Origin of the sequence: Massilia sp. X63, from assembly GCF_041023745.1 — a bacterium.
Taxonomy (GTDB): Bacteria; Pseudomonadota; Gammaproteobacteria; order Burkholderiales; family Burkholderiaceae_D; genus Telluria.
In genome coordinates this window covers 165,857-206,598 of the sequence record NZ_JBFTEF010000009.1, presented here as the reverse complement: position 1 = coordinate 206,598, position 40,742 = coordinate 165,857, and the positions used below count along the sequence as shown (strand labels likewise).

Annotated in this window: 37 protein-coding genes and 2 pseudogenes (1 of these 39 cut by a window edge); 25 read left to right on the top strand and 14 right to left on the bottom strand. The window is 60.4% G+C overall.

The genetic code is table 11. The annotated features are described in order from the left end of the window. From AB3347_RS18485 to AB3347_RS18475, 3 genes and pseudogenes are all read left to right on the top strand, one after another. Positions 1 to 803: IS110 family transposase (locus AB3347_RS18485; RefSeq protein ID WP_369093178.1), on the top strand; the 803-nt coding region annotated here is incomplete at its 5' end. A gap of 306 nt (positions 804 to 1,109) precedes the next feature. Continuing rightward, positions 1,110 to 1,691: pseudogene (locus AB3347_RS18480) on the top strand (IS3 family transposase); the annotation flags it as partial. Positions 1,692 to 2,204: 513 nt separating this feature from the next. Further along, entirely contained in the window at positions 2,205 to 2,912 is a 708-nt protein-coding gene (locus AB3347_RS18475) for a hypothetical protein (RefSeq protein ID WP_369093177.1), read from the top strand. A gap of 846 nt (positions 2,913 to 3,758) precedes the next feature. Here AB3347_RS18475 and AB3347_RS18470 read toward each other — a convergent pair. The 6 genes and pseudogenes from AB3347_RS18470 to AB3347_RS18445 form a co-directional block, all read right to left on the bottom strand. Further along, a complete protein-coding gene (locus AB3347_RS18470) occupies positions 3,759 to 3,944 on the bottom strand; it encodes a hypothetical protein (RefSeq protein WP_369093176.1) in 186 nt (61 codons plus the stop codon). Beyond that, positions 3,941 to 6,361 carry a heavy metal translocating P-type ATPase gene (locus AB3347_RS18465; RefSeq protein WP_369093175.1) on the bottom strand — a complete coding sequence of 807 codons (2,421 nt, stop codon included), beginning with the start codon at positions 6,359 to 6,361 and terminating at the stop codon, positions 3,941 to 3,943. The genes AB3347_RS18470 and AB3347_RS18465 overlap by 4 nt, the downstream gene beginning before the upstream one ends. Positions 6,362 to 6,434: 73 nt before the next feature. Continuing rightward, positions 6,435 to 6,773, bottom strand: a pseudogene (gene fdx / locus AB3347_RS18460) (ISC system 2Fe-2S type ferredoxin). A gap of 340 nt (positions 6,774 to 7,113) precedes the next feature. Then, on the bottom strand, positions 7,114 to 7,836 hold the full coding sequence (locus AB3347_RS18455; RefSeq protein WP_369093174.1) for a DUF305 domain-containing protein: 723 nt from the start codon (positions 7,834 to 7,836) through the stop codon (positions 7,114 to 7,116). A gap of 29 nt (positions 7,837 to 7,865) precedes the next feature. After that, positions 7,866 to 8,534, bottom strand: coding sequence for a PEP-CTERM sorting domain-containing protein (locus tag AB3347_RS18450; RefSeq protein WP_369093173.1), 669 nt, complete (start codon positions 8,532 to 8,534; stop codon positions 7,866 to 7,868). A gap of 656 nt (positions 8,535 to 9,190) precedes the next feature. After that, on the bottom strand, positions 9,191 to 9,595 hold the full coding sequence (locus AB3347_RS18445) for a DUF305 domain-containing protein (protein WP_369093172.1): 405 nt from the start codon (positions 9,593 to 9,595) through the stop codon (positions 9,191 to 9,193). A 243-nt stretch (positions 9,596 to 9,838) separates the two neighbouring features. On the opposite strand from AB3347_RS18445, the gene AB3347_RS18440 reads away from it, so the two are divergent. The 11 genes from AB3347_RS18440 (at position 9,839) to AB3347_RS18390 (ending at position 17,941) form a co-directional block, all read left to right on the top strand. Continuing rightward, a complete protein-coding gene (locus AB3347_RS18440) occupies positions 9,839 to 10,267 on the top strand; it encodes a hypothetical protein (RefSeq protein ID WP_369093171.1) in 429 nt (142 codons plus the stop codon). Between the two features lie 102 nt (positions 10,268 to 10,369). Beyond that, the gene (locus AB3347_RS18435) at positions 10,370 to 10,732 is read left to right on the top strand and encodes a hypothetical protein (protein WP_369093170.1); all 363 of its coding nucleotides are present in this window, start codon (positions 10,370 to 10,372) and stop codon (positions 10,730 to 10,732) included. 12 nt (positions 10,733 to 10,744) lie between these two features. Continuing rightward, positions 10,745 to 12,163, top strand: a complete 1,419-nt coding sequence (locus tag AB3347_RS18430; protein WP_369093169.1) for a TolC family protein — start codon at positions 10,745 to 10,747, stop codon at positions 12,161 to 12,163. Positions 12,164 to 12,181: 18 nt separating this feature from the next. After that, positions 12,182 to 13,573, top strand: coding sequence for a multicopper oxidase family protein (locus AB3347_RS18425; protein WP_369093168.1), 1,392 nt, complete (start codon positions 12,182 to 12,184; stop codon positions 13,571 to 13,573). A gap of 40 nt (positions 13,574 to 13,613) precedes the next feature. Further along, positions 13,614 to 14,054 (top strand): DUF411 domain-containing protein, encoded by a 441-nt coding sequence (locus AB3347_RS18420; RefSeq protein WP_369093167.1) that lies wholly within the window; start codon positions 13,614 to 13,616, stop codon positions 14,052 to 14,054. A 32-nt stretch (positions 14,055 to 14,086) separates the two neighbouring features. Next, complete coding sequence (locus tag AB3347_RS18415; RefSeq protein ID WP_369093166.1) at positions 14,087 to 14,443, top strand: copper-binding protein; 357 nt, start codon at positions 14,087 to 14,089, stop codon at positions 14,441 to 14,443. Between the two features lie 65 nt (positions 14,444 to 14,508). Then, positions 14,509 to 14,874 (top strand): copper homeostasis periplasmic binding protein CopC, encoded by a 366-nt coding sequence (copC, locus tag AB3347_RS18410; RefSeq protein WP_369093165.1) that lies wholly within the window; start codon positions 14,509 to 14,511, stop codon positions 14,872 to 14,874. Position 14,875: 1 nt separating this feature from the next. Next, the gene (locus tag AB3347_RS18405; protein WP_369093164.1) at positions 14,876 to 15,814 is read left to right on the top strand and encodes a copper resistance D family protein; all 939 of its coding nucleotides are present in this window, start codon (positions 14,876 to 14,878) and stop codon (positions 15,812 to 15,814) included. Between the two features lie 23 nt (positions 15,815 to 15,837). Beyond that, positions 15,838 to 16,281 (top strand): DUF4440 domain-containing protein, encoded by a 444-nt coding sequence (locus AB3347_RS18400; protein ID WP_369093163.1) that lies wholly within the window; start codon positions 15,838 to 15,840, stop codon positions 16,279 to 16,281. A gap of 332 nt (positions 16,282 to 16,613) precedes the next feature. Further along, positions 16,614 to 17,210 (top strand): cytochrome c, encoded by a 597-nt coding sequence (locus tag AB3347_RS18395; RefSeq protein WP_369093162.1) that lies wholly within the window; start codon positions 16,614 to 16,616, stop codon positions 17,208 to 17,210. 167 nt (positions 17,211 to 17,377) lie between these two features. After that, entirely contained in the window at positions 17,378 to 17,941 is a 564-nt protein-coding gene (locus AB3347_RS18390) for a DUF305 domain-containing protein (RefSeq protein WP_369093161.1), read from the top strand. Between the two features lie 204 nt (positions 17,942 to 18,145). Here AB3347_RS18390 and AB3347_RS18385 read toward each other — a convergent pair whose 3' ends face one another. The 8 genes from AB3347_RS18385 to AB3347_RS18350 all read right to left on the bottom strand — a co-directional run bounded on the left by AB3347_RS18385 (position 18,146) and on the right by AB3347_RS18350 (position 27,855). Beyond that, a complete protein-coding gene (locus AB3347_RS18385) occupies positions 18,146 to 19,945 on the bottom strand; it encodes a 2Fe-2S iron-sulfur cluster-binding protein (protein WP_369093160.1) in 1,800 nt (599 codons plus the stop codon). Continuing rightward, a complete protein-coding gene (locus AB3347_RS18380; RefSeq protein WP_369093159.1) occupies positions 19,942 to 20,634 on the bottom strand; it encodes a PepSY domain-containing protein in 693 nt (230 codons plus the stop codon). The genes AB3347_RS18385 and AB3347_RS18380 overlap by 4 nt, the downstream gene beginning before the upstream one ends. 87 nt (positions 20,635 to 20,721) lie before the next feature. Further along, entirely contained in the window at positions 20,722 to 22,269 is a 1,548-nt protein-coding gene (locus AB3347_RS18375) for a TonB-dependent receptor (protein WP_369093158.1), read from the bottom strand. A 27-nt stretch (positions 22,270 to 22,296) separates the two neighbouring features. Continuing rightward, entirely contained in the window at positions 22,297 to 23,430 is a 1,134-nt protein-coding gene (locus tag AB3347_RS18370; RefSeq protein WP_369093157.1) for a TonB-dependent receptor plug domain-containing protein, read from the bottom strand. A 295-nt stretch (positions 23,431 to 23,725) separates the two neighbouring features. Next, the gene (locus tag AB3347_RS18365) at positions 23,726 to 24,055 is read right to left on the bottom strand and encodes a four-helix bundle copper-binding protein (protein WP_369093156.1); all 330 of its coding nucleotides are present in this window, start codon (positions 24,053 to 24,055) and stop codon (positions 23,726 to 23,728) included. Positions 24,056 to 24,139: 84 nt separating this feature from the next. Beyond that, positions 24,140 to 25,378: a copper resistance protein B gene (locus AB3347_RS18360; protein WP_369093155.1), complete on the bottom strand. Its 1,239-nt coding sequence runs from the start codon at positions 25,376 to 25,378 to the stop codon at positions 24,140 to 24,142. Continuing rightward, positions 25,375 to 27,249 (bottom strand): copper resistance system multicopper oxidase, encoded by a 1,875-nt coding sequence (locus tag AB3347_RS18355; RefSeq protein ID WP_369093154.1) that lies wholly within the window; start codon positions 27,247 to 27,249, stop codon positions 25,375 to 25,377. Before AB3347_RS18355 ends, AB3347_RS18360 begins: the two co-directional genes overlap by 4 nt. A gap of 255 nt (positions 27,250 to 27,504) precedes the next feature. After that, entirely contained in the window at positions 27,505 to 27,855 is a 351-nt protein-coding gene (locus tag AB3347_RS18350; RefSeq protein WP_369093153.1) for a hypothetical protein, read from the bottom strand. A 599-nt stretch (positions 27,856 to 28,454) separates the two neighbouring features. Between AB3347_RS18350 and AB3347_RS18345 the strand changes: the two genes are divergently transcribed. From AB3347_RS18345 to AB3347_RS18295, 11 genes are all read left to right on the top strand, one after another. After that, positions 28,455 to 28,685 carry a hypothetical protein gene (locus AB3347_RS18345; protein ID WP_369093152.1) on the top strand — a complete coding sequence of 77 codons (231 nt, stop codon included), beginning with the start codon at positions 28,455 to 28,457 and terminating at the stop codon, positions 28,683 to 28,685. Positions 28,686 to 28,759: 74 nt separating this feature from the next. Then, positions 28,760 to 30,076: a TolC family protein gene (locus AB3347_RS18340; RefSeq protein WP_369093151.1), complete on the top strand. Its 1,317-nt coding sequence runs from the start codon at positions 28,760 to 28,762 to the stop codon at positions 30,074 to 30,076. 26 nt (positions 30,077 to 30,102) lie between these two features. Beyond that, positions 30,103 to 31,707 carry an efflux RND transporter periplasmic adaptor subunit gene (locus tag AB3347_RS18335; RefSeq protein WP_369093150.1) on the top strand — a complete coding sequence of 535 codons (1,605 nt, stop codon included), beginning with the start codon at positions 30,103 to 30,105 and terminating at the stop codon, positions 31,705 to 31,707. Next, positions 31,704 to 34,880 (top strand): efflux RND transporter permease subunit, encoded by a 3,177-nt coding sequence (locus tag AB3347_RS18330; protein ID WP_369093149.1) that lies wholly within the window; start codon positions 31,704 to 31,706, stop codon positions 34,878 to 34,880. The genes AB3347_RS18335 and AB3347_RS18330 overlap by 4 nt, the downstream gene beginning before the upstream one ends. A 222-nt stretch (positions 34,881 to 35,102) precedes the next feature. Further along, complete coding sequence (locus AB3347_RS18325) at positions 35,103 to 35,546, top strand: copper-binding protein (RefSeq protein ID WP_285376722.1); 444 nt, start codon at positions 35,103 to 35,105, stop codon at positions 35,544 to 35,546. A gap of 299 nt (positions 35,547 to 35,845) precedes the next feature. Then, complete coding sequence (locus AB3347_RS18320) at positions 35,846 to 36,217, top strand: four-helix bundle copper-binding protein (RefSeq protein ID WP_285376720.1); 372 nt, start codon at positions 35,846 to 35,848, stop codon at positions 36,215 to 36,217. A 167-nt stretch (positions 36,218 to 36,384) separates the two neighbouring features. Beyond that, positions 36,385 to 36,846 (top strand): hypothetical protein, encoded by a 462-nt coding sequence (locus AB3347_RS18315; protein ID WP_285376717.1) that lies wholly within the window; start codon positions 36,385 to 36,387, stop codon positions 36,844 to 36,846. A gap of 256 nt (positions 36,847 to 37,102) precedes the next feature. After that, the gene (locus AB3347_RS18310; RefSeq protein ID WP_285376716.1) at positions 37,103 to 38,023 is read left to right on the top strand and encodes a cation diffusion facilitator family transporter; all 921 of its coding nucleotides are present in this window, start codon (positions 37,103 to 37,105) and stop codon (positions 38,021 to 38,023) included. Positions 38,024 to 38,109: 86 nt separating this feature from the next. Next, the gene (locus tag AB3347_RS18305; RefSeq protein ID WP_285376714.1) at positions 38,110 to 38,436 is read left to right on the top strand and encodes a cobalt-zinc-cadmium resistance protein; all 327 of its coding nucleotides are present in this window, start codon (positions 38,110 to 38,112) and stop codon (positions 38,434 to 38,436) included. A 115-nt stretch (positions 38,437 to 38,551) separates the two neighbouring features. Beyond that, the gene (locus AB3347_RS18300) at positions 38,552 to 39,856 is read left to right on the top strand and encodes a TolC family protein (RefSeq protein WP_285376712.1); all 1,305 of its coding nucleotides are present in this window, start codon (positions 38,552 to 38,554) and stop codon (positions 39,854 to 39,856) included. Continuing rightward, positions 39,853 to 40,742: the 5' portion of an efflux RND transporter periplasmic adaptor subunit gene (locus AB3347_RS18295; protein ID WP_285376710.1), read on the top strand. It continues 334 nt past the right edge of the window; only the first 890 of its 1,224 coding nucleotides appear in the window; its start codon is at positions 39,853 to 39,855; the stop codon falls past the right edge of the window. The genes AB3347_RS18300 and AB3347_RS18295 overlap by 4 nt, the downstream gene beginning before the upstream one ends.

Genomic DNA, 40,742 nt, shown 5'->3' with positions numbered 1-40,742 from the left:
GCGTCAACATTGACTGCATTCACGCACGGCACGTTCACGCCGCATTGACGGTACAGCTCAACAAGACAGATCGCAATGACGCCTACGGTATCGCTCAGCTGGTGCGTAGCGGTTGGTATCGACCTACACATGTCCGGAGTCTGGAGTGTCATCAGATGCGACTCATGCTCACTGTAAGGGAAAAACTCATCGGTCTGCGTACGGCGACAAATAACCAGATTCGGGGGCTGCTGAAGACCTTTGGGGTAGTCCTGGGGACAGGGAAAAATCGGGTATTTGAGACAAGCGTACAGGACGCCGATCCGTTACGCGACGGCATAAAGCCGGTGATTGGGATACTCCTTGATACATGGCGCCACTTGACGACCAAAATCCGTGAGCTTGACCGAAACATTCAACGTCAGGTCAACCAAGACGCCGTATGCCGGTTACTCATGACCGTTCCGGGTGTGGGTGTCATTACTGCAGCGAGCTTCAGAACAGCAGTGGATGATCCATCACGGTTCAAGCACGTCAGTGACATTGGCCCGTTCCTCGGGCTAACGCCGCGAAAATATCAGTCCGGCGAGGTTGACCGCAATGGCACGATCTCCAAACAAGGAAATCGGCAAACGCGATCTATGCTCTACGAGGCGTCACTGGCACTGCTGAAAAGATACGGGAAAGAAACAAGTTTGGGCAAATGGGGAGCGAAACTCGAACTTCGGATGGGATTGCGAAAGGCTGTTGTTGCGTTGGCTCGTAAGTTGGCCACTGTCCTTTTGAGTATGTGGCGCAGTGGCGAACAGTTCCGTTGCGCTTGAGATCAAGCGCAACGGCTTGGAGAAAAGGGGATATAAGTTGCGATCGAGTTCGTCGCCTTGGCCGATTCCGAGACGCGCTTTGCGCCGCCGTTCAAACGGAAACGCGCGAACCACATAGGAACAGCCTGCGACGTCTGGCAGTATGTTGTGGCGCTCCCATGGTGACCACGAAGACGACAACGACCACTGTTCGCAATTTAATTCTTTAGTCGACGAAATTCTTGACTAGGAGTCGATCAGACGACCACTGTTCGCAATTTAATTCTTTAGTCGACGAAATTCTTGACTAGGAGTCGATCAGACGACAAGCGCGTCTACAGGATCTACCGCGAGCTCGAACTGAATCTGCGGATCAAGCCACGTCATCGTCTGGTGCGCGAGAAACCGCTGCCGCTGGCGGTGCCGACCGCGATCAACCAGAGTTGGTCGATGGACTTCATGCACGACCAGCTTGCCGATGGGCGCAGCATCCGTCTGTTCAATGTAATCGACGACTTCAACCGCGAAGGTCTGGGGATCGAGGTCGACTTCTCGCTGCCTTCCGAGCGCGTGATCCGCTCGCTCGATCGGATCATCGAATGGCGCGGCAGGCCCGAAGCCATCCGATGCGACAACGGCCCCGAATACATCAGCGCAGTGACCTTGGCCTGGGCAGCAAAGCGTGGAATCCGCATCGATTTCATCCAGCCTGGCCAGCCCCAACAGAACGCCTATGTCGAGCGCTACAACAGGACCGTGCGTTACGACTGGCTTGCTCATCACCTGTTCGACACGCTTCAGGAAATCCAGGAATTTGCTACCAACTGGTTGTGGACCTACAATCACGACCGGCCCAACATGGCGCTCGGCGGTATCACGCCGAAACAGAAATTGGCACTTGCCGCTTAACCTCTACTTTTAGCGTGCTCTAAAAATGGGGGGATTACCAGGCCTTGAACGGCGGAACGTACAACACATCGAGCGGATTGCTGGTTACACGGTACTCCGCAGACGGCTATGCAGTTGCACTGAATTACAGTCTCAATGATGGCGCTTGCCAAGAATATGCCCGCTAGAATTCCACCTGCGATGTCCGCTATGGGTCGAGACGGGCCTTTCAAGTGGCCGATGCGACCAGCCGGTGACTGCACGGCATGTGGCAACTTTGCTGCACAAGGCGTGGCATTTTTGCTTTAACGGACGAGGATGGACATGCTCTTGCGAACTTCCGATTCGGTCAAAAGCGGACTTGGTGCGCGACTCCCTGCATTGTGCGCCTAGGATGCGAGATTTCAGCATTGGTCAGGCTTAACACGGGTCCTTCGGGGTCAGCGCGCATCATGCCAGTTCGGCGTGACTTTCGGTGAGCCTTCAGGCAGCAGGGGCAACATAATATTGAGGTTTAATTCTTTTGCTTTCACAATGCGCCAAATTCTTCTTTCTGCCCTCTTCACCGTGGGTCTTGCCGGAGCGGCGACCACCGACAGCGGGCCCACCCGCGTGTTCATTGACAGCGGTGAGCTTCATTATGACGGCGTCCTAGAACAGGACGCCAACGAACGCCTATTCGCCTTGTATGACAGTCTCGGCGAAAAACCCTCGCGTCTCGTCATCACCAGCGTGGGCGGCGACGTCGAGGTCGGTCTCGACCTGGGAGAGTGGGCGTCTGCGAAAGGCCTGGACGTTCGGGTGCCGGCCTACTGCCTGTCTTCGTGCGCTAACTATGTCTTCACCGCAGGCGCGCGCAAGATCGTGGCTCACGATGCGATAGTCGGTTTCCATGGTGGGTTGAGCAGTGCCACGTTTAAGATCGAAGGCGACATGAAGCCGGTTTACGATGCGATGACGAAGGAAGCACAGTCCGCGTTCCTGGCTGATGTCAAGAAGGATTTTCAACCAACACTCGAACGAGAGACTACCTTCTTCAAGCGGATAGGCGTGCGCCAGGAGATCACAACCTATGGGCAGGCGGCGCGCTTCAAGCGGACACTGGAAGGTGCTGACGTCTTCACATTCTCATGCGAAGGCTTTGCCCGATTCGGAGTGGACCGGATCGAGGTGACCGGCGGCGCCTGGCGACCGGAAAGGTCTGGTAAAAGCTTGAAGGCCGTGGTACTCGACGTCGAATAGAAGTACAGCGTACAGGTTCCTTCTTACGTCGAGAATAACCAACCTCGATGCTGAGCAATCTTAATCGTCTGCTTTGGGTCGCAAGCAGACTGACCAGGTAGGTCGTCTGCCAGCCATTAGCAGAAGATTGAATTTACTGAACAGGCGGCACGAAAGATGAAAAGAACTCTTTCGCGACTTACCTTTACTAGCCTCGCGTTAGCCGCGGCGACTACGCTTGCACTACTCTGGGTCAGTGTTGAACGCGTAGGTCCGGAGCAGGTCCAGCATGGAAATCTTTGTGGAGCTCCACGCTTCGATCCTTGCTATAAGCCTGCACTAAAGGGCGGGTTCCCCATCGGGTATCTGTATGATCAGCCAGGCATTTCCGTTGAGGGGAAGCTCGCGTTCATCGAAGACAAGTTATACATCGGTGCACTGTTAGCTAACATCGCTATCTATTTCAGCGCCCTGATGCTAGTTGGTTGGATTGTCAAACGCCGCCGACCGCGTTGACTGACAATTGAGTCCCGTATCGGACCGAAGGACTGGCTTCTATTAAATGACCGAGAACGGCCAGAAGCGGACATTCGTAGCTCGTAGATTAGAACGTCGAAGTGTTCAGTTTGGAACCATGTGAGCCTCGCGAAAATTTCAACTAGATTGCCTGCCACCTTTTAATGGTTACCACCTCGGCCTTTGTGAGTTCTGGAGCGAAAAACAGTTCATTGATAATACGGATTATCATCTAAGGACGGACAAGAGCGAATCGTCCGCATGCCGTCGCCCCGACGGGCAAAGTTATGGATATGACATTACTTCTATAATGTCGAGTTTCAACGCCGTGGTGCGCCGACACAAGTCTCTCTACCTGCTCTTGCCAGCCTTGAAATACTTTCTTTTGCCACGCACACTGCGTTCTTTTGTCCGTCCTTTGCGCCCGCGACGTCGCTGGACCTCGCCATAAGCGATGAAAGCCGCCGCGAGGATGCCGAAAATGACTCCGACGAGAACCGTCAGGTCAACCATCTCGTCGGTAGCGACAAAATTCATGTGCCACTACCCCTTAGACGTAGTGCGTTGCCAATCACCGAGACCGAACTCAGGCTCATCGCAAGCGCAGCGATCATCGGCGATAAGAGCTGTCCGGTAAACGGATAGAGCAGACCTGCGGCCAGCGGAATTCCCATAGCGTTATAAAGAAAGGCAAAACCGAGATTTTGCCTCATGTTGCGCACTGTCTCTAGCGAAAGAAGTCGCGTTCGCGCAATCGCACGCAAGTCGCCTTTGACAAGTGTGACATGGGCTGAATTGATCGCGACGTCAGTACCAGTACCCATCGCAATGCCGACGTCCGCCTTCGCCAGGGCCGGCGCATCGTTGATGCCATCGCCGGCCATCGCGACGACCTTGCCCTGTTGCTGCAGCCGTTCGACCAAGGCGAGCTTGTCCTGGGGCTTGACCTCGCCGTAGACGTCCGAAATGCCGAGCTTCGCTGCGACCGCCTTTGCCGTGGTCACACCATCGCCGGTCGCCATCACCACGCTCATGCCAGCGTCGCGCAGGGTTACCAAGGCTTCCGGCGTCGTCTCCTTGATCGGGTCCGACACTGCGATCAGGCCCACGAGCTTTCCTTGAAGTGCCAGGTACATTACGCTTGCACCGACATGGCGAAGCTCTTCCGCAGCCTTTTGTAGCGGCGTCCAGTCAACCTCCTCGATATCCATGAGCGCAGTGTTGCCCAGTGCGACCCGCTCCCCCTGCACGGTCCCGCGTACTCCGATCCCGCTGGACGATTCAAAGGTGTCGGGTTTGTGCAGCGGCAGATTCCGCCTGCGTGCCTCAGCGACAATCGCATGTGCCAGCGGATGCTCGCTCCCCTGGTCGATACTGGCGGCGATCCGTAGAACATCCTCTTCCTCGAATCCGGGCGCAGCGATCGTCCGGTCGAACGCGGGCTTTCCTTCCGTGAGCGTACCCGTCTTGTCGACAATGATCGTGTCGACCTTCCTCATCGCTTCGATCGCCGCGGCATCGCGGAACAGCACGCCCTGGGTGGCCGCGCGGCCAGTCGCGGCCATGATCGACATCGGCGTTGCGAGTCCCAACGCGCACGGACAGGCGATGATCAGGACCGCTACCGCATTCACGAAACCGTAGACCCAGCTGGGCTCGGGGCCGAACAGACCCCAGCCCAACAGAGTGAACAAGGCAATGGCAACGACGATGGTGACGAAATAGCCGGCGACCACGTCAGCCAGGCGCTGCATGGGCGCCCGCGAACGCTGGGCCTGCGCTACCATCTGCACGATCTGCGACAGCATGGTCTGCGATCCCACGCGCTCGGAGCGGATGACAAGACTGCCGCTCGTATTGATGGTCGCACCGATCACCTTGTCGCCCGGCCGCTTCGTCACCGGCAACGGCTCGCCAGTGAGCATGGCTTCATCCACTGCACTTTCGCCCTCCAGGACCACCCCGTCGACCGGCACCTTCTCGCCAGGCCTGACCCGCAGCGCGTCGCCGATGTGGACGTGCGAAAGCTCGACGTCTTCCTCGGTGTCGTCGGCACGGATCCGCCTGGCCGTTTTCGGTGCCAGACCGAGCAAGGATTTGATCGCCGCCGACGTCTGCGAACGTGCACGCAGTTCGAGGATCTGACCGAGCAGGGTCAGCGAAACGATGACGGCAGCAGCCTCGTAGTAGACGCCGATACGGCCGTGCATCGCGAAATTCGACGGAAACATGCCCGGGAACAGGGTTGCAACCAGGCTGTATCCGTACGCTGCGGCGACCCCGATACTGATCAAGGTCCACATATTCGGACTGCGGTTCTTGAACGACTGCGCGCCGCGGATAAAGAAGGGCCAGCCGGCCCACAGGACCACCGGCGTGCTGAGGACGAGCTCGATCCAGCTCTGGTAGGCAAGCCCTCGGCTGAAGATCCGGTGCCCTGCCATTGCCAGGACGGCGACGACAACGGTCAGCGGCAGCGTCCACCGGAAACGACGACGGAAGTCCGTCAGCTCCGGATTCTCGTCATCCTCCAGCGATGGCAGCATTGGCTCCAGCGACATTCCGCATATCGGGCAATTGCCGGGTGTCGCTTGCTGGATTTCCGGATGCATCGGGCAGGTGTAAATCGTCCCTGGCAGCGCTTCCGGCATAGCAGCAGGACCGCCCTTCTCAATATAGCTGGCGGGGGCGGCGCGAAACTTGTCCATGCATTTCACGCTGCAGAAGTAATAGCTGACTCCTTCGTGCTCGATGCATCGATCCGGCCGGTCAGCAACGCTCATGCCGCATACCGGATCGGTATAGGGCTTATCGGACGATGCAGACGGATGATGCTGGGATGCGCCGGCCTTGCCTGCGTTGGGTTCGGCGTTGCCGGCATGATGCTCGTGCGAGTGGTGACATTCCTGACTCTTCTGCTGGTGACCGGCGTGATTATGCACTTCATTTTTCATGGCAGCTCCAGTAAAACGACTGAGGTGTTCTCGCGCGGCCCACTTGTCGCAGGCAGTGCGCGGCCTGTGATGTCTATCCGTTTTCCTTGGCGTGATTCAGGGAATACCGCGGGATCTCGACCGTAATATCCGTCTCCGCAACGATGGCCTGGCACGACAATCGGGACAAGTGTGCTACGCCCCAAGCCCGGTCAAGCATGTCTTCCTCGTCTTCGCTGGCTTGCGCGAGCGACGGAAAACCCTCCCTTACGATGACGTGACACGTCGTTCAAGCTCCAACCTTGCCGCACGCATGCTCGATGTCGACGTCATTTTCCAGCAATACGTCGCAAATACTGGTGCCGGGAGCGGCTTCGATCGATGCACCGGAAGGCGCGCACTCCGGGTGCGGTAGTACGGTAATTTTAGGCATGTGCCGGCTCCTTTCCGGTACCTGGACTTCGGTATCGACAGAACAGACAGCGTTGCGCCGTTGCCGTCATCCCCGAATCGGGAGGCGTACTCGCTACCTGCTTCGACTGCGCGGAGTCGTGCAGGCCTGTGGCGGACATAACGGCCACGCGTTCGTCTGAACGGTGGAACCCGCGGCGGGTGGACTCATACATAAGATGCCTCCGGAAAGTGGACGATTCCACTGTAAGCCTTCCAATAATGGAAAGGTCAAGCGAATTTTCCGCTCAACGAAGGCACAAGTAGGGGGACGCGCCAGCCAAGTTGAAACGGCTTTGCAGCCGCTTCAACCCTTCCTTCGGTCAGAACTCGTTGTCCTTCCGTTTGTCGCCAGTCATCGGCACGAAGCCGCAGTCCGAGTAGCGCTTGCAGAGCATCTCTCGCATGTCATTGATCCCGTTCTTCTGAACGACCACGATGTTCTCGCAATAGCGCCGCAACCCGTCATGGTTCAGGTCGCTCTTGACCGTGCAGTGCAGGCTCGGTGCAAGGGCACCCAAGTGGTGGTTACTGAACGATCTCAGGAAGACCTGGTTGAACTGTGCCCCGGCCGGCGTCGCCTCGAGCATGGCAATCATTCGTCGTCCGTCAGCCGTGAGCTGGGGCTGATATTGCATGCCGTACCACTCCCTCAGGAAGCGCTGGGCGCGGGCAATCTCCTCGCGCTGCCCGCGGTTCCCCATGCGCGCCATCGACTTGATTTCGTCGTCGCTCGCCTTTGGCGGAGTTGCGTTGAAACCTGGGGTGGGCGATGTGCCTTCCTGGGGAGCGACGACCTGCGCGTCTCGGGTCAGATCCGTGCCGGCGGCCAGTTCCGTCATTCGCAGGGCGGAATAGTGATGATTGATAATGAAGACGAGGTAGTTCTTTTCAAACTGTGCGGTTGCTCCCCTGCCCGGTCCGTCGGCATGGGCCACGCCGATGGCAGGCACGAGCAAGCTCAAGCCAAATGCGAGCTTGCGCCCGAGCGCGCCAATGTTGCCGACACCCGAAGAACGATTGAACTGCTTGGTTGCGGTTTTCATGTTTGCTCCTTTAGACGATACAGAACGATTCATTTAGCCGAGGTGAAGCGGGCGGGACGCCTGCGCCGTACCGAGCAGGCTGCGATTCCTGCCCCCACTAGGAACATCGCGTATGACGATGGCTCCGGCACTGCAACGACAACGTTGTTCGCAGTCGCCCAGTAGACATTTCCTTGCTCGCCTATGGTGCGCAGCGAGACCTCGGTCAGGGGCGCGGTCGACAGGAATCCGAGGAACGACGTTGGCGATGATCCATCGAGCGTATAGCTCGCGATAATTGATCCATCCATTGCCGTTAGCTCGATCGTCCGCCCGGGTACATAACTGCCATAAGCATCGGTCGCAAAGAAGCTGCCGCCAAAGCCGAACACCCCAGGTGAAAATGTGTTGAAGCGCACGACATCCGCAGCAAGCGTCGGCGCCAGGTAGACGTCGCCATCATTCATCACTGGGAAAAAGCCGCCGTCTCCTGGCCCCACGTTGATCCGATACCCGTATGCACCTGCGGTACGTGAGAGCTGGGCTTCCAGTTCGGAGGCCGGCAGGTCGTCGAAGCGATCGGTTCCGGTCGCCGACACTGCCGACAGGAACGACGCCTCATTGGTGAAGATAGTGATGTCAGCACGTGCTGGCATCACAACAGACAATAGAAGAGCTGCCAGCAGAGCCGGCTTAGGCAATGCATTATTGCTTTTCATGTTCTACCTCATTGCTCAGTTGTTGATGCGAACGCCACCGTGCCCGCGCGGATAAGCGCGGACCTGCAGCTTCGTAATTAAGCTGAAACACCTTGCGGCCCTGCACCGTTTGGATAAGTGCGACGCGAAGGCGAGACACAAGGATGGAACGGCATACTGAGCTAAAAACGTGGAGGCGGATCGAGGACGGGAGGAATGAAACTGGAAAAGTCGGTAGGCAAGGAATGCGACCGTTCGGAAGAAGCAGAAGGTGCGCTCAGCGGCGCAAACGATGGAATGGGGGCGTAGGGGACGACGAAGTTCGAACAGCAGAGCGACTTCAATTTGCAACATCTTCCGTCGCTACTTTCTGCCGTGCCGGAGCGCATGTCCTGGCAATCATCTTTCTCAGCCTGGGAATCGAACTGCACTACCTGCAATTGCGCCTTCAAGTTGTGGCATGTAACAGCCGCGGTCGCATACCCATGGTACCCGACCATCAGACACAGCAAACACCAGGCGATTTTGCGGAAGGTGGCAGTCATGCAAAAACTGTAGCATCAGCCTCGATGTACCGTTGTACGATACACATCGGCAAATCATTTCGACGGAAATGCGTGAGGAAGCGATCATTGCGGCGCCGCTGCGTATGCTCGCGGCGCCGTCCCGGCAGCAGCTTACTTACTTGACGCCTTGTGCTTCGCCAGCCACTGGTCGAGCTTCTTGATTTCCTTGGTCTGATCCGAAATGACCTTCTTGGCCATTGCCTGCATCTGCGGATCCTTGCCATTCTTGAGCTGGGCTTTTGCCATGTCGATGCCGGCCTGGTGGTGCGATCGCATCATCATGGCAAAGTCGTGATCGTGATCACCAGTCATCTGCATGCTCGACATCTTCTGGTGCATGGCCTCCATCGACTGCATCATTTCGTGACCAGCCATGTCATGGTGCTGCCCCGCCTGGCCTGACGCGGCGCCGTGCTGCGCGTGTTGCCCTGATTGCGCAAAGGAATTTGCTGACACACCAACGACAAGTGCACATGCACTGGCCATGAGAGCGATACGGGTTTGTACTTTCTTCATACTCGTCTCCTCGAACCAATTGATCAGTGTGCGGCGCCGGAAAACGAACGCGGCACGTCCAGTGCGATTCTGGAATGAGTCCCATGACACATGCTGTGCGCTAACGCACCCTGTCTGTACATCTCTGCAAGTCCGCCATGCCCGGCCGCCTTCGACACGTCATTCGCCGCTGTTCCACGCCTGCCTTTAGTCAGTCTTAAGGCTGCTCCCTGCCAAAATTGTCGTGCTATACTCGCGGCATCTATGAATCGCTCAATCAAGACATTTCTGGTTTGGCTACTGTTGGCCGTACTTCCGCTGCACGCGGTTGCGGCTAGCCGTATGTCGTGCGGGCCGGTTCACCTGCAGTCCAGCCAGAACCTGATCGATGTTGGCGCGCAGTCCCACGAGCACATGGCCGATGCGCACGCTCATCACGGCGGCGAGCATGCAGGCCAACCGGATGACACCCAGGTCGATGCCGATTCGGCAGACTCCAAGGCCGGAAAAAAACCACACTCCACCTGCAGCGCCTGTTCCGCGTTCTGCCTGGGCGCCGTTGCGCCACCCTCCACGCATCTCGCTGTCCCGGCTTTCGATGGCTCCAATGCCATCATCGTCGCGCCTGCGGCCTTCGCCGTAGGCTTCATCCAGGACGGCCCCCAGCGCCCTCCCCGGCACCAATCCGCTTAATCGTAGGAAGAGCTGACCCGCTGTCCTCCAGCGCTGTCGTCATCGCTCTTGAGCACTCGCGCGTGCCTGTGCACGCCCTGTCACCGATTTCGAGGATAACCCATGACCTCCAAGCTTCTGGCCGCCGTTATCGGCGCCGTGCTGGCCCTGCCGATCTACGCGCAGGCCCAGCAATCCCGTCCGTCGGCAGACCCTGCCGACCCCACTGTGGCCGTGCCGCCGACCGTGTACGAATCGGTCATTGCCAGACCTTCGCCGGCGCCGCAAGACGCCCAGACGACGCCTGACAAATCCTGGCGTGCCGCAAACGATGCGGTCGCCGGCGTGCCGGGCCACGCCGGACATGGTGCGCCTGCCAGTGAGCAGAACCACAACGGTCATGGTGCAGCGCCGGCTCCGACAACGCCCGTGGCGCCTGGAAAACCGGCCAATCCTGCGCCTGTCGACCACAGCAAACACCATTAAGCCGAACACATAATGACAACAAAGCTTTCTATTCCCACACTGCGCGCCGTCGCGGCAGGCGCCATGCTCCTCGCGTTGAGCGGCTGCGCGACGTTTTCCAAGGACGGCGGCCTGGATGCCGTCTCAGCCTTGACCGCCGAGCGCACTGGCCAGGATCTTCGCCTCCCCAAGGCGAATGCCGATGGCGCGGCGATCCAGGACGAGCTCAACCAGCTGCTGAAACAGCCGCTTTCCGCCGACAGCGCCGTCCGCATCGCCCTGCTCAACAACCGCGGCCTGCGGGCCTCGCTCACCGAACTGGGTGTCGCCGAGGCAGACTTGGTACAGGCCGGCCGCATGGCCAACCCCGGTTTCAGCTTCAGCCGCATGTCCGGTGGCGGCGAGACGGAGATCGAGCGCAGCGTCATGTTCGATCTCGTCGGCCTGTTGACCATCCCGATCCGCCGCGATATCGAATCGCGTCGCTTCGAGAGCGCCAAGCTGGTTGCGGCAACCGAAGCAGTCCGGCTGGCGGCGGACACGCGCAAGGGCTGGTTCAATGCCGTCGCGGCTGTGCAGTCGGCGCGCTATGCGGAACAGGTCCGCGAGGCGGCCGGGGCGAGTGCCGAGCTGGCGCAACGCATGGCCAAGGTCGGAAACCTGAGTGCCCTCGACCAGGCACGCGAACAGGCATTCTCAGCCGAAGCCGCGACCCAGCTGGCGCGCGCACGCCACAATGCGACGGCTGCGCGCGAGCAGCTTGCGCGGCAGATGGGTGTGTGGAGCGAGAACACGGCGTTCCAGCTTCCGGACAAGTTGCCCGTCCTGCCCGCGGCTCCGCGTGAGGCGGGCAATATCGAGTCGCTCGCCATGCAGCAGCGCCTCGACGTGCGCCTGGCAAAACTCGGCACCGAGTCGACCGCGCGCGCCCTGGGCCTGACGAAGGCGACCGGCGTCATCAACGTGCTCGACGCCGGCTACGTTAACTCGAGCAAGTCCGGTTCGCCCCGTGAGAACGGTTACGAGATCGAGCTTGCCCTGCCGATCTTCGACTGGGGAGGCGCACGTGTGGCAAAGGCCGAGGCGCTGTACATGCAATCCGTGCACCGCACCGCCGACACTGCCATCAATGCCCGGTCGCAGGTCCGCGAAGCCTACTCCGCCTACCGGACCACCTATGACGTAGCCAGGCAGCACCGCGACGAGCTGGTACCCCTGCGGAAGAAGATCTCCGAAGAGAGCCTCCTTCGCTACAACGGCATGCTCATGAGCGTGTTCGAACTGCTGGCCGACGCACGCGCACAGATCGCGGGCGTGAATGCGGCCATCGACGCCCAGCGCGATTTCTGGATCGCCGAAACGGATCTGCAGGCCGCCATCAGCGGCACCGGCGGCTCGTCGATCTCTATGGCTTCTACCGCCACGTCCACCGCAGCCGCCGCGGAACATTAAACAAGGATTACATCAGCAATGAGTTCTCGTCGAGATTTCTTCACTGGCGCAGCCGCCCTCGTCGGCGCCGGACTTGTCAGCCGCGCCGGCGCCGCCACCCTCCCGGAAGCCCCCATCATGACCAGCGCGGCCACGCAGCCGCCACCGCCGCCGCCCAACGGCCGTCCCTACAACCCGGTGGTCACCCTGAACGGCTGGTCCCTGCCCTGGCGCATGAATAACGGCGTCAAGGAGTTCCACTTGATCGCCGAACCCGTGGTGCGCGAGATCGCGCCCGGCATGAAGGCCAACCTGTGGGGCTACAACGGTCAGAGCCCGGGCCCGACCATCGAAGTGGTCGAGGGTGACCGCGTGCGCATTTTTGTCACCAACAAACTGCCGGAGCACACCAGCATCCACTGGCATGGCCAGCGCCTTCCGAACGGCATGGACGGCGTGACTGGTCTGAACCAGCCTGGCATCCAGCCGGGCAAGACCTTCGTCTACGAATTCGTGGCGCGCCGGCCCGGCACCTTCATGTACCACCCGCATGCAGACGAGATGGTGCAGATGGCAATGGGCATGATGGGCTTCTGGGTCACCCACCCGAAGAACCCCGCCCATAACAAGGTCGACCGCGATTTCGTGTTCCTGCTGAACGCCTACGACATCGAGCCGGGCAGCTACACGCCGCGCGTCAACGAGATGCTCGACTTTAATATCTGGACCTTTAACAGCCGCGTGTTCCCGGGCATCGACACCATGAACGTGCGCCAGGGTGACCGCGTGCGCATCCGCGCCGGCAACCTGACGATGACCAACCATCCGATCCACCTGCACGGGCATGAGTTCGAGGTTACGGGCACCGATGGCGGCTGGACCCGTCCGGAGTCGCGCTGGCCGGAAGTCACGACCGACATCGCCGTGGGCCAGATGCGCGCCATCGAGTTCATCGCGGACGAGCCTGGCGACTGGGCCTTCCACTGCCACAAGTCGCACCACACCATGAATGCGATGGGCCACGACGTCCCGACCCTGATCGGCGTGGACCACCGTGGCGTCGCCGAGAAGATCACGAAGCTCGTGCCCGATTACATGGTCATGGGCGAGAAAGGGGGCTCGATGGGCGACATGGAGATGCCGCTCCCGGAAAACACCCTGCCGATGATGACCGGCCAGGGCCCGTTCGGTGGCGTCGAAATGGGCGGCATGTTCACCGTGCTGAAGGTACGCAAGGACCAGAAGCCGGGCGACTACAAGGATCCGGGCTGGTACAAGCATCCTGCCGGCTCCGTCGCCTACGAGTGGAAAGGCGAGCCTCCGGCTGCGGTGCGCAGCCAGAGCGCCGGTGGCCAGGCGATGCCGGCTGCGAAGCCTGCGGACATCGAGGTAACCGTTCGTAAGCCGACTAGCCACCAGGGCCATCACTAACTAAAGTACGACCTCAACCAGAGTACGAAAGGAGTGTCTCATGAACCGATTCTTACGTCAGGCCGTGCTCGCCACTGCGTTGTGCGCACCCATGTTCGCGATGGCGGCCGCCCCGGTCATCGAGGTCTTCAAGAGCGAATCCTGCGGCTGCTGCGCGGCGTGGGTGGATCACCTGAAGGCCAATGGCTTTGCTCCCAAGGTGTCGAACGTCGCCAACCCGTCGGACTACCGCGAACGGGGTGGCATCCCCAACGAGCTGGGCTCGTGCCATACCGCGATGGTGCAAGGCTATGCGATCGAAGGACACGTGCCGGCGAGCGACGTCAGGCGGTTGCTGGCCGAAAAGCCGAAGGCAAAGGGACTGGCTGTGCCGGCCATGCCGCTCGGCTCCCCCGGCATGGAAGGCCCGCGCAAGGACCCGTTCGACGTCCTGCTGGTGCAGGCTAATGGCAAGACCCAGGTTTTCAAACACTACAACTGAACTCATTTTCTTCACCACTGAAAGGAATGAACATGAATGCTTTCTCGAAATTCACTCTCGCTATCACCCTGGCCGCCGCAGCTTCCGTGGCCGCTGCCCAGAACGGCGCGCATGGTGGCCATGGCGCTCACGACGCACATGCTGGGCATGCAGCGCCGGCGACCGCTGAACTCACCGATGGCGAAGTCAAGAAGATCGACAAGGAGGCCGGCAAGGTCACGCTGCGCCATGGCGAACTCAAAAATCTCAACATGTCGGCGATGACCATGGTATTCCGCGTCAAGGATCCGGCGATGCTTGACCAGGTGAAGGCGGGCGACAAGGTCAAGTTTGCAGCCGACCGCGTTAACGGTGCAGTCACGATCGTCCAGCTCCAGGCTGCCCAGTAACCAGCATCGATAAACCGGGGCTCGATAACGCCTGATCGCGTTATTTGAGCTCCGAGGAGACCAGCATGAAAACCAAATCCTTCTTTGCTGCAGCCGTCGCAGTTCTCGGACTGGTGGCCACTTCCGCCGCGTCCGCACACGCCAAACTCGAGTCGTCTGCGCCACTGGCCAATGCAACCGTGAGTCCGGCGCCTTCGCAGGTGCGCCTCCAGTTCAGCGAGCAGCTCGAGCTGCCGTTCAGCAAGGTCAAACTGATCGACGAGAAAGGTGCTGTTGTCGAGCCAAGCAAGACCGCGCTTGACGATGCAAATCCCAAAGTGCTTGTGGCGACAATTCCGACTCTGCATTCCGGAGCTTGGCGTGTCCAATGGTCTACGGTCACTCGGGACGGCCACAAGGTCAAAGGCCAGTTCGACTTCCGGGTAAAGTGACGTGGAGGCTGACCTCGCATTGGCTCAGCGGTTCGCCACGGTTGTCCTGAACCTGTCAATCGCCATACTCGTTGGAGCAAGTGCAGCCCATATCTGGCTGCGCAGGGCGCGATCGACATGGGGAATCGGTCTGGTTCCGCGCCTGCGCAAGGTCATGCTCTCTGCAGTCGCGGCGGCAGCGATGGCGTATGTCGCGGGGCTGTGGCTCGAAGCGGCATCGATGGCGGAGGTTCCGGTAAGCGAGGCCTTCCCTGCAGTACGGTCCGTCATCACCGCCACACATTACGGACTCGCCTGGATGATCGGCGCGGCAGCCCTGCTCGTCGCCGCCCTCACCCTCCGCATACGCAACGGTGTTCGGCCGAGTGCCGTAGCGCCGCTGATCCGTGCGGCCGCGCTCGGCGTACTGCTCTATGCCCGCAGTATGGTGAGCCACGCCGGCGCTGCAGGTGACTTCACCTGGGCTGTGCTGGTCGACTGGGTCCACCTTGTCCTGGTCAGCCTCTGGGTAGGCGAAGTCATCGTCGCCGGACTGGTCACGCTCCGCTCCCAGCCTGAATGGGAGTCAAAGAACCGCGGCGAATGCGCCCGCTTCATCACATCGCTGTCGACATCGGCCACTGTCGCCCTGGTCGGCATCTTCATCACGGGTGTCCTGAGCGCCTGGCGCGGACTGGGAAGCTTCGAGAACGTCCTCGATAATCCATACGGAACGAGCCTGCTCATCAAGGTCGGACTGGTGCTGTGCGCAGCCGCGCTGGGTGGCCTGAACCGGTTCGTCGTCATGCCGAAGCTGCTGGTACAACTGCGCAAACCAAAACGGGAAAGTGGCGCCAATGAGAAGTTCGCCATGATCCTTCAGCTCGAGGCGATCATCCTGGTGGCCGTGCTCATCGCAGCTGCCGTCCTGAGTTCCACCTCACCGCCAACGGCGTCGTGAGCACTTCATCATGAGGAATAATAATGAAAAACAAAACCATCCCGGCTCTCGTCCTGAGCGCTGCCCTCGTCGCGGTTTCCTCGGCAAGCCTGGCGGCGTCACCGAAAGAGACGCTCGCTGCCTTCCATGACGCCCTCACCAGTGGCGACAAGGCGAAGGCAATCAGCCTGCTATCGCCCGACATTGCGATCTATGAATCCGGCTACGTCGAGCGGTCGCGCGATGAGTACGCCAGCCATCATCTGGGCGGCGATATGGAATTCGCCAAAAACTCGGCCAGGAAAGTGCTGAAGCAAACCGAACGGGTCGATGGCAACACCGCCGTCGTTTGGGAGGAAACTGAAACCACGGGGACGTCGAAGGGGAAACCGGTGCACGTTTTTGGAACCGGCACGGCTGTCCTTGAAAAGAAAGGCGATACATGGTCCATCGTTCACGTGCATTGGTCGTCGAGGAAGGCCAAGTAAGCCATTCTGGCGTGGTTACCACCATCGCCACGCCCAGTACCGTACATCCCCTGCGCAACACGCACGAAGCCATTCCCGAACGGTACGGCGGAAGCATAGCAGTTCTGTTAAGGTTGCCAGTGTCGCCACGATGTGCAGTGTCCGGAACCCATGCCTGTTTTCCGAACAGCGCGCCCATGCTTCGAACGGTAGCGGATACTGTCCGGAAAGTGAACACGACCCGGCGGCCTGAGGGCAATCCACGACGTCGATACGGTCAGATACGACTCTAAGGACGACTGGGCTTGCCCACTGTTGGTGCGACCTCCATGGAAATCGCATAGGAGAAAGGAATGAAAGCTTCCGGTAAGCAGATTTTGACGATTGTCCTTGCCACAGTTGCGGTTCTGGTCGTTGCCGCTGCCGCGGTGCTAGGGTCGGGTATCTACAGTTTTGCGGCAGACGTGGACCACTCCAAGCCAGTGCTTTCCATGATCGAGTTTGCCCGCGATCGTTCAATCAGCACCCGTGTCGATGACATTAAGGTGCCGCCACTCGGAGAGCAGGAGCTCGTCACCAAGGGGGCGGGCAATTATGAGGCGATGTGCGCACAGTGCCACCAAGCACCAGGAAAAGGGCCTACAGAACTCAGCCGAGGCCTGTATCCGTCGCCACCCAACCTGGCGAGCCATGCCGTCGAGCCGGCCGCTGCTTTCTGGACGATCAAGCATGGTATCAAAGCGTCCGGCATGCCGGCGTGGGGCAAAAGCATGCAGGACCGCGATATCTGGAGTCTGGTGGCCTTCTTGCAGAAGCTGCCATCGATGGACCAGGTTGCGTACCGCAAGCTTGTCGAGCAAAGCGGTGGGCATTCGCATGGGGGCGCGTCGAGCGTCCGGCAGGGCGATGGTTCGGCGATGCAAAGTGCCGGACATGGGCCGAAGGAATAGAGCGAAGGCGGACACGCGCATTGAACGATGCGGCACCGCGGGGGCAGCCCTTCTCTGGTATGACAGCGCCCACGTAGCCTGGCCTGCGCAGCACCGGCACCAAGACGAACGGCCCGGGCGGCCAGGAAGACGGTAAATCAGGAATCACATCGACATCAGGAGGCTTCATGGAAAAGCAAGGTCATGACATGAAAATGGGGATGGGTTGGGGAAAATTCGCGGCGATGATCGTCACCTCGGTGGTCATCATGTTCTTCCTGATGTATCAGCTGGTGTACGTGTTCGATCATGTCTTCTTCGCCGTCAACCGGCTGGTCGCTTCCCTGGTGATGGGCTGTGTCATGACCGTCGTGATGCTGGGTTTTATGTGGTCGATGTACAAAGGCGCGCGCACCAAGCTTACGGTCCTGATAGTGGCGGCTGTCGCAGGCATTGCATTGCTTGCTGCGAATCGGGGCCAGGTTTTCATCGATGATGTGAAGTTCATGAAGTCGATGATTCCCCACCATTCGATTGCCATCAACAACGCGCGCAAGGCGAGTATCAGCGACCCCCGCGTGCGCAAGCTGGCGGACGGCATCATTGCTTCCCAGGTCAGGGAGATCGCTGAAATGAAAGCGCTCATCCAGGATATCGAGAGTAAGGGAACACGCGGCAACACCGCGCTGCCCGCCCGCTCCACTGAGCTGACGCCCGAGATGGAGCGACAAATCAGGGAGGATGTGCAATAGGACGCTGGCGATCCTGCAGGTCCGGAGGGACAGCAAACACGCACTAGTGTCCGATGACTTGGCTTCGCAGGAACGCCCGTGCCTGCTCGCTTGCCCAGATCGACCACCGATCAGGCAAGCGAGCAAACTACCATCGAATAAGCGGATCGAACATCCCGACATCCCCCACTTGCTTCCCTCACGACAGGGGCTGCTCTCAGGTCGTCATATCTTGAAATCGTCATACGCGATATCGGCATCCTGAACGCCAAGAGATCCCAGCATCTCACGTGAGGCCAACAGCATCGCCGGAGGGCCGCAGACGTAGAACTCGAGCGATGCGATGTCCGGGTGCGTGCGCAATCCCTCCAGCGCGGCTTCGTGTACAAGTCCCGCCGGCGCGCCGTCCTCCGCCCTTCCCTCGGACAGCACTAGGTGCCAATGGAAATTCGGGTGTTTCGCTGCGAACGCCCGCATCTCTTCCACATAAGGAGCATCGCGCCGGCTGCGCGCGCCGTACCAAAAGTGCAGCGGTTCGGTCGCGCCCTTGGTCAGGAGCTCATGGATCATGGCGCGCAATGGCGCCATCCCGGCGCCGCCGCCGATGAACACCTTCTCGCGCGATCCCGGCTTCAGTGCGAAATCGCCGAAGGGGCCGCTGAAGCGAACCTCGTCCCCCACCTTCAGGGTGTACATGTAGCCTGATCCCCTGCCCGGCCGTTCTCCAGGCATGAAGCGAACGAGGAAAGTCAGGTGCCAGCCTGCGCAATCGACCGGCACCGACACCGAGTACGACCTGCGTACCGGCGTGTCATTTGCGAGGCTCCCCAGCGTACCGATCGCACGCCAGTCATCCTGATGATGCTCCGGGACTTCCACATGGCTAACGTCCCGCTCGTAAGGAGGAACGTGGATCTGTACGTAAGCACCTGGACGGCAATCGACAAGGCCTTGGGGGCTTAAGGTGATCTCTCGCAGGAAGGGCGTGATCGGTTTGACGCTAGTGACTACCCCGACCCGCTCGGCCGGCATTGCCAAGGCATTTCCGATATCGACATCGAGGCTGCGCTTCACGGGAAGGTTGCAGGCCAACCTGTATCCCGCTTCGAGCTTCCGGGGCGACAGCAGCGCGCGGTCTGCGCTCGTAGGTTCGGGCGCCTGGCCGACGCATCTCACTTCGCACAGGCCGCAGCTTTGTCCGCCGCCGCAGTTCGACGGCAGCTGCAGTCCCGAGCGGGCAAGCGCCTGGAAGACGGTATCGCCCTGCACCGCCTCGACCGCGCGCTGCGTCGTGCCGCTGCCGTCGACCAGATTCACGGTACGGCGCCGGCGCCAGCGGCTCGGGACGAATTCCGCAAGCCGGATGCTGACGAACAGCAACCAGACACCCGTCAATGCCATCCACAGTCCACCGATCGCACTGCCGACGAGCAAAGGATTGTTGAAATTGGTCCGCTCGCTGTAGTCCATGATGTGGAGCATCCAGAACAGGTCGAACAGGCGCCAGGTATTGTTCCTGTGTTCGAGCACCGCTCCCGACCGGCTGGAGACATAGACGGAGGTCTCATCCGCGTCGTCGAAATCGACGCGCCAGACGGGCTCCTTGTGGGCGCGAGCCTCGAGCGTGAAGTTCAGCAGGCGCGGTCTTCCGGCTTTTCCACTTCCAGAATAGGACGCATGGGCGATTTCCCTTGCCAGGCTGGCGTCCACCGCCACCGCCTTTCCGTCCGCCGCGCTGACGAGCCAGCTGCGCTTGTCGTTCTGGAGACGATATACGGGCCGCTCGAGCAGCCAGCCTGACGTAATCGCCATGACGTTTTCCCGGCTGGCCGCAAGCACGGAGTCCGTGCTGAGTACATCACGAGGCCATGCAGGCGGCGCCGGCGGCTTGATGCGGAATTCGCGTCCCTGCACCTTGTTCGCGTCGAGCAGGCTCATGACGACTCCGCTCGACATCCACAGCAGGAACTGGATCGCCAGGATCACCCCGACCCACTTGTGCAATCGTCTCATCCAATGGCTCATGCCTGCTTCCTCCGGTTGAAGCTGTAGAAGAGCAGCCATCCGCCGCTGAGGGCGAACAGCAGGCCGGTGATTGACGCCGTGCGCAGCAGCGTGTTGTTCACGTTCTCGCGTTCCTCGTAGTCCATGATGTGGAACATCCACAGGAAGTCGAACCAGCGCCACAGTTCATGACGCCGGGCCACCAGGTCGCCGGTATGCGGGGAAAAGTACAGTGTCGTCAGGCCTGGCTCGTCGTAATGGACAGCCCACAGCGGTACGGGCCGTGATCCGACTTCCTGGGGCGCCTTCGTCACCCATTCGACGCCCTTGATACTGCCCTCACCCACGTAGGCCGCATCGGCCAGGGCAACGATCTGATCGCGATCGAGTGGGCTGATCTTCTGGCCGCTGGCGGCATCCACCAGGCTCGTTTGTTTGCCCTGCTTGATCTCGTAGACCTCCTTGCCAAGCAGGCTTTTCATGCGAACGGCGGTCAGGCCCGGGTAGGCCTCGTGCAGGCGAGCCTGGCTGATACGGGTGGCTGACGGGTTAAGCCTCTCAGTCGGGACGTGGGCCAGGTGGTCGCCGTGGATGACCTCCAGCGGGACCACGACCATATAAAGGCCACTGATCATCCAGAGCAGCGCCTGCACACCGATGACGAGTCCGATCCATTTGTGGGCGCGTCGCACCCAGAAAGCTAATTGCATAGTTGTTCTAATAAGTAAGTTACCCGTTCAGCCGGGCGACCGGCGCGAAGCATACATGCTTACAGGCCGCCCGGCATCATTGGAAGGCTAGAACTTGTAGCCCAGGCGTACGTGCCAGCGACGCCCCAACAGGTCGTAGGTCATCGTATCGGTATTTCCGTCAGTCCAGCTCTGGATATACGGAGGACGCTTGTCGAACAGGTTGTCGACCCCAAACGAAAGTGCCATCGCTTTGTTGAACGCGTACTTCACGCTGGCGTTGTGGTACGCGATGCTTGGTGCGCGGGAGCCGATGTCCTCCGGTGCGGCGTTGATGTCGTCCGCCTTGCCGATGTACTGGACCGTATAGGAACCGGACCACGGCCCGTTGGACGCCGTCAGGGACGCCGTCGACCGCCACTTGGCATAGCTTCCGCGCCCGCCCGTGATCTTGCCGGCGTATTCGATGACCTCGCCGCCTGGGAATGGGGTCACGTCGAAGCGGTTGAGGCGGGACACGTCAGCCGTGATGGACGACGTCCATCCGAACAGGGTGAAGTCGTACATGGCGCCGAAATCCAGGCCTGCGACCTTCTGCTGGGCCGCGTTCTCCGGCTGGGAAGACAGGAAGTTGATCTCACCGGTGCGTGGATCGCGGGTGAAGCTCGAAGGACGGCAGAAGATGTGGGACAGTCCAGGCGAGTTGTAGCACACCGACAGTTTGGTCGATCCCGGAACCGTCTCAATGGCGTTGTCGATCTCGATGTTGAAGTAGTCGAGGGTCAGCGTCAGCGCCTTGGAAGGCGTCCACACCATCCCGACCGTGAAGGTGTCCGCCTCCTCCGGTTTTAGATTCTGGTTGCCGCCGCCCGTTGTGAGGATCGACGGACCAAACTGCCTGAAGCCGACTGGGACACCCGAGGCCTGGCAGTTCTTGTAAACCGCCGAGTTCGGATCGAGCGTATTCCAGTTGTTGCATGGGTCGGTCGTCGTCAGGTTGCCCTCTGAAACCCCTCCGAACAGCTCAGGCACATTCGGGACGCGGAAGGCCGTAGACCTGTTCGCACGCATTTTCAGCGCCGGCATTACCTGCCAGTCGAGACCCAGCTTGTAAGTGCCCTGCGAGCCGAACAGGCTGTAGTCTGAATAGCGGGCAGCCGCATTCATGGTCAGCGACTGTACCAGCGGCAGCTTGGCCAGCAAGGGAACAGACAGTTCGGCAAACACCTCGCGCGCGCTGTACTGGCCCGCAATCGGGTCCATGGCGTTCGTGTTGGCTGCACCGGACACGATCAGGCTGTCCGGGTCGCGCCAGCCTTTCTCGCGACGGTATTCGAAGCCGGACGCGAACCCGACCGGCCCCGCGGGCATCGAGAACAGCTCGCCGCTGATGCTGGCATTAAAGCTCTTCTGGTCATTGCCGCCATGGTCGCGCGTCGTGAAGTGGATGTACTCCAGCACCGCCGGGCTCAAATTGCCATAGCCAAGGTAATTACCGCAGGGAGCGGAGGTCGGCGTCCGGCCGCAGGTTGCTACGTTCAGCGTCGCATCGACCCGGTCTAGGTTGATGATGTTCGTCATCCCGTCCAGGCCCGTGTTGCGACCCCAGTTGAGGGACGCCGACCAGTCCCACTTGTCGCCAAGAGCGCCTTTCAAGCCGGCAACGATGCGGAAGGTGTTCGTTTACTGGAAAAAGTAGCGTGGCCCGACCTCGGCTACCCTGCGCCGCTCTAGCGTCAGGTTCTGCCCGGTCGGGTTGATCGGATGGCTCGCAGCGATCTCGATCGGGCGGTAGACGCCGATCGCGCCCGGCGTCGCGAGCTGCTCGGACTTCCGGTTCGTGAACATGAGCTCGCTGAACATGTCCACCCGGTCGGTCAGGCGCATATTGCCGAAGGCACTGACGCCGACACGCTTGATCGGGTTGACCGCGTTCAGGAACGGATTGCTGTTGTAGGCGTGCTTGGCTGCGCTGTAGGTCTCGAAACCGCCTGGGTTCCCGTTCGGATCCTGGTTAAAGTTGACGCGGCGGCCGTCTGCGAGCCGGGCACGGCCGCCGATGGTGGACGAGCTGCCGGAGCAGACCAGTTCGCCATCATCTTCGAACAGGGAGCAAGGAGCCCGCGACGCCAGGTTGACGGCGCCGCTTTCGGAGTAGTTCAGCGACCCCATCAGCGAACCGCGCTCGCTCCGGGTGCCCCATACGAGATCCGCGGACTTCTCGTCGCCATCGCCGCGTTCCGTCTTGCCATAGCGGACGGAGGCTTCTACACCGTCGATCGCCTTCTTGGTGATGATGTTGACGACACCGGCAACGGCATCGGCGCCGTAGATCGCCGATGCGCCGTCCTTCAGCACCTCGATCCGTTCGATCATCGCGACCGGGATCATGTTCAGGTCGACCGAGCTGTTGGCGCCCGTCCCGCCCGACACCACGCGGCGCCCGTTCAGGAGGACCAGGGTGCGGTCGATGCCGAGGCCGCGCAGGTTGACCTGCGTGGTGCCATAGCCGTTGCTGGTCCAGTAGGCGCTGCTCTGGTTCCCCGCCGTGCCCGCGGACGATGGCAGACGCTGGAGCAGCGTCTCGACCGAGATCGCGCCCGAGCGCTGGATGGTTTCCGCGTCGATCACGGTCACCGGGCCGACACCGGACAGCTGCTCCTGTCGCAGGTTGATACGGCTGCCCGTGATCTGGACCCGCTCCATCCCGGTGGCTTGGGTGTTCTCGCTGGTAGCGGGCTGCTGTGCATGAGCGCTCTGCTGCAAGACCAGCATTGCGAGCGCAGCTGTCGTTCTTGGGACGTATTTGTGAACCATTTACCCTCCGGGGTTATTTTTGTAAAAGCAATAAGACCGCAACGGTGACAGCTTCGGTTGCGGCATATGGTGGGGTGAGGCAATCGATTACTGCTTGTATATACAATTCGCAGCATTTTTAATGTAGCGCGATTTCTACCAATAAGCAATAAACACGCATTTATACAACAATTCACCGAATAAAATTTCAAAGCGAGCGAATGCGCCGGCGCAAATTCGCGCCGACGTGAGCCTACTTGGTGGCGGGGGGAGGTTACGTCTCCTGCCCTGCCGCCTGTCCCTGCTCAGGTCACGATCATGCGGCAAGCATCCGGCGGCATTCTTCGGCACACCGGCGGCAGGCCGCGGCGCACTCCTGGCAATGCTGCATCTGATGCTTGCCACACTCTTCGGCACACATGTCGCAAAGCGCGGCGCATGCCTCGCAGACGAGCTTGGCCGCTTCGCTGCCCCGTGCCATCATGGCGGCAGCGACCCGGCAGAGTTGAGCGCAATCGATGTCGAGTGCGATGCAGCGGGACATCATCTTTACGTCCTCCTCGTGCAGGCAGGCGGCGGCACACATGTCGCACGCATCCGCACAGTCATTGCAGGCCTCGATACAGGTTTCGTGTTGCTGGTTCATGGTGATCTCCTAAAATGGTTGGTCTCGGTCTCTATCAGGACAAAACTTTTGCGCGCCGCGAAACGATGCCGCGCCGCGGGTCAATCAGAACCAAAGGCGTACGCCCGCCACCGCCTGGACTTCGCTCCTGCCCCAGCCACGCTGTCGCGTGTAATCAGCGGTTCCGCCAAACTGCCGGTTCCAGGTGACGCCGATGTATGGCGCGAACTTGCGCGTGATTTCGTAGCGCAGCCGCAAGCCCATGTTGATGTCGGATAGGCCTTTCCCAGTGGCCCGCTCGGGATCCGCGCGGCTGTACAGGTTCGCGCCAAGCTCGGGCTCGAGGATCAGACGGGGCGTGAACAGGATTTCGTACTTCACATTGAGGCGCGCGGCGAGGCCGCTTCCGGGCCGCCAGTACGCGGTGGCCTCGGTCTCGAACCAGTAAGGGGCCAACCCCTGCACCCCGACGGCAAGCCAGTTCCTTCCGCCACCCTCACCGCTGTCGTGCCGCACACCCAACTGGGTACTCCAGAACGGTGCGAATGCCCGGTCCCACAGTAGCTCGGTGCGGGACGATTCGAGCGAGCCGCCCCGGCGCTCTGCTTCGACTTTGAGCCAGGCCTTGTTATAGTCATTGCCGTACCAAACCTCGGCCTCGAGGTTCTGACCGTGTTCGCCATCGCCTTTGGCTGCTTCGAGCTTGTCGAACAGTACCTTCCCAAACGGAGCGTTGTCGTTCATTTCGTGGTTGCCGAAGGTGGCGTGGCGCGTTCCCTCGTTATAGGCGTTCGGATCGCGGGCGTCGGGCGGAGGGTCGCCTCCCTGCATGGGTCCCATTTGCATCGCATGACCCGCCATGGCGGCCTGCGGCTTGACGGCACGTTCATGGCCAGCGCTTCCTGCTGCAGGAGCGGCACCGTGTCCCATCGCTGAGTGATCCATTCCGGGCATGGCCCCTGGGGTGGGCTGGGCCTGCGGCTTCGTGGGAGCTGCCGGTTGTGCTGCGTGACCCGTATGGCCGGTATGGCCGGTAGCGTGACCCTGGTGTTCCGTCGCCGGCGCTGGCGGGGCCTTCTGCGCTGCGTCTGGAGTGTCGGCATGTCCAGCGTGGCCAGCAGCATTCGACTCAGCCGGATTGGGCGGCGCCTGCTGCGGCGACTTCTTGCTGGCCGGCGCGGGTGTCCCGTGTCCCATCTTCGAGTGATCCATGGTCGACATGTCGTGACCGCGGGTAGACTGGGGCGGCTGGGATGAAGCTGCCGTCTGTGCCGCAGCGTGCGCCGCAAGCAGGTACGCCAGCGCGAGCGCGCAAGGCGCAGGTTTGATCGATGTGTTTTTCATGATACGACGACCTCCCTGAACATCCCGGCTTCCATGTGGTACAGCAGATGGCAGTGGTAAGCCCAATGGCCGGGCGCATCGGCCGTGACCCGGTAGGTGATCCTTTGCGCAGGCTGTACATTGATCGTGTGCTTGCGAACCTGGAATTTCCCGTCGGGAGACTCCAGCTCGCTCCACATGCCATGCAAGTGGATCGGATGGTTCATCATCGTGTCGTTCACGAGCACGATACGCAGCCGCTCCCCGAAGCGGAAGCGGATCGGTAAGGATTCGGAGAACTTCTGGCCATCGAACGACCACATGAAACGTTCCATGTTCCCGGTCAGGTGAAGCTCAATTTCCCGGCTCGGTTCCCGTGGATCGACCGGCCCGCCGATCGTGCGCAGGTCGGCATAGGTCAGGACGCGCCGGCCGTTGTCGCGCAGGTTGACGCCGGGGTCGTCGAGGTTCGTGCGCGGCATGTCGACGTGCATGTCGACGCCAGGGCCGTATTCGGAGCGCGCATGCGTCACCTTCGGCGGATGGCCCGCTGCCGGCGCGCCGGGCGTGGGCATCTGTGCGTGCCCGGCGTGCGAATCGGCTTGCGCCGCCATCGGCATGTCGTGTCCCTGATGCACTGAGGCAGCGCCTGCCGCCGCTGCCGCTGGCGATCCACCCATCGGCTGTGCGTGCCCACCCATCGCATTGCCGCCCGCGGCACCCGAACCATGCATGCCTGACATGGCCATCGCGCCCATCATGTCGGTCATGCTGAGCCACTGCGCTTCGTCCATTTCCGGCACCGGAGCCTGCATTCCCGGCCGGGGTGCAAGCGTGGCCCGAACGAAGCTCGATCGCCCGATCGACTGCGCGAAGATCGTGTACGCCTGGTCGCCCTCTGGTTCGACGATGACGTCGTAGGTTTCGGCGACCGATATCCGGAATTCGTCGACAGTGACGGGTTCGACATCCTGTCCGTCCGCGGAGACGACGGTCATTTTCAAACCCGGGATGCGCACGTCGAAGATGGTCGTCGCGGCGCCGTTGATGAAGCGCAGGCGCACTCGTTCGTTGGGGCGGAACAGGCCGGTCCAGTTCATCTCTGCTGTGGCGCCGTTGATGAGGTAACGCAGTGCCCCGCTGATATTCCGGCTGGCCGTCACATCGCTGAAGTCGGTCGGCATCATGCGCATCTGGTTCCACATCTTGCGCTTGTCCACGGCGGCGGCGAATCCCATGCTCCGTACGTCCCGAACGAACTCGCCGAAGGTCGGCTGCTTGTTGTTGAAGAAGTCGCTCATCTTCTTCAGGTTGGCCAGCACCCGCTCCGGCTTCTCGTCCGTCCAGTCCGACAGCATGACGACGTAATCGCGCTCGGCCTGGACCCGCTCACCGGCTTTCGGCAGGACGACGATCGGGCCGTACAAGCCGAGCTGTTCCTGAAGTCCAGAATGGCTGTGATACCAGTACGTACCGCTCTGCTTGACCTCGAACCGGTAGGTAAATGTCTGCCCTGGCTGGATCCCCGCGAAACTCAGCCCCGGCACGCCATCCATGTCGGCGGGGACAAGGATGCCGTGCCAGTGAATCGAGCTGACCGTCGACAATCGGTTGGTGACCCGGATCGTCACGGTATCGCCCTCGTTCCAGTAGAGGGTGGGCGCCGGCACCTGGCCATTGACCGCGATGGCGATGCGGTCTGCTCCGGTGAAGTTGACAGGCATCGGTCCGATCTCGAGATCGAAACTGGTACCGCGAAGATGGCGCCTGTCCTGCGCGGCAAACAGCGCGCCAGGACTGAAACCCGCGAGGCCTATTGCTGCGCCCAGCCCTTGCAGGAAGCGGCGGCGCCAGCTGCTTGTGCAGCCGTCCGTAACTACTAAACGTTTCATATGGTTCTCCGATTCGACATGCGACTTCTGGCGCAGTAATCTGCGCGATTCGGCCCCAAACCTTCCCCATGCCGGTAACCAGGGACGCGGACACTCCTGCCCCGCGGCGGATAGCCACCAGGACACGACTCGGTTGTTTGATCTGATTTGTTTGAACGCGTGCCCGGTCAGGTTGACTCGTTCGTGCAGGCGCGAGCGCAGGCACGGGCCGGTCCCGGAAATCAGGAACGCATCGCCGGCGTTAGCCGTGAAGGATTACGCCGCGATTGACGCGGCAGCGCGTGGAGGTCGTTCGATCCGGGCGGGGACATGCCCGGTGAATGAAGAGGAGGAAAATTGCAGGGCAGTGCTGACCGCTTCCTCGACCGCAGTCACGGCCATTACAGGCGGCGGGGCGTAGGCGCCAATGGAGCAGCTTGCACAGGTACTGCAGCCGGACTTCGCATGCGAGCCGTCGTCATCGCAGTCTTGATCAGGCGATGCGACCCTCTGCACCGGCGCAGCAGAATGTACGTGCGCGCCATCAAGCCCCTCGACGGCCGCCGTCGCCTCCATCTGCATGCCGCTGGCATGATCGGCTTGGACGGTAAAAGGCTGATGCGCCATGCCGCACTCAAACCTCGCTACTCCCGCAATGCTCTGCAAAGGGAGGGAGACGATGAGTAGGCACAAGAAAAATGTTCGGAGCCTGGCGCGCATATGGTCAATGTAGCATGCTCCCGGGAGAGCGTGCACACAATTCCGTGACGCTGCCCGGGCCACTCTTCGCCGCACTCACCCAGTTCGCAAGCGTCCCTTTCGGGATCCCGATCTGCTCGGCCGCTTCCTCCTGGACAATCCTTGCTCCAGCAGCTTTACTGCCTCGGCCCAGAAATCCGGCAGGTATGTCTTCGAGTCATGTGTTTGCTCCTTCCGCAAGACACGATCAATAGTTCCTCGTCACACCCTGCATGCCTTGGCAGATACGGCACTTCCATTAAGGCCCATTCAATTGACAAAGACATAGGGCGGGCCTAGACTTCGCACTGACCATGAGACTTTCACGCACATCCCGACTAGTTGCCGCGACAATAGTGCTGTTCAGCATATTGTTTATGCAGCTTGCTGTGTCGGCTTATGCGTGCCCAGCGCTGGGTCTGGGGCAGGACAGTCAGATGACCTCGTCTGTGCAGACCATGTCAGCCGATATGGTCCCATGCGAAGACATGGATAAGGAACAGCCGAATCTGTGCCATGCGTCCCACCAGACAGATAAGCAATCGCTCGACAAGCCTGCGACGCCACCTTTGGCAGCTTTCGTTGCTGTCGGCTACGGTCTTCCGATAAGCCTGAAAGTAATTTCGTTCGAGCGCTTTCTCGGCGGATTAACTCCTGCTTTCCTCGCGCGCGCGACGGCTCCGCCTATTGCCATTCGCAACTGCTGCTTCCGAATTTGATCCTTCAGTCTGCTTGATCCTTCATCGCTGCGCTTCGGCGCGGGCGGTGTTACTCAATGCATTCTGGAGGTTTCATGCTTTCCCAACATATCAAAGCGCGCCACCCCGCGCCTCGTCCGGCTGTTCGGTCTCTCCGAGCAGTACTCTTTATTGTATTCACAGTATCGGTCGTCGTTACCAACGCCACCGTTGCCAGCGAACGGGTACTGACGCTGGTTGAAGCCCAGCAGCGGGCGGTCGAACGATCCCGATTGTTGGCGGCGAAGGACCAGGCTGTCCTGTCTGCGAGGGAGATGTCGGTCGCTGCCGGTCAGCTCCCCGATCCGGTCTTGAAGGCCGGTATCGACAACCTGCCGATCAATGGACAAGATCGCTTCAGCTTGACGCGCGACTTCATGACGATGCGACGCGTCGGCGTGATGCAAGAGCTGACGCGTACCGATAAACGTCGCCTGCGTGCACAACGATTTGAACGCGAAGCGGAAAAGTCGATGGCGGACAAAGCTGCCACGACCGCGACAATCGAACGCGAGACCGCGCTGGCCTGGCTGGACCGCTACTACGCCGAAGCCATGTCGACTGCAATAGCCGAACAGCTAAAGCAGGCGAAGCTGGAGATCCAAGGGGCGGAGTCCGCTTATCGGGCCGGCCGGGGCAACCAGGCAGACATCTTCACCTCACGAAGCGCACTCGCTTCCCTGGAAGACAAGGCAAGCGATATCAAGCGCCGCATCGGTAACGCCAACATCTCGTTGGCTCGATGGATTGGCGATGCAGCTCAGTTGCCGCTCGGGGACAAGCCGGCAGTCGACGCCGTCCGCCTGGACGAGGCAACACTTGAGGACCAGCTCGGTCACCATCCGGAGCTGGCCGTGCTCGCCAAACAGGAAGATATTGCAACGACAGAAGCGCAGCTTGCAAAGGCGAACAAGAAGGCGGACTGGAGCGTCGAGGTCGCAGTGCAAAAACGCGGCCCAGGGTATTCGGACATGCTGTCGGTCGGCCTTTCGGTGCCCCTGCAGTGGGACCAGAAAAACCGCCAGGACCGCGAACTGTCGTCGAAGCTGGCCCAGGTCGAGCAAGCAAGGGCGGAACGCGAGGACGCTCTGCGCGCCCATGTCGCTGAAGTGCGGGCCATGTTGAACGAGTGGCACACAAACAGGCAGCGACAGATCCGCTACGAGCAAGAACTGATCCCTTTTGCTCGCTCCAGGACCGAAGCGTCGCTTGCCTCTTACCGGGGCGGCAAGGCCACGCTGGCAGATGTCCTCGTCGCGCGGCGCAGTGAAATCGATGTGCGCTTGCAGGCTTTACAGCTCGGACAGGAAACCGATCGCCTGTGGGCGCAACTTAATTTTCTTTTCCCGCAATACGGCATGTCCAGCCGCTGAGAAACAAGGCGAACAAGGATTTTTAAATGAATACTAGAAAATTAACAATGGTACTGCTAGTGACTGCGGCACTGAGCACCGCTGGCTACGGCCTCTACAGGTTTGGCATGCATCGCGGGATGGGAATGTCGCCGGCTCCACAAGCGGCGCCCTCCGCCCAAGAAGAAAGTGCAGATCAAGCTACTGGACGCAAGGTGCTTTATTGGCATGACCCGATGGTCCCGGGCCAGAAATTCGACAAGCCGGGCAAGTCCCCGTTCATGGATATGCAACTCGTTCCTGTGTATGCCGACGAGGCTGGCGATGAGGGCAGTGTCAGCATCAGCCCACGAGTGGAACAGAACCTGGGTATCCGGACCGCCGAAGTCACGAAGGGCAGGCTTGCCTCCAGCGTGGAGGCGGTTGGCAACGTGGCTTACAACGAGCGTGACGTCGCCGTCGTGCAGGCGCGCAGTAACGGCTACGTCGAGCGGCTCTTCGTGCGCGCGCCCCTCGACCCGGTGAAAAAGGGGCAGCCCCTGGCGGCATTGTATGTACCTGACTGGATCGCGGCGCAGGAAGAATACCTGACGGTCAGGCAGATGAAAGGTCCAGGAACGGACGGCCTGGTGGAAGGCGCGCGGCAGCGTATGCGTCTCGCTGGGATGACGGACGCACAGATTCGCGGTGTCGAGTCGAGCGGAAAGGTGCAGGCTCGGGTAAGCATCAGCGCGCCGATCACTGGCGTCGTGGCAGAGCTCGCAGTGCGTGAAGGGATGAGCTTCACCTCGGGCGCACCGATGTTCCGAATCAATGGGCTCAGTACAGTCTGGGTCAACGCCGAGTTGCCCGAAGCGGCGGCGGCCGAAGTACGTCCGGGCACCAGAGTCGAAGCCCGTACACCCGCGCTGCCAGGCACTGTCTTGCATGGCAAGGTCAGCGCAATCCTGCCTGAGGTCGAAGCGACGACACGCACATTGAAGGCGCGTGTCGAACTCGCCAATCCAGGGCAGCGCCTGGTGCCGGGCATGTTCGCGACCGTAAACTTCACGCCGGCAGCCGGCGCGGAAACCTTGATGGTCCCGACGGAGGCCGTGATCCAGACAGGTACACGCAGTGTCGTGATGGTCGCTCAAGGCCAGGGTAAATTCAGCCCTGTCGACGTCCAAACCGGCCGCGAGAGCAATGGCCAGACCGAAATTCTCAAGGGTCTCGACCTTGGGCAGAAAGTCGTTGCCTCGGGTCAATTTCTGATTGACTCGGAAGCCAGCCTGAGAGGCACCACGAACCGGCTAAGCGGCCCTGCGCCAACGGACGGCAATCAGCAAACCGCTGGCCCGACGACCCATCGCGGTCACGGCAAGGTCGAGGATATCGACAAGGATGAAATTTCGCTTTCGCACGATCCGATCCCAAGCATGCGATGGCCGGCAATGACAATGGGATTCAAGGTGCCGGTGGCTGGCGCGCCGAAAAATCTGACAGTCGGCGAGATGGTGAACTTCGAATTCCAGCAAACCAGCGACGGGTCGTTCCAGATCACCCGCATTTCCCCTGCCGGACCGTCGATGCAGGGCATGGGTGACAAGGGCGCCGCCGCTACCAAGCATGGCGCCCACACTCCTGCGGCTATGGGAGATGCAAAGAAATGATCGCCAAACTCATTCGCTGGTCGATCCTGAATCGCTTCCTGGTACTCCTCGCAACAGTGGGGATCACGGCGTGGGGCATCTACGCGTTGCAGCGTACTCCGCTCGACGCCCTGCCTGATTTGTCCGACGTGCAAGTGATCATCCGCACATCCTACCCGGGCCAGGCGCCGCAACTTGTCGAGAACCAGGTCACCTATCCGCTCACTACGACAATGCTGTCGGTGCCGGGCGCAAAAACGGTACGCGGCTATTCCTTCTTTGGCGATTCCTTCGTCTATATCCTGTTCGAGGACGGTACCGACCCGTATTGGGCGCGTTCGCGCGTACTGGAATACTTGAATCAGGTGCAGTCGCGCTTACCGCCGCAGGCGAAGACCGCGCTCGGCCCCGACGCCACGGGCGTTGGCTGGGTCTACGAATACGCACTCGTTGACCGTAGCGGCAGGATGGACCTGTCGCAACTGCGCGCGTTTCAAGACTGGTTCCTCAAGTACGAGCTGAAGACCGTAGCCAATGTGTCGGAAGTCGCAAGCCTGGGCGGCATGGTGCGGCAATATCAGATCGTTCTCGATCCCGCCAAGCTTCGCGGCTACAACATCGCGCATGGCATGGTCATCGACGCGGTGCAGAAGGCCAACCAGGAGGCCGGCGGTTCAGTGCTCGAGCTGGGCGAAGCCGAATACATGGTACGTGCAAGCGGTTACCTGCAGTCGCTCGACGACTTCCGCAAGATTCCCCTGGTGACCTCCGAGGCCGGTGTCCCCGTCCTGCTGGGTGACGTTGCACGCATCCAGTTGGGCCCGGAAATGCGACGCGGCATCTCCGAGCTCAACGGCGAAGGCGAGGTTGCAGGTGGCGTCATCGTCATGCGCTCAGGGAAGAATGCGCTGGAGACCATCGATGCGGTGAAAGCCAAACTGGCGGCTCTCAAGCCGAGTCTGCCCCCTGGCGTAGAAATCGTTCCGACCTACGACCGATCGCACCTGATCAGACGGGCGGTAGACAATCTGCGCGACAAGCTGGTCGAGGAATTCGTCGTCGTTGCCATTGTGTGCGCCATCTTCCTGTTCCATTTGCGCTCGGCATTGGTCGCCATTGTCACATTGCCGATCGGTATCCTGGTCGCCTTCATCGTCATGCACTACCAGGGGGTGAACGCGAACATCATGTCGCTCGGCGGTATCGCGATTGCGGTGGGCGCGATGGTGGACGCTGCCGTGGTCATGATCGAGAACGCGCACAAGCATGTCGAAGCGTGGAACCACGCCCATCCGGGGACGAAGCTGGAAGGGGAGGATCGCTGGCGGGTCATTGGCGATGCAGCGGCCGAAGTCGGCCCTGCCCTGTTTTTCTCGCTGCTGATCATCGTGCTGTCGTTTATCCCAGTGTTCACGCTGGAGGCGCAAGAAGGCCGCCTGTTCTCGCCGCTTGCGTTCACCAAGACCTACTCCATGGCAGCGGCAGCAGGGCTGGCTGTGACCCTGATCCCGGTGTTGATGGGCTACCTGATCCGAGGACGTATTCCCGAGGAGCACAAGAATCCACTGAATCGCTTTTTGATTGCCGTGTACCGCCCCTTGCTCAATGGGGTGCTGCGCTTCCCCAAGGCGACGCTGATCGCGGCTGCTGCGATCGCCCTTGTCACCGTCTGGCCGATGACGCGGCTCGGCGCAGAATTCATGCCGCCTCTTGATGAAGGCGACCTTCTCTACATGCCTTCGGCGCTGCCAGGACTGTCGGCAGGCAAAGTGTCGCAATTGCTCCAGCAGACTGACCGCTTGATCAAAACCGTACCCGAAGTGCAAAGCGTGTTCGGCAAAGCAGGACGAGCCGAGACGGCAACCGACCCCGCGCCCCTGGAGATGTTCGAGACCACGATCCAATTCAAGCCCAGGGATCAATGGCGGCCAGGAATGACCACGGACAAGCTGGTGGAGGAACTGGACCGCGTAGTCAAGGTGCCTGGACTTTCCAATATCTGGGTACCACCGATCCGGAACCGCATCGACATGCTGGCCACGGGCATCAAGAGCCCGGTCGGCGTCAAGGTGGCCGGCAGCAGCCTGCACGAGATCGATCGCGTGGCCGGTGAAATCGAAGCGATCGTCAAGAAGGTTCCGGGCGTGTCATCGGCATTGGCTGAACGTCTCAATGGAGGACGCTATATCGACGTCAACATCAACCGCGACCAGGCAGCCCGGTACGGCCTGAATATCGCCGATGTGCAGAGCGTCGTCTCGGCGGCAGTTGGAGGCGACAACATCGGCGAGACTGTGGAAGGCCTGCAGCGCTTCCCGATCAACGTCCGCTATCCGCGCGAGGTCCGGGATTCCATCGAAAACCTGCGGCAATTGCCCGTCCTCACGCCGCGCGGGGCACAGATTCGCCTGGGTGACGTGGCAGAGATCCGCATCAATGACGGCCCCCCCATGCTCAGGAGTGAAAACGCACGCCTGTCCGGTTGGGTGTACGTCGACATTCGAGGACGCGACATGAATTCGGTGGTGCGCGACATGCAGCAGCTTGTCGCAAAGGAGGTCAAGCTGCAACCGGGCTATTCGATTTCCTGGTCGGGTCAGTTCGAATACCTGGAGCGCGCAAGCGCGAAGCTCAAGATCGTGGTGCCGGCAACGCTGCTGGTGATCTTCATCCTTCTCTACCTGACATTCAAGCGCTTTGACGAGGCCGTCCTCATCATGGCGACCTTGCCGTTCGCATTGGCCGGCGGTATCTGGCTGCTCTGGATACTCGGACACCACATTTCGGTCGCCAGCGCGGTGGGCTTCATTGCACTTGCAGGCGTTGCGGCAGAATTCGGGGTGATCATGCTGCTCTACCTGAAGCATGCCTGGGAAGCCCGCCTGGCGGCAGGAAAGTCGTCGGAAGCGGATCTGCTGGATGCGATTCGCGAGGGCGCGGTCCAACGTGTGAGGCCAAAGGCCATGACCGTCGCAGTCATCATTGCCGGTTTGGTGCCGATCATGATCGCCCATGGCACAGGGTCGGAAATCATGCAGCGTATTGCGGCGCCAATGGTTGGTGGGATGCTGTCCGCGCCATTGCTGTCGATGTTTGTGGTGCCAGTGGTCTACATGTTGATGCGCCGTCGGGAACTACAACAGGAGAACGTCCGTCAACCCGAAGCCAAGGAGGCCATTTATGAGAATTCATGAGTTACAACGACAGCGGGCCCACGATTAACAAAAGGAACACCTGCAAGCTTCAGATAAGCAAGCCGAAAAGGATCGAATGATAAAGGCGTGCATGGAAATGATGACCAAGTCAAAGCAGCAAACTGGTCCATGAATGGCATGAAACGGTACCCGCATACCACGCCAGGGTGTTGTCCGCTCACGGACGAAAAATTTACTTTACCCACTTTGAGGAGAAATCTCATGAAACGTTTTGCCCCACTGTCCCTTCTCGCTGCATTGACCATTTCCGGCGCGGCCTTCGGTCAAGCTGCCGACATGAAGGGAATGCATATGAAACAAGCTTGTATGGGCATGAAGGACATGAAGGACATGAAGGACATGAAGGGTATGGATATGTCGGCATGCAAGGACATGATGAAGGAGAAAGCGGCCGATAGCAAAGCCCAAGGCGCATCCAAGAATGGAGTGGTTCACAAAACTTCAGCTGTCGTGAAGGGGGTCGATCGAGCAAACGACAAGGTGACGCTGGCACATGACCAGGTGAAAACGCTTAATTGGCCACCAATGACGATGAGCTTCGGCGTCAAGGACAAGTCATTGCTTGACAAGCTGGTAGTCGGCAAAAAAGTTGAGGTGGAGTTCACCCAGGAAGGGGCGAACTACGTCATCTCGTCCGTCAAATAAGGCGGGATATGAGCGTGCATGCCCGTATCCGAGCTGTTCAGTACGATGGCAAGCCAAGACATTCCTAGCCTCCGACATGCCATTGCGCTGAAGTTGATTGAAGAAGATCGCGCGCACTACATTTTCAGGAAGACGCGTCACGTGTCAGTTTTGGGTTTTGTTGAAACGCTGTTGGAAAGGTAGTAGAACCGAGAAGTGCCACAACGAGCAGTCGTCCTGTCGTGATTGACTCGCCAGCAGAGCGTGACGGAGTTCCGAAAGAGGCTCCCATAACCCTGAGTACTTTCAAGGAGAACATCATGATGCAAAGTCAATTCCAGTCGTGTATCAAAGCATGTTACGAATGCGCCGAGGCGTGCGATACCTGCGCCGCGGCGTGCCTGAGGGAGACAGATCCCAAGATGATGGCGCGCTGCATTATGCTCGATGACGAGTGCGCGGCAATCTGCCGTCTCGCCGCGCAGCTGATGAGCCGAGCAACCGAGCATTCACATCAGCTATGCCAGCTGTGCGCCGATATTTGCGATGCGTGCGCCCAGGAATGCGCAATCCACCAGGTCCAGCATTGCCAAGATTGCGCCGCCGCCTGCCGCCGCTGTGCCGACGAGTGCCGCAGGATGATGCAGCCGACCGGTGGTCAAGGAACTTCCGTAGGCACTCACGCCCACTAACGTACTTTTATCGGGATCTGCGGCGCGGATCCCGAAGCTGACTCTGCCGTTATGCGGGCGATCCCGTCGAAATGCTGCTACTTGCGACCTTCGAAACCACAACCCAATTCATATCGGCGCCAGCATAGACCGGCTGCGCGCTGCGCGCTGCGCGCTAAGGGATGAGCGTGGCCGACATCCAGACAGTGGTGTCCGGCGATCGGTGGCGACAACGTGCGGGAAGTCGCCGACGGGCGCCGGCGCTTCCCGATCAGCGTGCGCTACCGCAGGACTACCGCGACTCATTCCAGGTCCAGCGCAAGCTGCCGATCCTCACAGCGGGGCCCGCAGATTCGTCTTGGCGACGTGACGACGGTCGTCGTGACGGACAGTCCCCTAACGATCCGAAGCGAGGAAGCGCACCTGTCAGGTTGGGTGTACATCAATGCCCGCGATGTGACCTGCTCACTGCGGTTCGTGCGATACGGGAGCGTATCCGCGACAAGGTCTCGCTGCCGCCAGCTTATGCCATCGGCTGTTCGGGGCAGTTCAAATATCTCGGCAGCGCGGCCGGCTGCGCAGTCATGCAGCGCATTGCCGCACCGATGATTGGCGGGATGGTCACCGCGCCGCTGCTTTCGCTGTTATAGGTAGGCGTCAGAACGAGGAGACCTCGCTTCAAGCCGCGTGACGTCCATGAAGGCCTGCATTACATCGCGACTTGAAAAGGCGGCGATCATCGACCTTCCCGTCTTCAGTTGCTTGGCAGGAGGCCGGCCATCGCAGACAGTTTGGCCAGCCTCCTCTTATGGGCGTCGTTTTTACTCGCATGACGGTAGGATGCTCAACAGTACTTCAAGGGGCCTGATAAGCCATTCGACTCGAATTGCCAGTAAGGAATGATTGATGGGAGACCAGCACGATCAAAACGTCCAACATGGCAGCGGCAACCTCAAGGTTGCCTTTCTGCTGAACTTCACGTTCACGCTGATCGAATTCGCCGGCGGACTGTGGACGAATAGCGTGGCCATTCTCAGCGACGCCGTGCATGACCTTGGTGATTCGATCTCGCTCGGACTTGCCTGGTATTTCGATCGTCTTTCACAGCACGGCAGCACCGCAAAGGATACCTATGGCTATGCTCGATACTCGCTGCTCGGCGGCCTGATCACCGCGATCGTTCTCATTGCCGGCATCGGCTTCGTCCTGTGGAACGCAACGCAGCGCCTTTTCGATCCGGAGGAAGTCAACGCGACGGGCATGATCGTGCTGGCGGTGGTTGGCGTCATCTTCAACGGCGCAGCGGTGTCACGTGTGCGCAAAGGGTCGTCGCTGACCGAGAAGGTCGTCAGCTGGCACCTGCTTGAGGACACGCTCGGCTGGATTGCGGTGCTGATTGGCGCCGCAGTGATGGCAGTCTGGGAGCTCCCCTGGATTGACCCGGCCCTGTCCATCTGTATTTCGCTCTTCGTGTTGTGGAACGTTTTCCGCAATCTCCGGAAGTTCTTCGAAGTTTTTCTGCAGCGGACTCCGTCCACCTTCGACCTTCCCGCCTTTGAAACCGCGGTCAGGGCTATTCCCGAGGTCATCGATGTACACGATACTCACAGCTGGTCGATCGACGGTGAGAAACATGTCCTGACAACCCACGTCGTCGTATCGCCAGAAGCTATTCCCGACAATGTCATGTCGATCAAGTCGCACGTGAAAACACTCATTCGCGACAAAGCTTTCGAACATATTGCGATCGACATTGAGGCGCCGATGGACGGTACTGAAGAGGAAACAGGCACGGCGTCCAAGATCCGACAAAGATGGCAGGACTGAAGGAAGAGGACGGTGCAGTCCCATCCAAGAGGCCGTGCTATACTTTTCCCATGACTCGCCGGTTTATTTATGCTTTGCTAACAATCATGATGCTGCAGCTTAGCTGGAGCGTCGTGGCGGAGTATTGCGAGCACGAAACCGGCCGCGCTGCGCAGCACCTTGGGCATCATGCGTCGCACGACGATCCTGCTCAAGAGGCTTTCAGTTCGCTAGACCAGCCATCCAAATCGAAAGCAGGAACCCTGCATTCGCACTGTACTTCCTGTGCCCACACGCCCCTGACGATCGAAGAGCTGCCGGTCGTAGTGGCCGTGTCCGAGCCGCTGCGCCTTGCACCGTTCTCTCCCCTGCATCATCTCTCCTCCATCGATGTGGCCCCGCCAGAGCGGCCTCAATGGGCTGCCGTCGTCTGATTCGGCGGCGGTTCATAGCTAATCAAGTTCATCTTCTTCCAGGGGCGTTGGCACAACGCGCCTGATGCGGATCGCCGCTGAATATTCTTCGCCTATTGTTTTTCGGAGTTTATTCATGCATCCCAAACGTATTCTTGTTGGGTCGCTCGTGCTATTGGCATGGGCGCTCCCTGCGGCCGCCCAGCTCGCTGGCGGTCCACAAAGCAATCAGTCAGGCTCGGGCACAATCGCACAGCCCGTCGATACGCCGTTGACCCTCGAAAATGCGGTCGACATGGCCTTCGCCGTCAATCCAACTCTTCGGACTAGCGCCCTGGACGTCGTCATTGCCGGCGCGGAGCGTCGCCAGGCCGGATTGCTACCCAACCCCTCGATTTCCTACATGACCGAGGGAACACAGCGCGGCACCCGCACTCGCACATTTGAGCTCAGCCAACTGGTCGAGCTTGGCGGCAAGCGGCGCGCCCGCATTGAACTGGCCGAGCGTGAGAGCCGGCTTGCGCTCGCTGCCTCAAGTGTGGCCAGGGCCGACTTGCGCGCCGACGTCATCGCAGCATATTTCAATGCGCTGGGCGCCCAGGAACGCGTGAAGCTTGCGCAAACCTCGCTGGACATTGCTTCGAAGGCCCGATCTGCGGCCGAGAAACGGGTTGCCGCCGGACGCGTATCCCCGGTTGAGCTCTCGCGCGCCACCGTGGCCGAGTCAACTGCCCGCCTCGACCTGTCCCAGGCCGCTGGCGAACTGCGCATCGCGCACGGTTTGCTGGCGGCGTACTGGGGCCAGGCCCAGCCAGGAAATCTCGCCCTGATCGAGCCGGCGGACGACCTCGGGGCCATCCCTTCCCTCGATGTCTTGCGCACACGCCTGGCCGGCTCACCGCAGCTGCAACGCGCACGCCTGCAAGTTGAACGCGAAGAGGCCCAGGTCTCGGTCGACCGTGCACAGCGCATGCCCGATGTCACCCTCGTCGTCGGCCGCCAGAAGGATGAGGAGTTGGGGCGCTCGCAGACTGTGCTCGGTGTGTCGGTCCCACTTCCGCTGTTCAACCGTAACCAAGGGAATCTGCAGGCCTCCCTTGCCCGGGCCGACAAGGCACGCGCCGAAAGCGATGCGCAGCGCCTGCGGCTTGATCAGGCCTTGTCCAGTACCTACCAACGGGCGCAACTCGCCAGGGAGCAGGTGCGAACCATGCGCCAGGAAATCCTTCCGGAAGCGCAGCGTGTCTTCGATGCCGCGGTCATCGGGTTCGAGGCCGGCAAGTTCAACTTCCTGGATGTCCTCGATGCCCAGCGCACCCTGCTGCAAAGCCGCGCGCAATACGTCCAGGCGCTCTATGACAGCTACCGATTCAGCGCGGAGCTTGGCCGGTTTGCCGACACTGGCACCGGCGCCACCAATACCAACAGGAATACCCCATGAAGTTCAACATCGACAAAAAATCAGCGCTTTCGATCGCGGCTGTGATCGCGGTCGGCATCGTACTGGCCCTGCTGATCGTGTTTTGGAAAGGCGATAGCGCTCCGAGACAGGAAGGCGGGGAGCACGCCGAAGAAACCGCCGAGGCAAAGAACAAAAAAGGCGGTGAGAAGGAAGAAGGACATGCCGAAGAGCCCGGTCTCATCGAAATGAGTCCGCAACAGATCCAGGCCGCAGGCATCGCGACGGCAACGGCCGGCCCGGCAGCGATTCGCACCGAACTCGTCCTTCCGGGCGAGGTGCGCTTCAACGAAGACCGCACGGCGCATGTGGTCCCTCGGGTCGCTGGAGTCGTCGAATCGGTTTCCGCCTCACTTGGCCAGGATGTCAAGAAGGGACAATCCCTGGCGGTCATCGCCAGCGCCGAACTGGCGGACCTGCGCAGTGCAGCGCTCGCTGCCGGCAAGAGGCTTGAGCTGGCGCGCATCACCTACGATCGCGAAAAGAAGCTGTGGGAACAAAAGGTCTCCGCCGAGCAGGATTACCTCCAGGCCCAACAGGCGTACCGCGAAGCCCAGATCGAATCCCAGGCCGCCCGCGCGAAACTGACCGCACTCGGTGCCGACGTATCGGCAGGCTCGGTGAATCGCTTTGTCCTTCGCGCTCCGTTTACCGGCGTTGTCGTGGAAAAGCACCTGGCGCAAGGTGAAGCAGTGAAAGAGGATGCCAACGTCTTCCTCGTCTCGGATCTGTCGACCGTGTGGGTCAACATCGCGGTCACGCCGAAAGACCTGGCCGCCGTCCGGGTCGGTCAGCCGGTCACGGTCAGGTCGGCGGCCGGCGGCCCGTCGGTCACGGGAAAGGTCAGCTACGTCGGCAACCTGCTCGG

Coding starts and splice junctions, on each gene's coding strand:
- AB3347_RS18475 (WP_369093177.1), top strand. CDS start 2,205: ATGCGCCAAATTCTTCTTTCTGCCCTCTTCACCGTGGGTCTTGCCGGA.
- AB3347_RS18470 (WP_369093176.1), bottom strand. CDS start 3,944: ATGAATTTTGTCGCTACCGACGAGATGGTTGACCTGACGGTTCTCGTC.
- AB3347_RS18465 (WP_369093175.1), bottom strand. CDS start 6,361: ATGAAAAATGAAGTGCATAATCACGCCGGTCACCAGCAGAAGAGTCAG.
- AB3347_RS18455 (WP_369093174.1), bottom strand. CDS start 7,836: ATGAAAACCGCAACCAAGCAGTTCAATCGTTCTTCGGGTGTCGGCAAC.
- AB3347_RS18450 (WP_369093173.1), bottom strand. CDS start 8,534: ATGAAAAGCAATAATGCATTGCCTAAGCCGGCTCTGCTGGCAGCTCTT.
- AB3347_RS18445 (WP_369093172.1), bottom strand. CDS start 9,595: ATGAAGAAAGTACAAACCCGTATCGCTCTCATGGCCAGTGCATGTGCA.
- AB3347_RS18440 (WP_369093171.1), top strand. CDS start 9,839: ATGAATCGCTCAATCAAGACATTTCTGGTTTGGCTACTGTTGGCCGTA.
- AB3347_RS18435 (WP_369093170.1), top strand. CDS start 10,370: ATGACCTCCAAGCTTCTGGCCGCCGTTATCGGCGCCGTGCTGGCCCTG.
- AB3347_RS18430 (WP_369093169.1), top strand. CDS start 10,745: ATGACAACAAAGCTTTCTATTCCCACACTGCGCGCCGTCGCGGCAGGC.
- AB3347_RS18425 (WP_369093168.1), top strand. CDS start 12,182: ATGAGTTCTCGTCGAGATTTCTTCACTGGCGCAGCCGCCCTCGTCGGC.
- AB3347_RS18420 (WP_369093167.1), top strand. CDS start 13,614: ATGAACCGATTCTTACGTCAGGCCGTGCTCGCCACTGCGTTGTGCGCA.
- AB3347_RS18415 (WP_369093166.1), top strand. CDS start 14,087: ATGAATGCTTTCTCGAAATTCACTCTCGCTATCACCCTGGCCGCCGCA.
- copC (WP_369093165.1), top strand. CDS start 14,509: ATGAAAACCAAATCCTTCTTTGCTGCAGCCGTCGCAGTTCTCGGACTG.
- AB3347_RS18400 (WP_369093163.1), top strand. CDS start 15,838: ATGAAAAACAAAACCATCCCGGCTCTCGTCCTGAGCGCTGCCCTCGTC.
- AB3347_RS18395 (WP_369093162.1), top strand. CDS start 16,614: ATGAAAGCTTCCGGTAAGCAGATTTTGACGATTGTCCTTGCCACAGTT.
- AB3347_RS18390 (WP_369093161.1), top strand. CDS start 17,378: ATGGAAAAGCAAGGTCATGACATGAAAATGGGGATGGGTTGGGGAAAA.
- AB3347_RS18385 (WP_369093160.1), bottom strand. CDS start 19,945: ATGAGCCATTGGATGAGACGATTGCACAAGTGGGTCGGGGTGATCCTG.
- AB3347_RS18380 (WP_369093159.1), bottom strand. CDS start 20,634: ATGCAATTAGCTTTCTGGGTGCGACGCGCCCACAAATGGATCGGACTC.
- AB3347_RS18370 (WP_369093157.1), bottom strand. CDS start 23,430: ATGGTTCACAAATACGTCCCAAGAACGACAGCTGCGCTCGCAATGCTG.
- AB3347_RS18365 (WP_369093156.1), bottom strand. CDS start 24,055: ATGAACCAGCAACACGAAACCTGTATCGAGGCCTGCAATGACTGTGCG.
- AB3347_RS18360 (WP_369093155.1), bottom strand. CDS start 25,378: ATGAAAAACACATCGATCAAACCTGCGCCTTGCGCGCTCGCGCTGGCG.
- AB3347_RS18355 (WP_369093154.1), bottom strand. CDS start 27,249: ATGAAACGTTTAGTAGTTACGGACGGCTGCACAAGCAGCTGGCGCCGC.
- AB3347_RS18350 (WP_369093153.1), bottom strand. CDS start 27,855: ATGGCGCATCAGCCTTTTACCGTCCAAGCCGATCATGCCAGCGGCATG.
- AB3347_RS18345 (WP_369093152.1), top strand. CDS start 28,455: ATGGATAAGGAACAGCCGAATCTGTGCCATGCGTCCCACCAGACAGAT.
- AB3347_RS18340 (WP_369093151.1), top strand. CDS start 28,760: ATGCTTTCCCAACATATCAAAGCGCGCCACCCCGCGCCTCGTCCGGCT.
- AB3347_RS18335 (WP_369093150.1), top strand. CDS start 30,103: ATGAATACTAGAAAATTAACAATGGTACTGCTAGTGACTGCGGCACTG.
- AB3347_RS18330 (WP_369093149.1), top strand. CDS start 31,704: ATGATCGCCAAACTCATTCGCTGGTCGATCCTGAATCGCTTCCTGGTA.
- AB3347_RS18325 (WP_285376722.1), top strand. CDS start 35,103: ATGAAACGTTTTGCCCCACTGTCCCTTCTCGCTGCATTGACCATTTCC.
- AB3347_RS18320 (WP_285376720.1), top strand. CDS start 35,846: ATGATGCAAAGTCAATTCCAGTCGTGTATCAAAGCATGTTACGAATGC.
- AB3347_RS18310 (WP_285376716.1), top strand. CDS start 37,103: ATGGGAGACCAGCACGATCAAAACGTCCAACATGGCAGCGGCAACCTC.
- AB3347_RS18305 (WP_285376714.1), top strand. CDS start 38,110: ATGATGCTGCAGCTTAGCTGGAGCGTCGTGGCGGAGTATTGCGAGCAC.
- AB3347_RS18300 (WP_285376712.1), top strand. CDS start 38,552: ATGCATCCCAAACGTATTCTTGTTGGGTCGCTCGTGCTATTGGCATGG.